The sequence below is a fragment of the Streptomyces sp. NPDC032822 genome, from assembly GCF_055578825.1.
Genome location: NZ_JBVIOL010000009.1, coordinates 228,290 through 285,960, shown reverse-complemented (window position 1 = coordinate 285,960; position 57,671 = coordinate 228,290). Strand labels below are relative to the sequence as shown.

Here is a 57,671-nt window from a genome sequence, read left to right as displayed (position 1 = left end):
AGGAGCCGCTGCGGAACGTGATCCTTACCACGGGCCCAACGGACGCGTGACGCCCGCGAGATGAGCGCCGCGCGCACGTTCCGCACGACGGGCGAAACAGGCGCGCAACCCCTTTCCGGTACCCTCCGCAACCTCCCGGACGCGGTCCGTGCTCGCATCACCGCTGGTCGTCACGGAGCGTAGAGGAACTATGTCCCTGAGTGACGAGACTGGTGTATCGTCCCGACAGGGGCTGCGCCGCGCATCATTCGGCGCCGGGGATGGACATTTCAGACTGTGAGGGGGGCGACGGACGATGCACGGCCCATGGACGAACGATCCGACGCGGCGAGGCCGTCGGCGGCGACCCTGGCACACGGCCGCGCGGAACCGCGGCCAGCACGGCCAGCTCAGCCGGCACAGCCCACGCGGTCGGCACGGCCACCACGCAGGTCCTCACGGCGGCCATCAGAGCCATCACCACCACGGTCATCACCACCGCAGGAACAGCAGTCGCAGGAGGCATGCGCACCCAGCGCACCGGGACCCCATGGACCCCGGAGCGGCGAGGACCGGGAGGGCCCGGTGAGTTCGCCACCGCCTTCCATGGCCACCCTCGACGGGGCGTTGCGGGCACAGTCCGCGCCGGGGGCGTCGCCGACCCGCCCACCGGCCTTCGGCGGCGCGTCGAGCCTGGTCCACCAACTCGTTCTGGCCCTGGTGTGCGCGGGATACGCCGTCGGTTCCGCGCTCGGTTGGGGCTCCCGGGAAGTCGCCCTGATCATGGGCGACTTCGGGCTGAGCGCCGCGGCCGGTATCGCCGCGGTGTCCTGTTTCCTCTACGCGCGCAGCCGCCGGATCCGCTTTCGGCCCGCCTGGCTGCTCTTCGCCCTCTCCTCGGCGATGGCCTCCCTCGGCAACCTGATCTGGGGGTGGTACGAAGTCGTCCTGAAGCGGCCCGTACCCAGCCCCAGCTACGCGGACCTGTTCTTCCTCTGCTTCGCGCCGCCCGCCATCGTGGGCCTGCTGGTGCTGGCCAAGCGGCCGGTGACGAAGGCCGGTTGGGTCTGCCTCGGCCTGGACGCCTGGCTGATCGGCGGCTCGCTCCTGACGCTCTCGTGGAGCCTCGCCCTCGCGCAGGCCGCGCGCTCCGAGGGGTCGAGCGTGGCGCACACCGCCCTGTCGGTCGCGTACCCGCTGCTCGACATCGCCCTGGTCAGCATGGTGCTGGCGCTGCACTTCCGGCGCTCGGCGGTGAACAGGTCGGCGGTGAACACCGCGATCGGGGCGCTCGCCCTGACGGTGATGTGCGACGCCCTGTTCACCTCGCCGCTGCTGCACCACACCTACCGCTCCGGGCAGTTGCTCGACGCGGGCTGGTTCGCCGGATCGCTGCTGCTCGCCTACGCCCCCTGGGCCGCGCCGCGCGACGGGGCGGGCGCCGTCCCGAGGCCGCACCCGGTCCGGCGTCCCCTGGCCGGGCACACGCGCGTGGTGCGCGAACACCTGCCGGGACATCGCACCGGCCGGCACCACCATCCGCCGGTGCCGGGCGGCGACCACAGCCGCTATCCGGCCGCCCGGCCCATCTCCGGCTCCCTGGCCGCCCTCACGCCCTACCTCGCGGCCGCCGTCTGCACGCTCGGGATCCTCTACAACGTCCTGAGCGGCCGCAGCGTCGACCGCGTGGTGCTCCTCACCGGCGGCACCGTGGTGCTCGCCCTCGTGGTGCGCCAGGGCATCATGCTGCTCGACAACATCACCCTCACCCAGGAACTGGCGCAGAAGGAGAACCACTTCCGCTCCCTGGTGCAGGGCTCCAGCGACGTCATCATGATCGCCGCCCCGAACGGCATCCTCCGGTACGTCTCACCGGCCGCCGCCGGGGTCTACGGCCGCCCCGCCGAGGATCTCGTGGGCACCGAGCTGGCCGGCCTCATCCACCCGGAGGACCTGGGCTGTGTGGTGCACGAGGTGCGTCGCTTCCTCACCGCCAGCCCCCTGGAGGAACCCACCACGCGCATCGAGTGCCGCTTCCGCTCCGGCGACGGAGGCTGGCTCAACGTCGAGTCCACCGTGAACCGGCACCAGGGCGGCCTCATCTTCAACAGCCGGGACGTGACCGAGAGGGTGCGCCTGCAGGCGCAGCTCCAGCACAACGCCGAGCACGACCCGCTGACCGACCTGCCCAACCGCGCCCTGTTCACCCAGCGCGTCCAGCAGGCCCTGTCCGGCCGCCGCTCCTCGGACCGCGGCACGGCCGTCCTCTTCATCGACCTGGACGGCTTCAAGGCCGTCAACGACACGATCGGGCACCAGGCCGGGGACGAACTGCTCGTCCAGGCCGCCCGCCGACTGCAGGACTCGGTCCGGCAGGGGGACACCGCCTCCCGGCTGGGCGGCGACGAGTTCGCGGCGCTGATCGTCGGCGACGGCGGCCGCGACCGCTCCGCCCGGGAGCGGCACATACGGGAACTCGCCGACCGGCTCAGGATCACCCTCTCCCAGCCCTACCTCATCGACGGCAACGATGTCCGGGTCAACGCCTCCATCGGCGTCGCCTTCGCCGAGCCCGGCCTCGGCGCGGGCGAGCTCCTGCGCAACGCCGACCTGGCCATGTACCGCGCCAAGGCGGGCGGCAAGGGCCGCGTCGAGCTGTACGCCCCGCAGATGCAGCAGGACGTCGTACGCAAGGCGGAGCTGGCCACGCGGCTGCGGGCCGCCCTGCACGACGGCGAGTTCACCCTGCTGCACCAGCCCGTGGTGTGCCTGGAGGACGGCCGGATCACCTCGGTCGCCGCCCAGGCGCGCTGGCGCTCCTCGCAGGGCGTGCTGTTCACGCCCGCCGAGTTCCTGCGGGTCGCCGAGGACAGCGACCGGACGTCGGAACTCGGCCGCTGGGTCCTGGAGGAGGCCGTCGAGCGGGCCGCCGAGCGGGCCGCGAACGGCCTGTCCGTGCCGGTGACGGTCCGGATGGGCGCGCGCCGGCTGCTGGACCGCTCGCTGCCGCTCGGCTCGATCGAGGCCCTGCTGACCCGGCACGGGCTGCCGTCCGGGTCGCTGGTGATCGAGCTGTCCGACGCCGACCCCCGGGTCCCGCTGGACGAGCTGGAGCGCCGTCTGAGCGCCCTGCGCAGGCTCGGTGTCCGGATCTCCCTCGACGGCTTCGGGAGCGGGTACGCGGCCATCACGGCCCTGCGCAGACTCCCCGTCGACGTGCTGAAGCTCGACCGCGGCCTGGTCGAGGGAGTCGTCGAGTCCGCCCGACTGCACAAGATCACCAGTGGGCTGCTCCGCATCACCGGCGATCTCGGGCTGCAGTCGGTGGCCGAGGGCGTGGACCTGCCGGAACAGGTCGTGGCGCTGCGCGCGATGGGCTGCACGCACGGCCAGGGCATGGCGTTCTCCGGTCCGCTCGACGAGTACCGGCTGCGCAGAGCGCTCGGATCCGGCCGCTACCCGGTGCCGCACGGACCGGCGGAGCCCGCGTTCGCGGGCGGCGGCCCGGGGGTGTACACCGGTGCTGTGCCCTCGCACGCCAGTGGTGTGCCCGCGGTTCTCGGTGGCGGGACGGCCCTCCGCTCACATAATGAGACTCCCGTCCCACCCACTTGACAGTGGGTGTGCGCCGGGGGGAGGGTCAGTTCCATGCGCACCCGAATTCTCGTACTTGGAAAGCGCGTCGGCTGACGCTGGTGACCTCCGGACGGACCCGGAACTCCCAGCGACCGCACCCGGCGCGCTCCCCTCGCTTGCCTCACGGCACGAGGGGTTTTTTGTTGCACGGACACTTTCGTACAAAAGCCGTACACCGCACAAACTTCGCAAAAACCCTCAGCATCGAGAAGAGAATGCCGATGACCGAGCAGGCCACCGGGGCCCATCACCCGCAGCCGCGGCCCCGATCCGGAGGACATCAGTCCGCCCCCGAGCACGTCACGGGCGCGCAGTCCCTCATCCGCTCGCTCGAGGAGGTCGGGGCCGAGACGGTGTTCGGCATTCCCGGCGGTGCGATCCTCCCCGCGTACGACCCGCTGATGGACTCCACCCGGGTGCGTCACGTCCTGGTCCGGCACGAGCAGGGCGCGGGCCACGCGGCCACCGGTTACGCCCAGGCCACCGGCAAGGTCGGTGTCTGCATGGCGACCTCCGGCCCCGGAGCCACCAACCTGGTCACGCCGATCGCGGACGCCCACATGGACTCGGTGCCGCTCGTGGCGATCACCGGGCAGGTGGCCTCCAAGGCGATCGGCACGGACGCCTTCCAGGAGGCGGACATCGTCGGCATCACCATGCCGATCACCAAGCACAACTTCCTGGTCACCAAGGCCGAGGACATCCCCCGGGTGATCGCGCAGGCGTTCCACATCGCCTCCACCGGCCGCCCGGGCCCGGTCCTGGTCGACATCGCCAAGGACGCCCTCCAGGCGCAGACGACCTTCTCCTGGCCGCCGGTCATGGACCTGCCGGGCTACCGCCCGGTGACCAAGCCGCACGCCAAGCAGATCCGCGAGGCCGCCAAGCTGATCACCGCGGCCAAGCGGCCCGTCCTGTACGTCGGCGGAGGTGTCCTCAAGGCCAGGGCCACCGCCGAGCTGAAGGTCCTCGCCGAACTCACCGGAGCGCCCGTCACCACCACCCTGATGGCGCTCGGCGCATTCCCCGACAGCCACCCGCTGCACGTGGGAATGCCGGGCATGCACGGTGCGGTCACCGCCGTCACCGCGCTGCAGAAGGCCGACCTGATCGTCGCCCTCGGAGCCCGCTTCGACGACCGCGTCACCGGCAAGCTGTCCAGCTTCGCCCCGCACGCCAAGATCGTCCACGCCGACATCGACCCGGCGGAGATCGGCAAGAACCGCGCCGCCGACGTGCCGATCGTCGGTGACGCCCGCGAGGTCATCGCCGACCTGGTGCAGGCCGTCCAGAAGGAGCACAGCGACGGCCACCAGGGCGACTACGCCGCCTGGTGGAAGGACCTCAACCGCTGGCGCGAGAACTACCCGCTCGGCTACGACCAGCCCGCGGACGGCTCCCTCTCGCCGCAGCAGGTCATCGAGCGCATCGGTCAACTGGCCCCGGAAGGCACGATCTTCGCCGCGGGGGTCGGCCAGCACCAGATGTGGGCCGCGCACTACGTCCAGTACGAGAAGCCCGCGACCTGGCTCAACTCCGGCGGCGCCGGAACGATGGGCTACGCGGTCCCGGCCGCGATGGGCGCCAAGGCCGGAGCCCCGGACCAGACGGTCTGGGCGATCGACGGCGACGGCTGCTTCCAGATGACCAACCAGGAACTCACCACCTGCGCCCTGAACAACATCCCGATCAAGGTCGCCATCATCAACAACGGCGCCCTCGGGATGGTCCGCCAGTGGCAGACCCTCTTCTACAACCAGCGCTACTCCAACACGGTGCTGCACTCCGGTCCGGGCGCCAGCGGCAAGGAGCCGAGCGCCGGCACCCGGGTCCCCGACTTCGTGAAGCTGTCGGAGGCCATGGGCTGTTACGCGATCCGCTGCGAGTCGCCGGACGACCTCGACAAGGTCATCGAAGAGGCCAACTCCATCAACGACCGCCCCGTCGTGATCGACTTCATCGTCCACGAGGACGCCATGGTGTGGCCGATGGTCGCCGCCGGCACCTCCAACGACGAGATCCTGGCCGCCCGGGACGTCCGCCCCGACTTCGGCGACAACGAAGACGACTGAGCGAGAGAGACGTAAAGAATCATGTCCAAGCACACGCTCTCCGTCCTGGTGGAGAACACGCCCGGCATCCTCGCCCGGATCGCCGCCCTGTTCTCCCGCCGCGGCTTCAACATCGACTCGCTCGCCGTCGGTGTCACCGAGCACCCGGAGATCTCCCGGATCACCATCGTGGTGAACGTGATCGAGGAACTCCCCCTCGAACAGGTCACCAAGCAGCTCAACAAGCTCGTCAACGTGCTGAAGATCGTCGAACTGGAACCCGGATCGGCGATCCAGCGCGAACTCGTTCTGGTGAAGGTGCGTGCCGACAACGAGACGCGCTCCCAGATCGTCGAGATCGTCCAGCTGTTCCGCGCCAAGACGGTCGACGTCTCCCCGGAGGCCGTCACCATCGAGGCCACCGGCGGCAGCGACAAGCTGTCGGCGATGCTCAAGATGCTGGAGCCCTTCGGCATCAAGGAACTCGTCCAGTCCGGCACCATCGCGATCGGCCGCGGCGCGCGTTCGATCACCGACCGGTCGCTGCGCTCCCTGGAACGCTCCGCCTGACCACGGACCGGGCGGTCGGCCCCCGCCGACCGCCCGTATACCGAGACCCCGAGACTTCCCTTCCGCCCGCCGTCATACGGTGGGACGCAACACCTGCACACCAAGGAGAGAACCCAAAGTGGCCGAGCTGTTCTACGACGCCGACGCCGACCTGTCCATCATCCAGGGCCGCAAGGTCGCGGTCATCGGTTACGGCAGCCAGGGCCACGCCCACGCGCTGTCGCTCCGTGACTCGGGTGTCGACGTGCGTGTCGGTCTGCACGAGGGCTCCAAGTCCAAGGCGAAGGCCGAGGAGCAGGGCCTGCGCGTGGTGACCCCGGCCGAGGCCGCCACCGAGGCCGACGTCATCATGATCCTGGTCCCGGACCCGATCCAGGCCCAGGTCTACGAGGAGTCCATCAAGGACAACCTCAAGGAGGGCGACGCCCTCTTCTTCGGCCACGGTCTGAACATCCGGTTCGACTTCATCAAGCCCCCGGCCGGCATCGACGTCTGCATGGTCGCCCCCAAGGGCCCGGGCCACCTCGTCCGTCGCCAGTACGAGGAGGGCCGCGGCGTTCCGTGTATCGCGGCCGTCGAGCAGGACGCCACCGGCAAGGCCTTCGCGCTGGCCCTCTCGTACGCCAAGGGCATCGGCGGCACCCGCGCCGGCGTCATCAAGACGACGTTCACCGAGGAGACCGAGACCGACCTCTTCGGTGAGCAGGCCGTTCTCTGCGGTGGTACGGCCGCGCTGGTCAAGGCCGGTTTCGAGACGCTGACCGAGGCGGGCTACCAGCCGGAGATCGCGTACTTCGAGTGCCTCCACGAGCTGAAGCTGATCGTCGACCTGATGTACGAGGGCGGCCTGGAGAAGATGCGCTGGTCGGTCTCCGAGACCGCCGAGTGGGGCGACTACGTCACCGGCCCCCGCATCATCACGGACGCCACCAAGGCCGAGATGAAGAAGGTCCTCGCCGAGATCCAGGACGGCACCTTCGCCCGTGAGTGGATGGCCGAGTACCACGGCGGTCTGAAGAAGTACAACGAGTACAAGACCCAGGACGAGCAGAGCCTCCTGGAGACCACCGGCAAGGAGCTGCGCAAGCTCATGTCGTGGGTCGACGACGAGGCGTAGGCCACCGGGACGGGGCCGCGGCGAACTCGCCGCGGCCCCGTCGCCGAACCTCCGGTAATCCCGCTCGTCCGTGGCGTCCGGCCACGGATGAGTGATCCTTCCGCGGAGGCGCAGGACGCCCTCCGCCGCGGCACTAGACTGCTGCACTACATACGCGTCGGGCCCACAGCGTCGTGCGTCTTCCACGCGGCAACCCTCCACCGCCTGCGGCCGTCGGGACGGCCGTCCGCATTGGACTTGTGAGGACTCACGTGAGCTCGAAACCAGTCGTACTCATCGCTGAAGAGCTGTCGCCCGCCACCGTCGACGCACTCGGGCCGGACTTCGAGATCCGGCACTGCAACGGAGCCGACCGCGCCGAACTGCTCCCCGCCATCGTGGACGTCGACGCGATCCTGGTCCGTTCGGCCACCAAGGTCGACGCCGAGGCCATCGCCGCCGCGAAGAAACTGAAGGTCGTCGCACGAGCCGGCGTCGGCCTGGACAACGTCGACGTCTCCGCCGCCACCAAGGCCGGCGTCATGGTCGTCAACGCCCCCACCTCGAACATCGTGACCGCGGCCGAGCTGGCCTGTGGCCTGCTCCTCGCCACCGCGCGCCACATCCCGCAGGCCAACACCGCCCTGAAGAACGGCGAGTGGAAGCGCAGCAAGTACACGGGTGTCGAGCTGGCGGAGAAGACCCTCGGTGTCGTCGGCCTCGGCCGCATCGGCGCGCTCGTCGCCCAGCGGATGTCGGCCTTCGGTATGAAGGTCGTCGCCTACGACCCCTATGTGCAGCCCGCGCGGGCCGCCCAGATGGGCGTCAAGGTGCTGTCGCTGGACGAGCTCCTGGAGGTCGCCGACTTCATCACCGTGCACCTGCCGAAGACCCCCGAGACCCTCGGTCTCATCGGTGACGAGGCGCTGCACAAGGTCAAGCCGTCGGTGCGCATCGTGAACGCCGCGCGCGGCGGGATCGTCGACGAGGAGGCGCTGTACTCGGCGCTCAAGGAGGGCCGCGTCGCCGGCGCCGGCCTCGACGTGTACGCGAAGGAGCCCTGCACGGACTCCCCGCTCTTCGAGCTCGACCAGGTCGTCTGCACCCCGCACCTCGGCGCGTCGACCGACGAGGCGCAGGAGAAGGCGGGCATCGCGGTCGCCAGGTCGGTGCGACTCGCCCTCGCCGGTGAACTCGTGCCCGACGCGGTGAACGTCCAGGGCGGCGTCATCGCCGAGGACGTCAAGCCGGGTCTGCCGCTCGCCGAGCGGCTGGGCCGCATCTTCACGGCGCTCGCCGGTGAGGTCGCCGTCCGCCTCGACGTCGAGGTGTACGGCGAGATCACCCAGCACGACGTGAAGGTGCTGGAACTCAGCGCTCTCAAGGGTGTGTTCGAGGACGTCGTCGACGAGACCGTCTCCTATGTCAACGCCCCGCTGTTCGCGCAGGAGCGCGGTGTCGAGGTGCGGCTGACGACCAGCTCCGAGTCGGCCGACCACCGCAACGTCGTGACCGTGCGCGGCACGCTCGGCAGCGGCGAGGAGGTGTCGGTCTCCGGCACGCTGGCCGGCCCGAAGCACCTCCAGAAGATCGTCGCCGTCGGCGAGTACGACGTGGACCTCGCGCTCGCCGACCACATGGTCGTCCTGCGGTACGAGGACCGTCCGGGTGTCGTCGGCACCGTCGGCCGCGTCTTCGGCGAGGCCGGCATCAACATCGCCGGCATGCAGGTGTCGCGTGCGGTGGCGGGCGGCGAGGCGCTGGCCGTCCTGACCGTCGACGACACGGTGCCCGTCGGGGTGCTGGCCGAGGTGGCCGAGGAGATCGGCGCGACGTCCGCGCGCGCGGTGAACCTCGTCTGACATCGCTTTCATACGCCGGACGGGCTGAGGTGACTCGGCTCGTCCGGCGTTTCGCTGTGCGGCTGCCGCACCTTCCGCAGCGTCACCGACGCCAGCACGGCGGCCCCCGCGAGCACCACGGTCCCCGCGACCGCCGCCCCCTGCATCCCGTCGGTGAACGCCTGCCGAGCGGCCGTCGCCAGCCCCGGTACGTGCCCGGCGACCGCCAGCGCACCGCCCAGCGTCTCCCGGGCCGTGTCCGGCGCCGTGTCCGGCATCTGGTGCCGGTAGATCGCCGTACCGATGGAGCCCAGGACGGCCATGCCGAGGGCGCCGCCGAACTCGGTGCCCGTCTCCAGCAGGGAGGACGCGGAGCCCGCGCGCTCCGCCGGGGCGGTGCCGAGGGCGAGGTCCGTCATCTGGGAGATGACCATGACGATTCCGGAGGCGAGGATTCCGCAGGCGGTCAGCACCAGCCACATCGAGTCCGTACCGGCGAGGGCGAGCAGGGCGTAGCCGCTCGCGCCGATGAGGAAGCCGGCCGTCACGACGTGGGCGCGGTGGACGCCCTTCTGGACCAGGGCGGTGGCCAGCGGGGCCGTCATGCCGATCGGCACCGAGGGGAGCAGTGCCCACAGGGCCGCTTCCAGCGCGCTCTTGCCGAGCACGGACTGCAGGTACTGCGTGGTGAAGAACGCCGAGCCCATCATCCCGAACGCGGAGACCAGGTTGAGGACGACGGCCGGGGCGAAGCCGGGCCCGCGGAACAGGGCGGGGGAGAGCATCGGCGCGACCGTCGTGCGCTGCCGGTGCACGAAGAGGGCGGCGAAGAGCAGGCCGACGGTGATCGAGACGACGTAGCGGACGTTCCAGCCCTCGGCGGTCAGCTCCTTCAGCCCGTAGATCACGGGGAGCACGGCGGCCATCGACAGGGGGACGCTCGGCCAGTCGAAGCGGCCGGGGGCGGGGTCCCTGGACTCGGGGAGCAGGATCGGGCCGAGGACCAGCAGCAGTGCCATCGCGGGCAGGTTGACCAGGAAGACCGAGCCCCACCAGAAGTACTCGACCAGCACCCCGCTCATGACCGAGCCGAGGGCGATACCGGCCGTCATCACGCCGGACCACAGGCCGATCGCCTTCGCGCGCTGGCCGGGGTCGGTGAACATCGTGCGGAGCAGGGCCATCGTCGAGGGCATCAGGGTCGCGCCGCCGATGCCGAGCATCGCGCGGGCCGCGATCAGGGTCTCGGCGCTGTTCGCGTACGCGGCGAGCAGGGAGGCGCCGCCGAAGGCGACCGCACCGCCGAGCAGCAGTCTGCGGCGGCCGATGCGGTCGCCGAGCGAGCCCATCGTCATCAGCAGGCCGGCCAGCACGAACGCGTAGATGTCGAAGATCCACAGTTGCTGGGTGCCGCTCGGCTCCAGGTCCGCGCTGACCGCCGGGATGGCGAAGTAGAGGACGGAGACGTCCATGGAGACCAGGAGCAGCGGAAGCATCAGTACGGCGAGGGCGGTCCATTCGCGGCGCCCGGCCCGGGGGCCCGCCGAGGTACACGTCGAGTTCGTCATGGCGAGGACTGTACGAGCGTCTTAAACGCTTGTCTAGTACGACTGTATAAATCAGTCGTCTGAATCGGATGTGTCAATCATCTGTGTAAGTCATCTGTCTAGGACGCCTGTATGGACCGGGGGTAGGCTGCTGCGCATGGGACACCGTGAGGATCTGCTCGAAGGCGCCAGGCGCTGCCTCCTGGAGAAGGGCTTCGCGCGTACGACGGCGCGTGACATCGTCAAGGAGTCGGGGACCAACCTGGCCTCCATCGGCTACCACTACGGCTCGAAGGACGCGTTGCTCGCGCAGGCGTATGTGGCGCTGGTCGAGGGGATGGGCGACACCTTCGAGGGCGACGGGGCGGGGCTGACCACCGAGCCCGGTTCCCTCGAACGGTTCCAGGAGGTGTGGGGGAACATCGTCGGCACCATGCGGCAGCCCGGTTCCATCTGGCACCTCAGCATGGAGATCGTGGTCATGGGCGACCAACTGCCCGAAGTGCGCGATCACTTGGCGCGCGCCCAGCGCGAGGCCGGACGCGGGCTCATTCCGCTGCTGATGGGCGGGCGGGAGGAGGACGTCTCCGACGAGGCCGCGGACACCGTCGGCATGTTCTACGTGACCCTGATGACGGGTCTCATCGCGCAGTGGACCTTCGACCCGAAGACCGCGCCCGACGCCGAGCAGCTCACCGAGGGGCTGCGCCGCGTGGTCGCCGGAGTCACGAAGGGCTGATCCGCCCGTCCCGCATCTCCAGCACCCGGTCCGCGAAGTGTCGTACGACCGCCCGGTCGTGGCAGATGAACAGATAGCCGAGACCCAGGTCGTCCTGGAGGTCGGCGAGCAGGTTCAGCACGCCGGCCCGGACGGACGGGTCCAGGGCCGACACCGGTTCGTCGAGGACCAGCAGCCGCGGTGCGGAGGCCAGCGCGCGGGCGATGCCGACGCGCTGGCACTGGCCGCCGGAGAGCTCGTGCGGCCGCCGGTCGCCGTACGACGGGTCCAGGCCGACCCGGTCGAGGAGTCCGGCCACCCGGGCGGGACCGTCGTCCGCCGTCCAGCGGCCCTGCACCTTCAGTGGCTCCGCGACGGCGTCGCGGACGCGGTGACGAGGGCTGAGGGAGCCGTACGGATCCTGGAAGACGGGCTGCATGCGGGGGCGCAGGGGGCGCAGTTCGCGTTCGGGGAGGGTCGTCAACTCCCGTCCCTCGAAGCGGACTTCGCCGCCGTCCGGGCGGCGCAGCTGCAGGACCGCCGACGCGGTGGAGGACTTGCCGCAGCCCGAGGGGCCGTTGAGGGCGAGGGTCTCGCCCGCGTGCAGGGAGAAGGAGACGTGGTCCACGGCGGTGACCGGGCCGTAGCGGACGAGGAGGTCGCGGACGTCGAGAAGGGGACCGCGGACGTCGGACGGCGGGCCGAGGCTGTCGGGCAGCGGGCCGCGGGTGTCAGGCTGCGGCATGCGGCTTCTCCCTCTCCTGGAACAACTCCGTTGCGGGATACGGGACGTCGGTGGATCGATGGCAGGCGACCAGCCGCCCGTCCACCCGCTGCGGCTCCGGCTCCTCGTCCTGGCAGGTGTCCGTCGCGAGCGGGCAGCGCGGGGCGAACGCGCAGCCCGGCGGGAGGGTGCCCGGGGCGGGCGGGACGCCGGGGAGGGTGGGCAGGCGGCGGCCCCGCGCGTGTTCGGGGAGCGAGGCGAGGAGGCCGGCGGTGTAGGGAGCCAGCGGCCGGGCCAACACCTTTTCCGCCGGGCCGAGTTCGGTCACGCGGCCGGCGTACATGACCAGCGCGCGGTCCGCGTGCCGGCGTACGACGTCCAGGTCGTGGGTGACCAGGACGAGCGCCGCCCCGACCGCTTCCCGCTGCTCGCCGAGGACGCGCAGGACCTGCTCGCGGTGCTCCTCGTCGAGGGCGGTGGTCGGTTCGTCGGCGACGAGGATCTCGGGATCGTTGACGGTCGCCATGGCGATGACCGCGCGCTGCCGCATACCGCCGGAGAACTCGTGCGGATAGGCGCGCGCCTTGCGTGCGGCGTCCGGGATGCCGACCCGGTCAAGCGCGGCCACCGCCCGGGCCCGCGCCTCCCTGCGTGACACCCCGGTCACCGACCGCACGGCGGCGGCGAGTTGGTCGCCGACCCGGTGCACCGGCGAGAGCGCGGAGAGGGCGTCCTGCGGGACGAGGGCGATCCGGCGGCCCCGTTGCGCGGCGAGGTCGCTCTCGCCGCGCAGCCGCACCCGTCCGCTCGTCGTCGCGTCCGGCGGCAGCATGCCCAGCAGGGCGCGGGCCGTGAGGGACTTGCCCGCGCCCGACTCGCCGACGACGGCGAGGACTTCGCCGGGGTGGACGTCGAAGGACAGACCGCGGACGGCCTCCACGCCGTGGAAGGCGATACGGAGATCGCGGACCGAGAGCAGCGCCTCGGGCTCCGGTGGCGTGGACTCCGGTGCTGACGTGGAGTCGGGTGTCGGCACGGGTTCGGGTGCCGACGTGGGTTCGGCTGCTTCAGACCGCAACGGGTGCCGCCTTCCTGGTGTCACGGGCGACGCTCCGGCCCTGTGCGTACGCCGCTCCCGACACCGCCAGTCCGGCCAGCAGGGCCAGGGCGAGGGCCGGGGCGAGTGCCGCCCACGGGGCGCGTTCCACGTAGGCGCGGGACTCGTCGAGGAGGAGGCCCCACTCGGGGGCGGGCGGCTGGGCGCCCAGTCCGAGGAAGCCGAGGGAGGCCAGGGCGAGGGCGATGCCGGGCAGCCGGAGCAGGGCGTGCCGGGCGACGGGGGCGGCCACCGAGGGCAGGACGTGCCGGGTGAGGACCCACAACGGCGGTGCGCCGATGGCCCGTTGGGCGGTGAGGAAGGAGGACGCCCGGACCTCCTGCACCAGCGCCGCCGCGTGCGCGGCCAGGGGCGGCCAGGAGATCAGCGCGACCGCGAGGGCCGCTCCGCCGGTGCCGGGCCCGGCCACCGCGGCGACCAGGATGCCGACGATGACCGGGGGCAGCGCGTTCGCGATGTCGGCCGCGCCGGCCGCGACGCCCGGCAGGAAGCCGAGCGTCAGCGCGACCAGCAGGCTCAGCAGGCAGACGGCCGCCGCCGTGCCGACCGTGGGGGCCGCGCCGTGCCCGAGCCGGGCCAGCACGTCCCGGCCGAGGCCGTCGGTGCCGAGGGGGTGCGACCAGGACGGCGCGGCGAGCCGGGCGGTCGTGTCGAGGGCGTACGGGTCGCGCAGCAGGCCCCAGCCGATGGTCACGGCGAGCACGGTGAACAGGGAGAAGGGGATCGCCGGGTGGGTAGGGACCGGCCGAACCGGCGGCAGCGACAGCCCGGCGTCCCGCAGGGCCGGGCCCAGCAGCCGACGCCGTACCAGCGCCGCCACCGCGCCCGCCACCAGGCCGAGCAGCAGCAGGGCCAGGACAGCGCCCTGGAGCAGCGGCAGATCCTGCGACTTGGCCGCGCCGAGTGCCGTACGGCCGATGCCAGGGACGGCGAACACGGTCTCCACCGCGACCGCGCCACCCGTGAGCCCCACGGCGACCATCCCGAACTGCGGTACCAGCGGCGGCAGTACGCGCTTCAGTGCGGCGGCCGAGATGCCGCCACGGCCGACTCCGGCCCCGCGCCACAGCTCCACCCACCGCTCGTCCAGTACGGAGGGCAGCGCGTCCGCGACCAGCCGGCCGAGCAGCCCGCCCGCCGGAACGCCGAGGGCGAGCGCGGGCAGCACCATGTACCGCGGGCCCTGCCAGCCGGACGTGGGCAGCCATCCCAGCCACACCCCGCACACCAGCAACGCGACGGTGGCGAGCAGGAATTCGGGCACCGCCGCGAGCATCGCCGCCCACGCCCCGGACGACCCCCGCCCCCGCACCAGCACGGGCGCGACCAGCGCACCCGCCAGCAGCACGGCGACCGCGAAGGCCGCACCCATCAGAGCCAGCGACACCTGCACCCCGGAGCCGACGGACGGCAGCACGTCGGTACCCGACACCCAGGACGTGCCGAGGTCCCCGCGCACCAGGTCGGAGGCCCAACTCCCCAGCAGCGAAAGGGGACCCGCGTCGAGCCCGAGATCCTGCCGTATGGCGTCCAGGGCCTCCTTCGTCGGCTCCTGCTCGGCGGAGCGGGCCCGCAGGACCGTCAGGGCGGGATCCCGGCCGGAGAGCCAGGGCAGCAGGCCCACGGCGGCCAGGACCGTGAGGAGACAGAGAGCGCGGGTCGCACCGGCCGCGGTCGGCAACCCTCTTTTCCGGAGCCTCACTTGACGTGCGTGTCCGCCGTGACCAGTTCCCGCTCGCGGGGGTCGTGGGCGACGTCGACGACCCCGGCGGCATCGCCCTGGATCACCCGCTCGTGCAGCATCGGCACAGCCGCGTCGGTGGCGAGGACGGCGGCCTCGGCGTCGATGACGGCCCGGCGGCGGGCCTCGCCGGTTTCGGTGCCGCCGGCCTTCGTCAGTGCCTTGTCGACCTCGGGGTCGGTGAGTTGGGCGATGTTGAAGGAGCCGTCGGAGGCGAAGTCGCTGTAGAGGTAGGCGGCCGGGTCGCCGGAGTCGAGGACGGTGGCCCGGGAGAGCACGAACGCGTCGAACTCGCCCGCCAGCGCGTCGGATTCGATGGCGGCGTACTCGCGCACCTCCAGCTTCACCGTGAATCCGGCCCGCTGGAGCTGTTGTTGGAGGGTGGCCGCGACCTCGGGGAGTTCGGCGCGGTCGGTGAACGTGCCGATGGTGACGGTCTTCCCGGCCGGATCGCCCGCCCTTGCGCGGGACACCGGCGTCCGCAGGTCGGCCGCCCACGGCAGGGCGGGCCCCAGCAGCCCTTCGGCGACGTCGGCGCGCCCCTCGTACACACCCTTCACGATCGACTCGGCGTCGATCGCCTCACGGGCGGCGGCGCGCAGCGAGGCGTCCTTGAAGGCGCCCTTCCCGGTGTTCAGGTACAGGGTGTTGGTGCGCGGCATCGGGACCTCGGTGATCAGGTCCTCGTCGAGCAGCGCGGCCTGCGAGACCGGCACCGCCTCGACGATGTCGGCCTCGCCGCTGCGCAGGGCCGCGGCGCGAGCGGTGCCGTCCGGCACGAACCTGACGTCGATCCCGGGGGCCTTCGCCCTGCCGCCCCAGTAGGCGTCGTGGCGGTCGAGGGCGGCGGCGGAGGTGCCGTCGACCCTGGTCAGTTCGAAGGGGCCGGTGCCGGCGCCGACCGGGTCGACGGTCTTGCCCCGGTACGCCTTCGCCGCGAGGACCGACAGCTGAGGGGAGCTGAGCCGCTGCGGGACGAGGGGGTCCTCGGCACCGGTCGTCACGACGACCGTCCGCTCGCCCTTCGCCTTCGCCGTCAGGTCGACGCCGTCGAGGATGCGGGGCTTGGGGGAGGCGGTGGCGGCCGTGCTGAGCGAGCGGACGACGGCCTCGGCGGTCAGCTCCGTACCGTCGTGGAAGGTGACCCCGTCCCTGACGGTGAACGTCCAACTCCGCCCAGACTGAACCCACTTGGTGGCAAGCGCCGGTTCGGCGTCCCCGGCCGCGTCCAGCTTCACCAGCGTCTCCGCCGTGGACCAGCGGGAGAGTTTGAACGCGTCGTCGGAGAGGGGGGAGAGCCCGGAGCGTGGGGGCAGCATCATGGCGACGCGTATGCGCTTGCCGTCGACACCGTTGTCCGCGGAGGTCTCCGCGCCGGTGAAGCAGCCGGTGAGCAGCGCGGAGGCGGCCGTGAGGGCGGTGGCGGGGAGCAGGCGGCGAGCGGGCAGGCGCACGGAACCCTCCGGGTAAAGGGGTGGTCAAGGACAGTGCGGCGACCGTAGCATGATGACAATCGTTTTCAATAATCCGTCCCACTTTCAACGACCGCCCCCTCCCTCCCGGCGCGAGTGCCTTCCCTTGCCGGGGCCGGAGGCCGTGCGCCCGTCTCCGCCTCCGCGGCAGACTGCGCGCCATGAACGCACTGGACGAATACCGCGCCGCGGCTCGCGGGCGAGGTGTGCCCGAGGACCTTCTCGGCAGGGCGCTGCTACTCGCCCGTCCGCGCCTGGAGTTACGGTCGGCGCAGGACGGTGACGCGCCCGTCGTCGGACAGTACGGAGGTCACCCCCGGCTCCCCCCGAACGTCGAATGGTCCGGCTTCCCGGCGTTCATCGCGTCGGTCGACTGTGCGGCCGTCCCGGTCGGTGAGCTGGACATACCGTTGCCGACGGACGGGCACCTGCTGTTCTTCGCCGACAACGGCGAGCCGAGCCATGTCCCAGGGCCGAACGACCAAGGCCGGGTGGTGTACGTCCCGGCCGGGACGGCGACGACGGAACGGGCCCCCTCCGAGGAGAACGCGCCCTACACCTGCGAGTCGTACCCCCTCCGAGGCCGGCTCGACCGGTTCATGCCGGACACCGACAACGACATCGCCGACCACGAGACGCTGCGCCTCATCCACCCCTACCTGATGGACTACCTGGACGAGACCGCGACCGGCGAACTCACCCTGGGCGGATACGCGTCCGTGATCCAGAGCGACCCGGCGCCCTGGCCCGTCGCCGACGACACCTCACTCGTCCTGCTGGCCCGCGCGGACTACGAGTTCGTGGACGTGCCCCTCATGTGCGCCGCCTCCTGGCTGATCCATCCCCGGGACCTGGCCGAAGGGGACTTCGGGAACGTGCGGCTCCATTGCCAGACGTACATGTGACGCCTACAGCCGCGCCCCCTTCAACGCCATGTGCAGCAGCAGCCGGTCCTCCCCGTCGTCCAGGTCCAGGCCCGTCAGCTGTTCCACCCTGGACAGCCGGTAGTACAGCGTCTGCCGGTGGATGCCCAGTTCCGCCGCCGTGCGGCCGGCCTGGCCCGCGCAGTCGAGGTAGACCTCGGCGGTGCGGGCCAGTTCGCGGTGGGTGGGGGTGAGGAGGGTGCGGACGGCGGGGTCGTGGGCCGTTTCCGGGGGGAGTGCGGTGAGGAGGCGGTACGGGCCGATGGACGCCCACTCGGCGACCGGGCCGAGGTGGGGTTCCGCCAGGGCCGCGCGGGCCGCGGCCGAGGCCTCTCGCCAGGCCGCGCCCAGCTCGGCCAGGCCGGAGCGGGTGGCCGCGATGCCCGCGGCGGCGCCCGCGTCGTTGCTCCCGGCCCCGCCCCGCGCCGCCTCCAGCAACCGCCCCGCCGCCGACGTCGCCGGTGTCAGGACGTCCGCCGAGCGCAGCCGTACCAGCAGGGCCAGGGAGGTGGCCGTCGTCCCCCACGGGACGGTGCACAGGGCGGTCGCGCCCGGCACCGTGCGGACCGAGGGGGCGTCGTCCGGGTCGGCGGAGGGCCAGGGGGCGACGCAGACCATCGTGTGGAGGGTGTCGGCGCGGGGACCGAGGGCGGTGCGGAGTTCGGCGACGGCCATGTCGTGCTGCCAGTCGTGCTCGGCGGTCAGCACGGCCCGCAGCTCCCGGCTCAGATCCGCCCCGTGCTGCGCCTCGTCGGCGAGCAGGGCGCCGATGCGGGAGGTGACCGCCATGGCGGCCGTGAGCCGGTGGTCGGTCGGGCCGGGGTCGTCGTCCAGGAGCCAGACGTATCCGAGGACGACACCCCGATGGCGTACGGGGAGACAGATCCGGCCCCGGTAGACGCCCGCCTCCGGGGTGGGCGGGATACGGACCGGCGCGGTCGCGCGGGTGATGCCGAAGCCCTCGAACCAGGAGCGGACCGCGGCCGTGGAGCGGCGGGTCAGGATGGAGCGGGTGCGCACCGGGTCCAGGGCGGAGGCGTCGAGCTCGCCCTCGCTGTCGTACGTACCGAAGGCGATCAGCTCGAAGTCCCGGTTCTCCAGCGTCGCCGGGGCGCCGAGGAGCTCCGAGATCTCGTCGACCAGTTCCTGGTAGTCGCCCTTGCGGTCCCTGTGGTCCTGGCGGTCCCTGTCGTCCTTGTATTCCGGTGTCACTCAGGCATTCTCCCGCATTTCCGCGTGTCCTTCATACATCTGTCTGAGATCTACGGCACGGATGCGTGACAGCTGTCGATGGCCGACGATCGGAGGGATCCCTAGGTTTCACGGTGGTTCTATCTGCTGGTCTGTGGAGGTGCCCCGTGCTGGGTCCCGTGATTCTTGCCGCGTCGCGCAGCGACCGGATGCGACGTCTGATCTCGGCGGCCCCCGTCACCAGGCAGGTGGTCGACCGCTTCATCCCCGGCGAGACCGTGGACGGGATCGTCCCGATCATCGAGGACCTCACGTCCAGGGGTCTGGAGCTGACGATGGACGTCGTCGGCGAGGACATCACCACCCCCGGGCAGGCCGCCGCCGCGCGGGACGCGTATCTGGAGCTCGTCGACCGGCTGAAGCGGCTGGAGCTGGGCACCCGCGCGGAGATGTCCGTGAAACTGTCGATGTTCGGCCAGGCGCTGGACGGCGGTCACGAGCTGGCGCTCGCCAACATCCGGCCCGTCGTCGAGGCGGCCGCCGCGATCGGTACGACCGTCACGCTCGACGCGGAGGACCACACCACCCTCGACTCGATGTTCGCCATCCACGAGGAGCTGCGGAAGGACTTCCCGCAGACCGGCTGCGTCATCCAGGCGTACCTCTTCCGCACCGAGGCCGACGCCCGCCGGCTCGCCGACGGCGGCAGCCGGGTGCGGCTGGTGAAGGGCGCGTACAAGGAGCCCGCCGAGGTCGCCTACCAGCAGAAACACGAGATCGACAAGGCGTACGTCCGAATCCTGAAGATCCTGATGGAGGGCGAGGGATACCCGATGATCGGGTCCCACGACCCGCGCCTCATCTCCATCGGCCAGGAACTCGCCCACCGGGCCGGCCGCAAGCTCGACGAGTACGAGTTCCAGATGCTGTACGGCATCCGCGGCGAAGAGCACCTGCGGCTCGCCGCCGAGGGCCACCGCATGCGCGTCTACACCGCCTACGGCACCGACTGGTACGGCTACTTCATGCGACGCCTCGCGGAGAAGCCGGCGAACCTGCGGTTCTTCGCCCGCAGCATGATCACCAAGGGCTGAGCCCCGGAAACACACCGCTCAAGAAGGAGTTACGGAACTTATGGACGCTGTGACCCAGGTCCCCGCCCCCGTCAACGAGCCGGTGCACGGCTATGCCCCCGGCTCGCCCGAGCGCGCCCGGCTGGAGGCCAGGCTGAAGGAGCTGGCCGAGAACCCCGTCGACCTGCCCTGCACCATCGGCGGTGTACGGCGGCTCGGCGGCGGCGAGCGTTTCGACGTCGTGCAGCCGCACCGCCACAAGGCCGTCCTCGGTACGTACGGCAACGCCACCCGGCAGGACGCCCAGGACGCGATCGACGCGGCCCTCGCCGCCGCGCCCGCCTGGCGGGCGATGTCCTTCGACGACCGCGCGGCGATCATCCTGCGCGCGGCCGAGCTGCTGGCCGGCCCCTGGCGCGAGACGCTCGCCGCCTCGACGATGCTGGGCCAGTCCAAGACCGCCCAGCAGGCCGAGATCGACACCCCCTGCGAACTGGTCGACTTCTGGCGCTTCAACGTCAAGTACGCCCGTGACCTGCTCGCCGAGCAGCCCCCGGCGAACTCCCCGGGTGTCTGGAACCGCCTCGACCACCGCCCCCTCGAAGGCTTCGTCTACGCGATCACGCCCTTCAACTTCACGGCCATCGCGGGCAACCTGCCGACCGCGCCCGCGCTGATGGGCAACGTCGTGGTGTGGAAGCCGTCCCCGACGCAGACGCACGCCGCCGTGCTGCTCATGCGGATCCTGGAGGAGGCCGGTCTTCCCAAGGGTGTCATCAACCTGGTCACCGGCGACGGCATCGAGGTCTCCGAGGTCGCCCTGACCCACCGCGACCTCGCCGGCATCCACTTCACCGGCTCGACCCGCACCTTCCAGCACCTGTGGAAGACGGTCGGCGCCAACATCGAGACGTACCGCACCTACCCGCGTCTGGTCGGCGAGACCGGCGGCAAGGACTTCGTCGTCGCCCACCCGAGTGCCGACCCGGCGATCCTCAAGACCGCGCTGACCCGCGGTGCCTTCGAGTACCAGGGCCAGAAGTGTTCGGCGACCTCCCGGGCGTATCTCCCCGCGTCGATCTGGAACGGCGGCTTCCGTGAGGAGTTCGCCGCCGAGATCGACGGCATCACCATGGGCGACGTCACCGACCTGTCGAACTTCGTCGGCGCGGTCATCGACGAGCGGGCCTTCGCCAAGAACAAGGCGGCCATCGACCGCGCCAAGGCGGACCCGACCTGCACGATCGTCGCGGGCGGCTCGTACGACGACTCGACCGGCTACTTCGTCCGCCCGACCGTCATCGAGTGCGCCGACCCGGAGAACGAGGTCTTCACCACCGAGTACTTCGGCCCGATCCTCGCCGTGCACGTCTACGAGGACGACCGGTACGACGAGATGCTGACGCAGATGGAGTCGGTGTCCGACTACGCGCTGACCGGCTCGGTCATCTCCTCCGACCGCGCCGCCACGGCGTACACGATGGAGAAGCTGCGCTACGCGGCCGGCAACTTCTACATCAACGACAAGTCGACCGGTGCCGTCGTCGGCCAGCAGCCCTTCGGCGGCGGCCGGGCCTCCGGCACCAACGACAAGGCCGGCGCCCCGCAGAACCTGATGCGCTGGACTCTGACCCGCGCCATCAAGGAGACGCTGGTCCCGCCGACCGACTACCCGTACCCGCACATGGGCTGACGTCCCGTCACGTAGTGGCGGAGAAGAGGGCCGGGCACCCGCCCGGCCCTCTTCCGCTCGCCCTGCCCTGCCTCGCCCTGCCTCGCGCTCTCCGTCCCGTCCCGTTCCGGCCCGGCAGACTGTCCGTCATGGACGAGACGGTGGTCACCGACGACGGAGTACGGCTGTGGGCGAGCCGTTCGGGCCGGGGCCGCACCCCGCTGGTGCTGTGCCACGGCGGTCCCGGGCTGTGGGACATGTTCGAGGACGTGGCCGGGATGCTCGACGACGAGGCCACGGTGGTCCGTTGGGACCAGCGCGGCGGCGGACGGTCCGAGCGGTGCGCGGGGCCGTGGACCAGCGAGCGGTTCGTGGCCGATCTGGACGCCGTACGACGGCACTTCGGGCTGGAGCGGATGGTGCTGCTCGGCCATTCCTGGGGCGCGCAGCTCGCGTTGGCGTACGCGCTGGCCCGTCCGGAGCATGTCGCCGCGCTGATCTACGTGAGCGGCACCGGCATCGGCCCGGACGCCGACTGGCATCCCCGGTTCAGGGAGAACTTCCTCGCCCGGCTCGGCGAGCACCCCGAACGGCTGGCCCGCTGGACCGAGTTGGGCGACCTGCCGGAGCGCACCGAGGACGAGGAGCGGGAGCGCGCGGTTCTCCAGTGGGCGATCGAGTTCGAGGACCGCGAGCGGGCGCCGGAGCATGCCGGGCGGATGGCCGACCCGTGGTTCCCGATCAACACCGCGTGCAACAAGGCGCTGAACGCCGAGCGGCAGCGCGAGTGGGGCACCCCCGAGCTGTACGCGGCCTGTCGGCGTCTGGATCTGCCCGTACTGATCGTCGACGGCACCCGGGACGTCCGGCCGCGCTCGGCGGTGGACTCCCTGGAGCGGGCGCTGCCGCGAGTCCGGCGGACGGCGCTGCCCCGGGCCGGGCACCTGCCGTGGGTGGAGGACCCGAAGGGCTTCCGGGAGACGGTGACGGCCGCCCTCGTCCACTGACGGCCCGCCGTCGCCGGTATCTCCCGGCCCTCAACTCACCGCTCGTACCAGGATCTTCCCGGTGTTCCCGCCGCGCAGCATCAGCAGGAACGCCTCCACGATCCGCTCGAACCCGTCCACCACGGTCTCGTCCGGCGTGAGCGCCCCGCTGAGCAGGTGCGGTACGGCGAACTCGTACAACTCCTCCTGTACGTCGGCGTAGTCCCGCACCAGGAAGCCCTCCAGCCGGAGGCTCTTCTCCACGACGTCGGCGTGGTCGAACAGGGCGGCTGTGGTGCCCGGCGCGTTGTACTGCCCGACCGTGCCGATCCGTACCACTCGTCCGCGGTCCCGGAGCGCGCCGATCGCCGCGCCCAGGTGGTCGCCGCCGACGTTGTCGACGAAGACGTCGATGCCGTCCGGGGCCGCTTTGGCGAGCAGGTCGGCGACGGGCGCGGTGTGGTAGTCGAAGGCCTCGTCGTAGCCGACCCGTTCCGTCAGGTGGGCGACCTTCGCCGCCGAGCCCGCGCTGCCGACGATCCGGCCCGCGCCGAGCAGTCGGGCGAAGCGGCCGGTCGCCGTGCCGACCCCGCCCGCCGCCGCGGACACGAACAGGTCCTCGCCCTCGCGCAGCCGGGCGATCCGGGTGAGGCCGACGTACGCGGTCAGGCCCGTACCGCCGAGGACGCTCAAGTGGGCGGAGAGCGGCACGCCTTCATGGCGGGGGAGACGTCTGGCCTCTTCCGGGCGGACGACGGAGTGGGTGCGCCAGCCCCGGCGGTGGAAGGCGAACTCTCCCTCCGGCAGCGCCGGTTCGCGCGAGGCGACGACCCGGCCGAGGGCGCGGCCCTCCAGCGGGGCGTTCAACGCGAAGTCGCCGTCCATCATTTCGCGGTGATAGGGATCCACCGACCAGTAGAGGTTCTCGACCAGGGCCGTGCCGGGGCCGGGGTCCGGCACGGGGGACTCGACGAAGCGGAAGTGGTCGGGGGTGGGGAAGCCGGTCGGGCGGGCGGTCTGGTGCACGGTGAGCGCGGTGTCGGTCATGGCATGGGACGGTAGGCAGGAATGCGGGCGGTGGGCAGAGGGTTGCGTTCATGGCACGGACGGATCCATGAGCCGTCCTCATAGCGGCAGGTGGGGCCCCGAGTGACCGCAATCGATCGCACACCCGATCTCGCTCCGCAGGAGTTGCGGACCCTGGCGGCGGTGGCGGACGAAGGGGGTTTCTCGGCCGCTGCCGTCCGGCTCGGGACCACCCAGTCCGCCGTCTCGCACGCCGTGCGCGGCATCGAACGCAAGCTGGGCGTCGTGCTGTTCGCGCGCGGGCGGTACGGTGCCCGGCCCACCGCGGCCGGCGAGCGGGCCGCCGCCCACGCGCGCCGGATCCTGCGCATGCTGGACGTCCTGGTCACCGAGACCCGGGGGACCGCCACCGGGTCCGGGGCGGAGGCCGGAACGGGTGGGATCCGTGGGCCGCTGCGTATCGCCGCCTTCCGCAGCGCGGCCCTGTATCTGCTGCCGCCCGTGCTGGAGCGGCTCGCCGCCCGCCACCCCGGTATCGAGGCGACCGTGACGGTCGTACGGGAGGTCGGCCCCGGGGCGGCGGGGGAGGTGGCCGCGGGCCGTGCCGACCTGGGGATCGCGACCCTCGGCACCAGCTCGCCGATCCCGCCGGAGCTGATCGGCGACGTACTCCTCGAAGAGCCCTACGCGCTCGTGCACCCGGCCGGGCATCCGCACCCGCGCTCCCTGCCCCTGGTCGACTGGCGGGAGAACTGCTCCTCCGCCACCCGGCAGTGGTGGGCCGCGCAGGACTGGATCCCCACCGTGACCGCCCGGGCCGAGGACGACGGGGCGGTGCTGTCGATGGTGGCCAGCGGGCTCGGCATGGCCATCATGCCCGCGCTCTCGCTCACCGGGGCCCCGCCCGTGGTCGAGATCACCGACCTCGGACCGGAGCGGCCCACCCGCAGGATCGGCTACGTCACCACACCGGAACTCGCGGCCGCGGCGGCCGTGCGCGCTCTGGTCCGGGAACTGAGATCGTCAGCGAAACCGCAGCTCAGCGGGGGGTCGGCCAGGGTGCCGTCTCAGATAGTAGGAAGTCCGAGTAATTGTGGAGACAGAAGCGCGTCGCTCCCTTAGCTTTGTAGGAGCCGAACGTCTCGCTCGACCCAGCGAATGGCGGTCGTGAGCCGGGCCCCGCGCAGGCAACCCCTGCGGCCCGCTCCCCGCCCCTTCCGGCGTCTCGCAACCCCTCGTTGCACTCCAGGAAACTCGAAGGAGTCGATTTCCCATGGCCGAGACGACCGCCCGCCGCCGAGTCCGTCGTGTCTCCCGTACGACCGAGTCCGACCGCAAGAACGCCGCCGCCGCCCTCCAGCGCGCCCTCGACCGCCGTGACAACGGCGGCTCGACCGGCCACTGAGGAGCCACGGGCCGGACACGCGCGCCCTGTGAGCACACGCCACCTTCAGGCCCGCACGCCCCACGAACACGCACCACCCACAAGCCGGGAGCCGCACCCGATCGAGGTGCGGCGCGGTCTCAAGCGCCGCGCCGCACCTCGAAGTGGTCGATGCGCTCCCCGCTCTGCGCCAGCGCCGACACCTTGAGGCGCGGTCGTGCCCCGCTCTCCGCCTCCACCGAGAGGAAGGAGAAGCCCCGGTAGCGCACCCGCGACCACTCCACGGTCTCCTGGGCGGACTGCTTCGACTCCGCCCAGTGGAACGTCCGCACCGACTCGCGCTCGGTGACGTGCCCCTCGTAGCTCTCCTTCACGCCCTCCGGGAAGCCGTACAGGTCCTTGCCGCCGCCGCCCGCCGTGACGTACACGATCCCGTCCCGGGTCGGGTCCGTGGCCGCGCCGATCGGGACCGGCCGGCCGACCTCGCCGTCCCTGATCGCGTCGGTGCGCTCGTAGACGTGGTTGTGCCCGTTGATCACCAGGTCCACCTGGTGCCGGGCGAACAGGGGCAGCCACTCGGCGCGCACCCCGCCGTCGGAGGCGTGCGAGGAGGTCGAGTACGCGCAGTGGTGGAAGAAGACGACGACGAAGTCGACCTCCTTCGCCGCCCGCAGCTCACCCAGCTTCCGGTCCAGCCAGGCCGTCTGCTTCCCGTCCGTGTAACCGAGGTTGGCGGGGATCTCGTACGACACGTCGTTCGCGTCCAGCGCCACCACGCCGACGTTGCCGTACGTGAACGCGTACACGCCCGGGGCGGTGCGCGGGTCGAAGCCGCTGTCCGGGAGGGACCAGCGGGCCAGCTGGCCGCCGTAGCCGTCCGGCGAGTACCAGGCCTCCATGTCGTGGTTGCCGGTCGTCACCATCCAGGGCACCGACCGGGTGACCGGCTCGTTCTGCTTCAGGAACAGGTCCCAGAACGCGGGGTCGTAGCCGTCCGACTCCTCGCCCCGGCCGTTGACGTTGGCGTAGCAGATGTCACCGGCGTGCAGGTGGAAGGCGGGGTCCTGGCGCAACACGACGTGGTCGTTGCCGGCCGCGGCCTTGCTGACGCCCTGGTCGCCGAACGCGGTGAACACGAACCGCTCGGGTCGCGCCGGGGCGGTGCGGAAGGTGCCGAGGGTCCTGCCGTGCTCGGGTGCCGCCGGGTCGAAGCCGTCGTGCCCGACGCCGTAGTAGTACGTCGTGCCGGGCAGCAGGCCGTCCAGGGCCGCGTGCAGGTAGTACTGGTCGAGCGCCGACCGTACGCCCGCGACGCCCGGCGTGTGCAGGTCGCGGACCTCGGCCTCGATCTTGCGGCTCAGCCCGCCCGGCCGGGTGCCGATCCGGGCGTACGGCTTCCGTACCGCGAGGGGCACCTGCCAGGAGATCCGCATCTGCGTCTTCGGGTCGGCGCCGAAGGCGAGATGGCGGCCGAAGGGGGCGACGGCGGAGCCGTGCACCCGCGAGGCGGTCGACCGGCTCGACGTGGCCGACGCCCCGCCTGCCGTCCCCGGCGATCCGCCGCCCGAGCAGCCGGTCAGCAGACCGCCCGCGACCGCGCCCGCCGTCACCAGGGTCCGGCGCCGGGAGAGCTTGGTCCGCAGGTACTCGTGCTGCTCCGCCATGCTCATCCGGCGCGCGAGCTGAGGGGGAATGCCGAAGTCCGGTGTCTCCATGCAGGTGAACTTCCCAGCGAAGGCCAACACCCGCACCACGTGCGGGTGAACGACAGTCGAAGGGCTGACGCCACCCGTCGGGGCTGCTGTCCGTATCGCGGACCGCTCGTGTCATCCCATGGGACAAGGAGTACGGTGCTGCGCATGTCGGCAAGCTCTCGCATCCTCAATCTCGCAGTGATCCCCGGTGACGGCATCGGCCAGGAAGTCGTGGCCGAAGGCCTGAAAATCCTCTCCGCCGTCCTCCCGGAGGATGTGAAGCTGGAGACCAAGGAGTACGACTTCGGGGCCAAGCGCTACCACGCCACCGGTGAGACCCTCACCGACGCGGACGCCGAGGCCCTCAAGCAGCACGACGCCATCCTGCTCGGCGCGATCGGCGACCCGTCGGTGCCGTCCGGCGTCCTGGAGCGCGGCTTCCTGCTGAAGCTCCGCTTCCTCTTCGACCACCACGTCAACCTGCGTCCGTCGAAGCTGCTCCCGGGTGTCGCCACCCCGCTCGCCGGCGAGCCGGAGATCGACTTCGTCGTGGTCCGCGAGGGCACCGAGGGCCCGTACACCGGCAACGGCGGCACGATCCGCAAGGGCACCCCGCACGAGGTCGCCACCGAGGTCTCCGTGAACACGGCCTTCGGTGTCGAGCGCGTGGTCCGCGACGCCTTCGCCCGCGCCCAGGCCCGCCCGCGCAAGAAGCTGACGCTGGTCCACAAGAACAACGTGCTGACCTTCGCGGGTCACCTGTGGACCAACATCTTCAACCAGGTGGCCGCGGAGTTCCCCGAGGTCACCACCGACTACATCCACGTGGACGCGGCGACGATCTACCTCGTCACCGACCCCGCCCGCTTCGACGTGATCGTCACCGACAACCTCTTCGGAGACATCGTCACCGACCTCGCCGCGGCCGTCTCCGGCGGCATCGGCGTCGCCGCGAGCGGGAACATCAACCCGTCCGGCGAGTTCCCCTCGATGTTCGAGCCCGTGCACGGCTCCGCGCCCGACATCGCGGGCCAGGGCAAGGCCGACCCCACCGCCACGGTCCTGTCCGTCGCCCTCCTGCTGCGCCACCTCGGCTACGAGACCGAGGCCGTCCGCATCGAGGACGCCGTCTCCGCCGACCTCGCGGAGCGCAACGGCAAGCCCGCCCGCAGCACCACGGAGATCGGCGACGCGCTCGTCGTACGCGTAGCCGGCTGACCCCGCCGCGCTCGAATCTCCTCGAAGCCGCCGGGTCACTCAGCACCCGGCGGCTTTCGCATGTCCCCGCCGGGTGCCACCATCATCCCCGGGTCGCATTCACGCCGTTTTCGTCCACGGCCTCCGTCGCGCGATAATCGAACGCGGAGCCGCGGAATGAGGGAATGCTCGGACGTCCTAGCACTGGCCACTGGCAGTACGACGGGCGTGAGCGCGGCCCGTCACTCATCCGACCGGTGCTGCATCTCCCGGGGGACAACCCCCGGACCCCCGGCCCGAAAGACACGGGGTAGCGCAGACGTTCGCCAGGAAGCGAAGGACAGCAACTCATGACGACGCCCACGATCGAGCTCAAGCCCTCGGCCTCGCCACTCTCCGACGCGGAGCGGGAGGCGATCCTGGCCGACCCCGGGTTCGGCCGGCACTTCACCGACCACATGGTGGTCATCAAGTGGACCGAGGGCCGCGGCTGGCACGACGGTCAGCTCGTCCCGTACGCGCCGCTCTCGCTCGACCCGGCGACCATGGTCCTGCACTACGCGCAGGAGATCTTCGAGGGCCTCAAGGCCTACCGCCAGCCCGACGGGACCGTCGCCACCTTCCGCCCGGAGAAGAACGCGGCGCGCTTCCAGTCCTCCGCCCGCCGCCTCGGCATGCCGGAGCTGCCGGTCGAGACGTTCATCGAGGCCTGTGACGCGCTGGTGCGGCAGGACCAGGCCTGGGTCCCGGCGCACGGCGGCGAGGAATCCCTCTACCTGCGCCCCTTCATGATCGCGACCGAGGTCGGCCTGGGCGTGAAGCCGGCCGGCGAGTACCTCTTCCTGGTCATCGCCTCCCCGGCCGGCGCGTACTTCCCCGGCGGCGTCAAGCCGGTCTCCATCTGGCTCTCCGAGGACCGCGTCCGCGCCGTCCCGGGCGGCATGGGCGACGCCAAGACGGGTGGCAACTACGCGGCCTCCCTGCTGGCCCAGGCCGAGGCGGCGGCCAAGGGCTGCGACCAGGTCTGCTACCTCGACGCGGTCGAGCACACGTGGGTCGAGGAACTCGGCGGCATGAACCTGTACTTCGTGTACGGGGCCGCGTCCAACGAGAAGCCGGTGATCGTCACGCCGTCGCTGACCGGCTCCATCCTGGAGGGCGTCACCCGTGACAGCCTCCTCGCCGTCGCCCGCGACCTCGGCTACGCGTCCGAGGAGGGCCGCGTCTCCATCGACCAGTGGCAGCGCGACGCCGAGAACGGCACGCTGACCGAGGTCTTCGCCTGCGGTACGGCGGCCGTGATCACCCCGGTCGGCACGGTCAAGCGCGCCACCACCGAGTGGCGGCACTCGGGCGGCGAGCCCGGCGAGGTCACCCTCCGGCTGCGGCAGGCGCTCCTGGACATCCAGCGCGGCACGGCGAAGGACCAGCACGGCTGGATGCACCCGCTGGGCTAGGCACCACTCGTTGCACGAAGGGCCGCCGTGGACTCCGTGTCCGTGGCGGCCCTTCTCGCGGACGTCCGAGGATGCGCCCTGGTTGTACGCAATACGACCGATTGACCCTGTAGTGCGCGGTGCGTTTGCCTCGAAGGGAGCCCTCGGCGCAGGGCCGGGGGAGAAGCGTCCACGGGGCTTCAGGGGGAAACATGTCCAGACCCACAAGTGTGTCCGGCGTCTGCTTAGGGGTGACGCTGCTGCTCGCCTGCACCACGACCAGCGCCTCCGCCGCACCGCACGCACCCCGCACGGAGCGGGTGAGCACCGCCGCCGACGGTGGCCAGGCCGACGGGGATTCGGCGAGCGCCGCGATCAGCGCCGACGGCCGCCACGTCACGTTCACCTCCACCGCGCCGAGCCTCGGCTGCGCTCACGTCTCGATGTGCCTGCTGGTGAAGGACCTGGACGACGGCGGGGTCACCCGGATCGACCTCGGCAGCGGTTACACCTACGGCTCGCCGATGCCGAGCGCCGACGGGAGCCGTATCGGTTACACCGCGGGCACCCGGTTCCTGGCCCCTCACCTGTACGACCGCGCCACCGGCCGCTCGGAGCGGCTGTGGCCCGAGAACCCGCCCGGCTTCAACGAGTTGGGCCGCGTCCAGTCGATCAGCCCGGACGGCACGCACGTCGCGTACACCATCGGCAACCGCAACGGCTCCGAGAACTTCCGGCTGCTGTACGTCCGCGACACGGTCACCGGCACCGACGAGCTGATCTCGCCGGCCGAGGAGGGTGACAAGCCCGGGGCCTCGGTGAGCGGCGACGGCGAGCGGGTCGCGTACTCCGTCCGCGGTGACGTCGAGGCGGAGGACCCGGCCGACGTCTTCGTCAAGGACCGGGCGACGGGCAGGCGGACGCAGGTCGACACGGGTCTCGGGGCCACCTCCCTGGTCCGTATCACCGCGGACGGCCGCCGTGTCCTGCTCGACGCCGAGGGCGGCCTGTACGTCCACGACCTCCGCACGGGCGCCTCGCGGCGGGTGGCCGAGGGCACCGCCTTCTCGGCCACGGCGGACGGCCGGTACGCCGTCGTCGCGGGCGAGGACGGCGTGCGGGTCCGTGAGCTGAGGACGGGCCTGCGCGGGGCGTCCCTCCCGCCGAACGCCCAGCCGAGCGACGACATGCTGACCGCCGACGGGCGTGCGGTGGTGTTCGGTTCGACGTCGTCCCACCTGGTGCCGGGCGACACCAACGACGAGTCCGACGTGTTCGTCTTCTCGGGCGCGCTCCGGAGGAACCCGGCGCCGATGCCGTCCGTCACCGAACGGATCAGCATGACGCCGACCGGGCAGCAGCGGACCGGGCCGTCCTACGACCCGGTGATGGGGGACAGCAGGGTCGTCGCCTTCACCTCGCGGGGGACCGACGACACCGACGTGTTCGTCAACGCGCCCGGCGGCGTCTTCCAGGTCGACTCCACCTCCCAGGGCGCCTCGGGGGAGGGCGCGCCCTGCTTCAGCGGACGCATGGTCGGCTACACGGCCCCGCTCGATTCCGACGGCGGCCCGGGGATCCACATCCGCAACCGGGCGGTCGGCAAGCTGACCAGCCTGGGCTCCTACCAGGGCGTCCGCTTCACCTGGATGGGACAGCCCACGGTCGATCCGTTCTGCCAGTGGATCAGCTACGCGGCCACCCTGCCCGCCACCGACGCCGACCCCGACCCGCAGCCCCGCGTCTACCGCTTCCGGCTCCTGAACGGCACCACCGACCTGGTCAGCGCGCTCACGGGCGGGGCGGCGGGCCACCCGTCCATCAGCGAGGGCGGGAGGTACGTCGCCTTCGAACAGGGCGGTGACATCTACGTCCGTGACCTGGACACCGGCATCCTGGAGAAGGCCGGCAGCGGCGCCTCGGCCCCCTCCCTCGGCGCGGACGGGCGCAAGGTCGCCTTCCAGCAGGGCCGGGACATCCGCGTCCGTGACCTCGACACCGGGACCACGACCCGGGTCAGGGGCACGCAGCCCTCGCTCTCCGGGAACGGCACGAGCCTCGCGTACACCTCGGGCCGTTCGGTGTACCTGCTCGAACTCGCCACCGGGAAAAGGCAGTTGATCAGCATGGACCGCCTTGGAGGTCGCAACGACCTTCCGGCGCGGAACCCGTCCGTCAACGCCGACGGCACGGTCGTCGCGTTCGAGTCGGCATCACCCGATCTGGTGGAGGGGGACACCAACGGGGTATCGGACGTCTTCCTGCGGACAGTGCAATGAGAACGACCCCTCACGCGTGAGCGCGACCGACCACGTGTGACACCGACCCACCACGCACGACAACGACCCACCACGCACGACAGCGAACAACCACGGGGGAACCAACCATGCACAGCAAGAAGCGCTTGGCGGCCACGTTCCTGGCGGCCATCGCCACGGCGGCGCTCACCGGACCCACGGCGAGCGCCGCCCCCGGCACCCCGCGCACCGAGAAGGCGAGCGTGGCCCCGGACGGCACGGACGGCAACGGCGGCTCAGGCGGACAGAGCCTGAGCGTGAACGGCCGTCACATCGCCTTTGTCTCCGACGCCGACAACCTGGTCGCGGGCGACACCGACGGTGCCGCCGACGCCTTCGTACGCGACCTGCGGACCGGTACCACCCGGCTGGCGAGCACCGGCGGCGACGGCAACGTCCTGGACGTCTCGCTGAGCGCCGACGGCCGGTATCTCGCGTACACCATCAACCCCACCTACGACACCGCCGACAACCACATCTGGATCAAGGACCTGAAGACCGGCGCCGTCCAGCGCGTCGACGACACCATCGCCCCCGGCTACGCGGCCGCTTCCAGCCCCGCCCTCAGCGCCGACGGCCGCCACCTCGCCTTCGTCGCCCTGCGCACGGGCGACGGCGGGCCGGCGGGGGACAGGTCCAGCCGTGTCTACCGGGTCGACCGCGTCACCGGCGAGCGGGTCCGGATCAGCCAGGTGCCCGGCGAGGGCGTCGGGAAGTCCGCCGCGGGCCACCCGTCGATCAGCGCGGACGGCAGTCGGGTCGGCTACCAGTTCTTCGTCCCCCACCCCGCCTCGGGCGACTGGAGCGACGCCTACGTCCGTGAGGTGCCGAGCGGCGAGCTGTTCCAGGTGGACCGGGCGCCTCAGGGCGCGGTCTCCGACGGGCAGACCGAGTTCCCGCAGGTCAGCGCCGACGGCCGGTACGCGGTGTTCGACTCGCTGGACTCGCGGCTGACGTCGGGCGACACCAACAAGGGGCACAACGTCTTCGTCCGCGACCTGAGGACGGGAGACCTGCGCCGGATCGACGCCGCCGACCCGGCGGCGTTCACCGCCCACCCCCGGCTCAGCGCGGACAGCCGGCACCTCGCGTTCGTCTCGGCCGACCCGGGTGACACCGACCTCACGACGCGTGCCTACGTCCGCGATCTGCGGACCGGGCACACGGTGCTCGCCAACCCCACCACCCAGGGCGGGAAGAGCGGCTCCCCGGTGTCCTTCCCGGTCCTCGACCGGCATGCCCGCACGGTCGCCTTCAGCAGCTACGCCACCGACCTGGTGCCCGACGACACCTACGACTCCACACACGTCTACATCCGCCACCTGAAGTGACCGACCGCATCCTGAGACAACGGTGAGCCAGGCGCGGGGGGTGTGCCAGACTTCCCCCGTGCTCTCGTTCGCCACGATTATTGGCAGCAGGCGCGCCGGTCCGCAGTGACCGCCACGTACGACCAGGTACGGGCGGACACCGTCGCCTCGACCCGCGCGCAGACCTCTCGCACCCGCGAGAGGTTTTTCGCTTTTCTGGCCCATCCACAGCCGGAAACGAGAGCGCGAGGGACCATGTGGGGCGGTGGAGCCGGTCATTCCGGTACAGACCGAGATCCAATCCTCAGGAGCCTTGAGACCATGACCGAAACCAGCGAGCTCGACGATCAGTTCCACGTCTTCGACACCACCCTGCGCGACGGCGCCCAGCGCGAGGGCATCAACCTCACCGTCGCGGACAAGCTGGCCATCGCACGGCACCTGGACGACTTCGGCGTGGGCTTCATCGAGGGCGGCTGGCCCGGCGCCAACCCGAGGGACACCGAGTTCTTCGCCCGCGCCCGGCAGGAGATCGACTTCAAGCACGCCCAGCTGGTCGCCTTCGGAGCCACCCGCCGGGCCGGCGCCAAGGCCGCCGAGGACCCCCAGGTCAGGGCGCTGCTGAACTCGGGCGCCGAGGTGATCACCCTGGTCGCCAAGTCCCACGACCGGCATGTGGAACTCGCCCTGCGCACCACGCCGGACGAGAACCTGGAGATGGTCCGCGACACGGTGTCGTTCCTGACGGGCGAGGGCCGTCGCGTCTTCGTCGACTGCGAGCACTTCTTCGACGGCTACCGCGCCAACCCCGAGTACGCGAAGGCGGTCGTCCGGACGGCCTCCGAGGCCGGCGCCGACGTCGTCATCCTCTGCGACACCAACGGCGGCATGCTCCCCGCGCAGATCCAGGCGGTCGTCGCCACCGTCCTCGCCGACACCGGCGCCCGCCTCGGCATCCACACCCAGGACGACACCGGCTGCGCGGTCGCCAACACCCTCGCCGCGGTGGACGCGGGCGCCACCCACGTCCAGTGCACGGCGAACGGCTACGGCGAGCGGGTCGGCAACGCCAACCTGTTCCCGGTCGTCGCGGCCCTGGAACTCAAGTACGGCAAGAAGGTCCTCCCCGAGGGCAAGCTGCGCGAGATGACCCGTATCTCGCACGCCATCGCCGAGGTCGTCAACCTCACCCCCTCCACCCACCAGCCCTACGTCGGCGTCTCCGCCTTCGCCCACAAGGCCGGCCTGCACGCCTCCGCGATCAAGGTCGACCCGGACCTCTACCAGCACATCGACCCCGAGCAGGTCGGCAACACCATGCGGATGCTGGTCTCCGACATGGCCGGCCGCGCGTCGATCGAGCTCAAGGGCAAGGAACTCGGCATCGACCTCGGCGGCGACCGCGAACTCGTCGGCCGGGTGGTCGGGCGGGTCAAGGAACGCGAACTCCAGGGCTACACCTACGAGGCGGCCGACGCGTCCTTCGAACTCCTGCTCCGCGCCGAGGTCGAGGGCAAGCCCCTCAAGTACTTCGGCGTCGAGTCCTGGCGCGCGATCGTCGAGGACCGCCCCGACGGCACCCACGCCAACGAGGCCACGGTCAAGCTCTTCGCCAAGGGCGAGCGCATCGTCGCCACGGCCGAGGGCAACGGGCCGGTCAACGCCCTGGACCGCTCCCTGCGCGTGGCCCTCGAAAAGATCTACCCGCAGCTCGCCAAGCTCGACCTCGTCGACTACAAGGTCCGCATCCTCGAAGGCGTCCACGGCACCCAGTCCACCACCCGCGTCCTGATCTCCACCTCCGACGGCACGGGCGAGTGGTCGACGGTCGGCGTCGCGGAGAACGTCATCGCGGCGTCCTGGCAGGCACTGGAGGACGCCTACACGTACGGGCTGTTGCGGGCGGGGGTCGAGCCGGCGGAGTGACATCGGCGGGCGGGGACGTCCGGCTTCGGCCTCGGCGGGTCCGGCCTCGTCCGGGGAACTGCGCTTCGCGGAAGCGCAGTTCCCGCTACGTCAGTTCTCCGTTACGTCAGTTCCGGCTGAGTGTCCGCGTCACGCCCGCCACCACCGCCGTCGTCAGGATCCATCCCACGCCGATCAGCCCGTACGCGAACGACTGCGGGCCCGTCTCGGCCCAGTGCCAGGCGGCCCGCTGCCCGAATCCACCGATCGGGACGAGCAGATCGAGGGTGTACACGACCGGGTTGAAGGGTGCGCCCTCGCCCGGCTTGTTCGGGACGGGCACGTACGCATCGAAGACGAGCGAGCCGAGCAGCGTGAGCAGCGTCAGCCAGATCCCGGCGAGCCACGGCCGGTAGCCGTACCCGACCGCACCGTCGAGGAGCCAGCCCCACGCCCGCCCGGCGGGGCCCAGCGTCGCCCGGCGGCACCGCTCCCGTACGAGCAGGACGCGCCGCGCCTCGTCCTCGTGCCCGGACCGGCGGTAGTGCGAGGCGAGTTGCTCGTACGGCTGCGGTGCGTAGACCGGCATCTGCCGCAGCCAGGCAAGCCGGTTCGCGACGTCCTCGCGGCGCGTGCCGACGGTGTCGCCGAGCCAGTCGTACGTCAGTCCGTCGAGCCCCAGGGACGCCGGCCAGGTCGACGGATGGTCCTGGATACGCGTCGCGTGCGCGTTGCGCAGATTCACGCCGCCCGCCGGTCTGCGCGCGAACCGCAGGTCGAGCGCCTCGGCCCGCATCCCCACGCACATCAACGACGAGCCGGGCGCCAGGAGTTCGGCTTCGTGGAAGGTCAGCAGGTCCTCTACCCGTGCCCCGCGCAGCCGCACTCTGCCGTCCGCCCTGAACCCTTCCGACAGCCGTACCGTCGACGCCTTCAGGCCGTCCCCGTGGAACGCGAACCGATCCGCTTCCCCGACCGTGATCCGCGCCCCGCGCATCCACAGCCCACCCGGCAACTCGGCCCCGGGGAAACCGACTTCGCCCTCCGCGACGAACCCGTCCTCACAGAACACCCCGCCCCGCATCACCAGCCCGCCACCCTCGACGGCCGCCCGCCCCGGCGCGATCAGACGCGCCCCGTCGAGCCGCAGCCCGCCCGCGATGTCCGTGTGCACCAGATCCACGGCACTGTCCGCCCCGTCGGGCTCACCGATCGTCGACCGACGGAGATCAAGTCGCCCGCCGATTCGAGCGGTCGAGGCACGCAACCCCGGCAGCACACACGCCACCAACTCGAAGGCGAGGGTGCTCGCACCTTCGAGCGTCACCGCCGCGTCGAACCAGCACCCCTCGAACCGCACGGCACGCCGTATCTCGGCCCCGTCGAGCGACAGCGCCCCCGTGACGTGGGTGTCGCGCAGCAGATACGGCCGCCCGCCCGCGTCCCCGTCGAGGATCTCCCGTCTGACGCCGTCGGCGTCGACGCTCGGCTCAGGAACGACCGGCGGCACAGGCGTCCACGAAGGCGGTCCAGGTGGCGGGGGAGACGGTGAGGACGGCCCCGACGGCGGGGTCGTTCTTGGAGTCACGGACGTGGATGGTGGAGGGCTGGCTGGCGACCTCGACGCAGTTGCCGCCCTCGTTGCTGCTGTAACTGGACTTGCGCCAGTTGGTGGCGACCTCGATGCAGTTGCCGCCCTCGCTGCCGCTGTAGCTGGACTTGAACCACTGCAGTGGGGTGCTCATCGGTCTCCTAGCAATCCGTGCAAGTAGCGCACGCTCTCATCGGGTGAGAGGGCCTGGGACCGCAGCATTCCATACTTGTGGTGATAGTCGCTGACCTCGTCGGGATCCTCAACGAGGAAGCTGGCGCGCTGTACTTCCAGATAGACCAGGCGCTCGAACTGGGGTGTTTCCAGCAGCACCATGGGGCCGTCGAGGCAGGCGTGCGGAGTTCGGTCCTCGGGCATGATCTGGAAACTCATGTGAATCGGCTCGGTGTACTCCAGGATCTGGCGGAACTGGTCCTGCATCATCTGCGGACCGCCGACCTGACGTCGTAGGACGCTCTCCTCGATGACGAAGTGACCGACGGGTGGTCGCTCCCGCTGCCAGACCAACTGCCGCTCCATGCGCGACTCCACCCACTGCTCGGTGGTCTCGCTACCGAGCGCGGGGTACCGATAGCCGACCACCGCGCGACAGTAGTCCCGCGTCTGAAGCAGCCCTGGCAGCACTTGAGTCTCGTACGACAGGAGACTCATCGCCTCCTGCTCATGATCCACCAATGACTGCGCGAACTGCACCACCTTCTCCCGAACCGGCATCTCGGCCACCAGTACGGCCAACACCCCACCCGTACCCAGCAGTTCGTCGAACTGCTCCGCCCGGTCCGGCTGAAGAGCCATCCGTCCCTGCTCGATCGAGCCCACCGTGTCCACGCTGAGGTTCGCCAGCTCGGCGAGTTGTTCCTGAGTGAGCCGGGCCCGCTTCCGGCAGTGCGCCAGCAGCGCCCCGACCGCACGCCACGAACTGACCTTCCTGGGCTTCCTGGCCGTGTGCATGGCTGTCCCTTTCCCCCGTCCGCACCCCAACCGCTCGTAGTGAACCCGTAGCAATCAGAACTACGACCTCACCCACTGCCCCACACTAGTGACTCCCTGTGACAGTCGCCCCATGAACGCCCCACCCCAACTCCTCCGAGCCCGCACCGCCCTCTACCCCCGCGACCGCAGGTCGGTGGGGATCGCCCGGGACCTCACCCGCGTCACCCTCGCCGACTGGGGGGTGATCGAGCGGGGTGACGACGTACTGCTCTGTGTGAGCGAACTCGCCACCAACGCCCTCCTGCACGGCGTCCCGCCGAACCGCTGCTTCCGCCTCGGTCTCATCCTCACCACCGACGGGGTGCTCCGCGTCGAGGTCCACGACAGCGGCCCCGGCGACGTCCGTACCCGGGATGCCGGCCCGGAGCCGGAACACGGCCGCGGCCTGCTGCTCGTGGCCGCGCTGGCCGACAAGTGGGGCGTGGGGGAACGGGATCCGGGCAAAGTCGTCTGGTGCGAGTTCAGAGTTGTCGAGTGCCTTGACGGGGCGGTGGGTCACCAGTTCACTCACGCCGTGAGGTAAGTCATGAGTGGCCTACGAGAGCCAAGGGGGAAGCTCCATGCGTCCCACGCGTTCCGCACGAAGAACCGCCCTGCTCGCCTCCGCCGCACTGCTGGCGGCCCTGATCCCGGCCCTGTCCGCGCAGGCGGCCGACGACCCCGCCCCGGTCCCCGTCGACCGCTTCGAGGGCGAGGTCCCCTTCGCGAGCCCGCCCGCCGAGGGCATCTTCACCTGGGGCGGCGACGCCGACGACCCGCCCGCGCTCCAGCTCACCGCAAGGGACGACGCCCCCGAGGGCGACAAGATCCTCACCGGCAGCTACGACATCAGCGGATACGGCGGCTTCACCCACGACTTCGCGTTCGCCGAACCCGCCCACGACTGGTCCGCCCACCGGGGCGTCCGCTTCTGGTGGGACGGCCGGAACAACGGCAAGAAGATCGCCTTCGAGCTCAAGGACGGCGGCGCGAACGGAGAGGCCTCCGAGCTCTGGACGACGTCTTTCACGGACGACTTCAGCGGCTGGAAACAGATCGAGATCCCCTTCACCGACTTCACCTACCGAACCGACTACCAGCCGGTCGGCGGCATCGACCAGATCCTCGGCCTGACCGAGACCTGGGGATACGCCCTCACCCTCCCCGTGGGCGTCAAGGGCGACTTCGCCATGGACGGCGTCGAGCTGTACGGCAGGGCCGACCAGTCGCTGCGCGCGTCGGTCACCACCGACGCGGCCGTGTACCCGGTGACGGAAGGGAAGACCGCCGCCGTCAGGGTCACCGTCGCCACCACCGGCGCCGCCCCCCTCGACGACCCCGTCACCGTCGCCTACGAGACGGCCCCGACCGGCACCGCCGACCCCGGCAAGGACTACACCCCGGTCGCCGGCAGCGTCACCTTCCCCGCGGGCACCCCCTCCGGCACGACCCGCACCCTCAAGGTCCCCACCCTCAGGGACAAGCGGGCCGAGTCCGCCGAGACGGTCCCGCTGAAGCTGACCGTCACCGGCGCCAAGCCCCCGTCCGAGACCCCGCAGATCGTGGTCGACGCGCACGGACTGCCGTATCTGAACGCCAAGTTGCCGGTGAAGAAGCGTGTCGCCGACCTGCTCTCCCGGATGAGCCTCGCGGAGAAGGCCGGCCAGATGACCCAGGCCGAGCGCGGAGCCGTCGGGACCGGGGCCGACATCGCCACCTACGACCTCGGCTCGCTGCTCTCCGGAGGCGGCTCGACCCCGACGCCCAACACCCCCGGTGCCTGGGCGAAGATGATCGACGCGTTCCAACTCCGGGCGCAGGCGACCCGGTTCCAGATCCCCCTCATCTACGGCGTCGACGCCGTGCACGGCCACAACAACCTGGTCGGCGCGACGGTCCTGCCGCACAACATCGGCATCGGCGCCTCCCGGAATCCCCAACTGGCGCGGAAGACAGGTGCGGTGACCGCCGCCGAGGTCCGCGCCACCGGCATCCCCTGGGACTTCGCCCCCTGCCTGTGCGTCACCCGCGACGAACGCTGGGGCCGCTCCTACGAGTCCTTCGGCGAGGACCCGGCGCTGGTCGAGCGGTTGGAGACCGTCATCCAGGGCCTCCAGGGAGCCCCGGACGGCAGCGACCTCAAGGACGACGACAAGGTCCTCGCCACCGCCAAGCACTTCGTCGGCGACGGCGGCACCGAGTACGGCTCGTCCACGACCGGCACCTACACCATCGACCAGGGCATCACCAAGGTCACCCGGCAGCAGCTGGAGGCCGTCCACCTCGCCCCGTACCGGACGGCCGTCGACCGAGGCGTCGGTACGGTCATGCCGTCCTACTCCTCCCTCGACATCGCCGGCGACGGGCAGGGCCCGGTGAAGATGCACGCCCGCGCCGACATGATCAACGGCGTCCTGAAGGGCCGGATGGACTTCGACGGCTTCGTGATCAGCGACTGGGACGGCATCGACCAGATCCCCGGCGACCGGGCCTCCGACGTCCGTACGTCCGTCAACGCGGGCCTCGACATGATCATGGTCCCGTACGCCTTCAAGGAGTTCCACTCCACCCTCGTCGCGGAGGCGGACGCCGGGCGGATCGGCGAACGCCGGATCGACGACGCCGTATCGCGCATCCTCACCCAGAAGTTCAGGCTGGGGCTCTTCGAGAAGCCGTACGCCGACACGAGCGGCGCGTCCGGCATCGGTTCCGCCGCCCACCGGGCCGTGGCCCGACAGGCGGCCGCGGAGTCGCAGGTGCTGCTGAAGAACTCCGGATCGGTCCTGCCCCTGAAGAAGAACCAGAAGGTCTACGTCGCCGGCTCCAACGCCGACGACATCGGCAACCAGACCGGCGGCTGGACGGTCACCTGGCAGGGCGCGTCCGGCGACATCACCCGGGGCACGACGATCCTGGAGGGCATGGAGAAGGCCGGAGGCGACCTCACCTACTCCCAGGACGCCTCGGCGCCGACGGACGGATACGACGTGGGGGTCGTGGTCGTCGGCGAGACCCCGTACGCCGAGGGCGTCGGCGACGTGGGGAACGGCCACGACCTGGAACTCACCGCCGCCGACCGCGCGGCTGTCGACAAGGTGTGCGCGGCGATGAAGTGCGCGGTGCTGACCGTCTCCGGGCGCCCCCAGCTCATCGGGGACCGGCTCGGCGACATCGACGCGCTGGTCGCCTCCTGGCTGCCCGGCACCGAGGGCGACGGCGTGGCCGACGTCCTCTACGGCAGGCGCCCCTTCACCGGGCAGCTCCCGGTGACCTGGCCGAAGTCGCAGGCGCAGCTCCCGATCAACGTCGGCGACGCGGCGTACGACCCGCAGTTCCCGTACGGCTGGGGTCTGACGACCCTGAGCAGGGCACCCGAGGGCGGTACGGCGACCCTGAAGGCCCTCGGTGCCGCGGCCTCGGCGGCCGAGCGGGCCGGTGCCGAGGAGGCGGGCCGCGCGCTGGTGACCAAGGCCCGGCTGATCGTCCAGCGGCAGGTGGGCCAGGGCATCACGGCCGGGGTGGCGAAGCCCTTCGCGGACGCCGACCACCTGCTCCTGACCGGCAGGTACGGGAAGGCGGTGGAGAAGCTGGCGGAGGCGTATCGGGCGGCGCTCTGAGGGGCCGGGATCCGCCCACCCCAACAGCTCCTTTCCCTCCCCTTTCGGGTAGCTTCGAAGGATGAAGGTCGTCGCTTCATCGACCCGAAGCCTCGCCGGAGTGCTGAGCGCACTGGCGCTCGCCGTCCTGACGGCCCTGACCGTCCTGACGGCGAGCGCCCCGCGCGCCGCCGCGGCCACCGACGTCTCCACGATCGCCGCGGCCCTCCGCGAGAACCCGGTCTACGTCGCCCCGGAGGCGTCGGCCCAACTCTCCTCGGCCGAGGCCGACGCACTGGCACAGCAGATCAAGGACGCGGACAAACCCCTCTTCATCGCGGTCCTGCCCGCGGACCAGCCGAAGGAGAGGCTCTTCACCGACCTGCGCACCGCCACCGGCATCACGGGTCTCTACGCGATCCGGGTGGGCGGGGCCTTCGACGCCAGCGCCGACGCCTCGGTCCTGCCGCGCACGGCCGTGGGCAACCTGGTGACCAGCGTGAAGACGGAGAAGACCACCTCGGCCCAGCTCACGGACTTCACCGACCGGGCCCTGACCAACCTGGGCGGCTCGGCACCCGCCTCCTGGGGCTCCTCGGACAGCGGCGGGGGAGCCGGGGCCGCCGCGTTGATCACGGTCGGCGCGTTGCTGGTGGCCGGCGGCGGTGGCGCGTACGCACTCGTCCGACGCAACCGTCGGCGGCGCGCGCAGGAGCAGCGGGCCGCGCTGGAGAAGCTGCGGATCGTGGTCGACGAGGACATCACCGCCTTCGGCGAGGAACTGGACCGCCTCGACTTCCACCCCGGGGAGCCCGGCGCGGACGACGCCATGCGGCAGGACTACGAACGGGCGCTGGACGCCTACGAGAAGGCGAAGACGGACATGGCCGGGGCGGCGAAGCCGGAGGACGTCCGGACCGTCACCCAGACCCTGGAGGACGGCCGCTTCTCCCTGGCCCTCCTGACGGCCCGCCGCACGGGCACCCCGCTGCCGGAGCGCCGCCTGCCCTGCTTCTTCGACCCCCGCCACGGCCCCTCGGTCGCCGACGCGACCTGGACGCCGGTGGGCGGCACCCCGCGCGAGGTCCCGGTCTGCGCCGCCGACCGCACCCGCCTCTCCGACGGCCGCGACCCGGTGATCCGCGAGGTCGACACCGAACACGGCCGCCGCCCCTACTGGGAGGCGGGCCCCGCCTACGGCCCCTGGGCCGGCGGCTACTTCGGCGGCGGCCTCCTCCCCGGCCTCCTCATCGGCACCACACTGGGAACCCTCATGGCCACCCCGTCCTACGCCTCCGACTACGGCTCCGGCGACTACGGCACCGCCGGCCACGAGGGAGGCGACACCTCCGGCGCGGACTTCCAGACCGACGACTTCAGCGGCGGCTTCGGAGGCGGCGACTACGGCGGCGGAGGCGACTTCGGAGGAGGAGGCGGAGGAGACTTCGGCGGCGGCTTCTGACCCCCGACCGACCGCTCCCCTCCTCACCGAACCGCACCGGCCCCTGTCCAGCCCGTCCGACGTTTGAGGACGAGGCCCTTTCGGCGCCGAGGTGGGGCTCTGGGGCCGACACCCGCTCCCAGCTCGTCCGGTGTTCGAGGTCGAGGTCTTTTCGGGACCGAAGCGGGACCTGGGCCGACACCCGCTCCCAGCCCGTCCGGCGCCCGAGGACGAGGCCTTTCGGGACCGAAGCGGGAGTCTGGGGCGGCACCTGCTCCCAGCCCGTCCGGCGTTTGAGGACGAGGCCCCTTCAGGGCCGAAGCAGGGGTCTGGGGGCGGCAGCCCCCAGGGACGGGACGGGAAGGGGCGGCGGGGGCGAGAACCAAACGGACGCGAGCCCGGCACACCTCGCACCGGACCCGCGAACGTTCGTACAGGAAAGAACCCCCGCGTCAGAGCGACGACGCGGCAGACGCAATCGCGGAGGCGAAGGTGGACACCTCGGAGTAGACACCGGGCGCGTTGGCCCGCGCACAACCTATGCCCCAGCTGACGATCCCGACCTGAACCCAGGCATTGGCGCTGTCCCGACGGAACATCGGCCCACCGGAGTCCCCCTGACAGGTGTCGACCCCGCCGGAGGCGTACCCGGCACAGATCTCCTCGGCGGCGACAAGCCCGCTGTACCCGCTGTAGGACCGGCAGGTGGCGTCACTGACGAACGGCACGCTCGCCTTCAGCATGTAGCGCTGCTGAGCCCCGCCCTCACTGGCCGACCCCCACCCGGCGACCGTGAACGTCCCTGAGTTGTACTGATTCGTCGTGGCGATCTTCAGCGTCGCCTGGTTGATCGGCGAGGCGAGCTTGATGAGCGCCCAGTCCTTGCCGGTGCCGTTGTAGCCGGGGGCCCGGTACACGTACGTGGAGCGGACCTGGACCCGCCCGGTGGTGGACTGCAGGTCCACGACACCGGCGGTGGCGGTGATGCTGGTGTTGGCGCCGGTCGAGCCCACACAGTGCGCGGCGGTGAGCACGATCTGCTGGGTGTACAGCGCGCCGCCACAGCCCATCGAGAGCCGGACCATGAACGGGAACTCGCCCTGCGCGGCACGGGTTCCGCCGACGACGGGCGAGGGGGCGGCGTTGGCCGCCGAGACGGGCTGAAGGCTGGCGATGGCGAGGGCGGCGGCGCCGACGGCCACGCATCTCTTGAGGGCGGTGAGGAGTTTCTTCAACGTGATGCCTTCCGTGGGGGGTTGGACCTGAGCCGGACCTGAGGACCGTGCAACACGTGCGGGCGAAACCAACACAGAATGACGTGCCCATGCCATGCAAGGCAGCAAATAGTTGCCCATGCGATGGCATGGGCAGGTCAAATCTGCTGCTGGATTATGAGAATGCCGTGAGCCCTCGCACAAGGGGTGGGTTTCAGCCATCGCGTCAACGGACGTCCGCCCCCGGACGGGCCCTACGACACCGGCGTACGGGACGCCCCCGCACCGAACCGGTACCGCCGCGCGTCCGGCTCCGCCGTGGCCTGCGCGACGCGCTTGAGCACGGGAAGGATCTGCCGTCGGTGCACCTTGACCTGGCGGCCCCAGAGGGTGAGCGACCAGAAGGCGGTGTGGTCGGCGCGGGTGAACACCGGCGTCCAGGACGCGTCGAAGTGGATGAGCCCCTGAAGGCCCTGCCACCGGATGACGGTCCCGGGGTTGTGCCGGGGCGGGTAGCCGGGAAACGCCGGTACCGACACAGGGGCCTCCCCGGCCGCGGCGAGTTCCCGCGCCCGCTCCTCGAAGACCTGCGAAGCGGCCGTACGGAACCGCTCGTACTCCAACTCGTCGGAGTAGACCAGCAGAAGCAGCCGCTCGGGCGGCAACAGCCGTACCGCCTCGGTCAGTTCCCACAGTGTGCCGGGCCCCGTACCGGTGATGAGGATGACGAGGCGGGCCCGGCCGATCAGGTCGCCGACGGGAGACCGCCACTCGTCCAGCGGCAGATAGAACCGGTCGGCGCCGGGCAGCGGAAGGGACTCGCCCGGCCGGCCGACCGCCACGACCCGGCCGAACCGGCGCTTGAAGATCCGGGTCAGCGACTCCTCGAAGGTCCGGCCGGACGTGTGGGTGACCCGCTCCCGAAGGCTGATCCTCGGTGCCATCATCACCTTGTTCAGCGGCCGGTCCATCTCGAAGGGGCGCAGGAAGAGGGTGAACGCCCGGCTGGGCAGTTCCTCGGACCGCCCGATCACCCGGGCCGTGTGCCGTCGGCCGTGGCGTGACAGACGCGCTCCCAGCAGGACCGCGGCCATCCCCGCCGCGATCATCACCAGTCCGGTCCACACCGCGTGCCACGGCTGTGCGTAGTCGTACGTCTCGGGAACCCGCAGGTGCCCGGCCCCGCCCATCGCCGCGAAGAACCCGGCGACACGTAAGAAGCAGCCGGTGCCACGGGCACCACAGCCCACGGCGCCCCGCTGTCGTTGCTCGCGGACACCGAGGCCCGACGGTTCAGGGCTCGATGGTCTGGATGTTCCGTGCTCCATGGTTCCGGGAAGGTAGCGGCACGCGCTCGCCCCCGGGCCCGATCCCGAAGATCCTCACACGCAGGGGTCGTTCACCCCTGACGTGCGAGGGCGTACCGCTCCCCGGCCGCATGCCACCACCCCGGCGGCGAGGGCCCGTCGACGACCGAGGACGCCTGCTCCGGGTGGAGGCCGAGCCGCCGCAGCGCCCCGGCCTCCACCTGGACCTCGATCCACCCCCGCCACCGCCCGTCGGCCCGCCGCCCGCAGCTGAGATCGAACCGCAGCGCGTCCACCCCGAACGGCATCCAGTCGATCCCGCGTTCTCGCAGTCAGGCGCGGACGGCGGCAGCGGGCAGCGGACGCCCCTTGACGTTCTCGTACGAGGCGACGGTGATCCACCCGGGGCGCGTTCCGGAAGCGACGGTCATACGCCCCATGATGCGGGCGTACGCCGCTGTCCCGCACCTCGTTTGGCCTCCGCCCCGCCCCCCACCACGAGGGCGGCCGGCACGAGGGCGACGGCGACCGGGCCCCCGCTGACCCACAGGGGCGAGCGGTATCCGAATCCGGCGCCGATCGCCGTACCGCCGAGCCAAGGGCCGTACGCGGCACCGACGTTGAAGGCGGCCGTCACGAAACCGCCGACCAGGGTGGGAGCGCCGGGCGCCGCGTAGAGCACCTGGGAGACCAGCGTGGACCCGACGCCGACGCCGAACGAGGACGGTTTCCGTCCTACTTCCTGCCTACGGTGTCCTCATGACCGCCCCCGAAGAGCCGCAGCCCCGAGCCTTCGAGACCGTGCCCGCTCTCGACGCCTGGCTCACCGCGCACCCCGCTCCCCACTCCGGCCTCTGGGTGAGGATCGCCAAGAAGTCCTCGGGCCTGCCCTCCGTCACCGCCGCCGACGTCAACGACGTGGCCCTGTGCCACGGTTGGATCACCGGGCAGCGCAGGAGTCTCGACGTCACCCACTACCTTCAGCGGATCACCCCGCGCCGAGCGGGCAGCCTCTGGTCGATGGTCAACGTGCGGCGGGTGGCGGAGCTGTCGGCGGAGGGCCGGATGCGGCCCTCCGGGCTCGCCGAGGTGGAGTCGGCCCGGGCCGACGGCCGTTGGGACGCCGCCTACGAGTCCCAGCGCGACGCCGCCGTCCCCGACGACCTCGCCGCCGCACTCGCCCGCGCCCCCCGGGCCAGGGCGGCCTTCGAGAGCCTCGGCAGAACGGACCGCTACCTCACCATGCTCCCGCTCCTCCGCGCCCGTACGCCGGAGAACCGCGAGGTCCGACTGGCGGCGGCCATCGGCAGACTGAGCCGGGGCTGAGCCGGGGCTGAGCCGGACCTGAGTCGGAGCCTGAGTCGGGGCCGGGGTCGAGGCTGAGCCGAGACCGACGCCAGGACCGACCCGGGGCTCACCCGGCGCGGACATGCCGAGCGCCCGCTCTCCGGCACGGGGAAGCGGAGAGAGGGCGCGCTCGGTGCGGAGGTGGGTCCGCGGTGCACGGGTGAGTCAGGGCCGGCGAGGCCGCCCTGGGCTCACGCGTTCCTGATCGCCGAGATGTCGAAGCTCAGCTTGATCTTGTCGGAGACCAGCACGCCGCCCGTCTCCAGCGCGGCGTTCCAGGTGAGGCCCCACTCGGAGCGCAGGATCTCGGCCTTGCCCTCGAAGCCGACGCGCTCGTTGCCGAAGGGGTCCTTCGCGGCGCCGTTGAACTCCAGGTCGATGGTGAGCGGCTTGGTGACGCCGAGGATGCTCAGGTCGCCGGTGATGCGGTAGTCGTCGCCGCCCAGCGCCTCCGCCGAGGTCGAGCGGAACGTCATGGTCGGGAACTCGTCCGTCTTGAAGAAGTCCGCGCTCTTGAGGTGACCGTCGCGGTCCGGGGAGCCGGTGTCGATGCTCTCCATCTTGACGTCGAGGGACGCCGTGGACGCGGACGGGTCGCCGCCGTCGAGGTGCAGCACGCCGCTGAAGTCGAGGAACTTGCCCTTGACGTTGGTGACCATGGCGTGCCGGGCGACGAAGCCCAGCGTGCTGTGGGACGGGTCGACGGTGTAGTCGCCGGTCAGCGCGGCGAGGTCGGGGTTCACGGCGGCGGGCGCCGTGGCGGTGTCGCTGTCCTTGTGGCCGAAGATGCCCATGACGTGCTCCTCACGATAGTTCGTTGAACGTTCAACGAGGTCAACAAGGACGACCGTAGACCTATTCCGGCCGCGCTTCAACGTCATCGGCGGAGTGTTGGCGTGCCGACCGCGAGGTGATAGACGACAGGGTCATGGATCCCCAGCGCCGAGCCGCCGCCCTGCTGAGACCCACCCGCCGCTCCCTCCTGCTCACGGCCGCCCTGATGGCGACGGCCGCCGCGGCGACCCCCACGCTCCCCGCCGCCGACCCCGCCGAGGACCCGGCACGGGACCCCGCCGACCCCGCCGACCCCTACGACACCCTCCGCCGACGCTGGCTCGACCTCACCCTCGGTACCGGCTACGACCCCGCCGCCGAGCCGTACGCCTCCCGCCTCGCCGAGACCGGCGCCCTCGCCCGCGGCTTCCGCGCCACCATGGCCCCCACCGCCGGCTCCCTCTGGCCCGACCGCCCCTACGACCCGCCCTCCGGCATCACCCAGAGCTACGGCCGGCTGTGGACCATGGCCCAGGCATACGTCCGGCAGGGCACCGGCTCCACCGCCGACCCCGCCCTCCTCGCGGACGTGATCCGCGGCCTCGACCACCTCTCCGCCACCGTCTACCACCCCTCCACCACCCGCTACGGCAACTGGTGGGAGTGGCAGATCGGCAGCCCCCGCCTGCTGATGGACCTCACGGCCGCCCTCCACGACCACCTCACCGCCGCTCAGCGGGAAGCCGCCTGCGCCGCCGTCGACCACTTCATCCCCGACGCGATGCTCACCGACTACTCCGGCACCTCCACCGGCGCCAACCGCGTCGACCTGTGCCGGTCCGTCGCCCTGCGCGGCATCCTGGGGCGGGCCCCCGCCCGGATCGCCCTCGCCCGGGACGCCCTCTCGCCGGTCTTCCCGTACGTCACCGCGGGGGACGGCCTCTACGCGGACGGCTCGTTCGTGCAGCACACCCGGGTCGCCTACTCGGGGACGTACGGGCAGGTCATGCTCGACGGCCTCGGCCGCCTCTTCGCGCTGCTCTCCGGCTCGGAGTGGGAGGTCACCGACCCCGGCCGGCAGATCGTCCTGGACAGCGTCGAGCGCGCCTACGCGCCCCTGATCCACGACGGGTTGGTGATGGACTGCGTGAACGGCCGTGCCATCAGCCGGGGTTACCTTAAGAGCGACGATCGCCATGTGCTGCGGAGCGACCACTTCCACGGCCAGGGCGTCATCGCCGCCATCGCACTGCTCGCCGAGGGGGCGAGCGCAACGGAGCGCGAGCGCTGGTACGGACGGGTCAAGGGCTGGATCGAACGGGACACCGTGGCACCGATCCTGACGGCCGCTCAGTTCGACGTCGCCGACCTCGCCCGTCTGCACGCCGTGGCCGCCTCCGCGCCCGAGGCCACCCCCGAACCCGTCGGCCACCGCCTCTTCCCGGCCATGGACCGCGCCCTGCACCGAGGGCCCGCCTTCGCCGCGAGCATCGCCATGGCGAGCGACCGCATCGCGTACTACGAGTGCGGCAACGGCGAGAACCCGCGCGGCTGGCACACGGGTGCGGGGACGCTCGCCTGGTGGGCGGCGGGCCGTAGCGATCAGTACACCGACTGGTACTGGCCCTGCGTCGACTGGTACCGGCTGCCCGGCACGACGGTCTCCACCCGTCGCCTCCCGGACCGCGCGGGCGGCGAGTGGGGCGAGCCCCGGCCGGACGTGCGGTGGGTCGGCGGCACGACCGACGGCACGTACGCGGCGGTCGGCCAGCACCTCAAGGGGCTCGGCTCGACCCTGGAGGCCCGCAAGTCGTGGTTCTGCCTCGCCGACGCGATCGTCTGCCTGGGCGCGGACATCACCTGCGCCGACGGCGTCCCCGTGGAGACGGTCGTCGACAACCGCAACCTGGGGGAGGGCGGCACCCAGGCGTTGGTGCGGGGCGCGGGCTGGGCGCACCTGGAGGACCACGGCGGCTGGCTCCTCCCGGCCGGCGGCGACCTGCGCACCCTCCGCGAGGACCGCACCGGCGCCTGGTCCGACATCAACACCGGCGGCACGACCGAGCGCCGCACCCGCCGCTGGCAGACCCTCTGGCTGGACCACGGCACCGACCCGGACAACGCCTCGTACGTCTACGTCCTGCTGCCCGGAGCCTCCCGCCGTACCGTCGCCGCCCGGGCCGCCGACCGCCACTGGCTGTCGGTTCTCGCCAACGACGGCGTCCGCCAGGCCGTCCGGGTCCCGTCCCTGGGCCTCACGGCCGTGAACTTCTGGCAGGCCGGCACGGTCGGCGGACTGACGGCGTCGGCCGGCGCGAGCGTGCTGGTCCGGCGCCACGGCCGCACCGCCACCCTCTGCGTGAGCGAGCCGCCCCGCACCGGCGAGCCCCTGGAGATCACCTGGGACCGGCCGGTGCGCGGCGTGATCCGCGCGGACGACTCGGTCGAGGTGCTCGCCACGGGCCGCCGACTGCGCCTCCGCGTCACTCCGGGGAGGGCATGCGCCACCCACGAATGTGAGGTGGCTCTCACGAGATGAGTTTGTTCGACCCCTACAACGGTGACGCCCCTTGAGCAGTCGGAAAGCCTGCATGCCGCCCTGGTTCTGTTCGGTGCTACCAGGAAAACGGTCCGGAGACTGTGCAGAGTCGACGGCGAGCTTTCCTTGGTGGGCTTCGTAAGGTCGCTACATGACCGTTTTGGATGAGGCGCCGGGTGAGTCGACGGGTGAGCCGACGGACGCGCGTGGGCGGGTCGCCGAGCTGCACGAGATCCGTGCGCAGGCGCTGGCCGGCCCGAGCGAGAAGGCGACCGAGGCGCAGCACGCCAAGGGCAAGCTGACCGCGCGGGAGCGCATCGAGCTGCTCCTGGACCCGGGTTCCTTCCGGGAGGTCGAGCAGCTGCGGCGGCACCGGGCGACCGGCTTCGGCCTGGAGGCGAAGAAGCCGTACACGGACGGTGTGATCACCGGCTGGGGCACGGTGGAGGGCCGCACGGTCTTCGTCTACGCCCACGACTTCCGGATCTTCGGCGGCGCGCTGGGCGAGGCCCACGCCACGAAGATCCACAAGATCATGGACATGGCCATCGCGGCCGGCGCACCGCTGGTCTCCCTGAACGACGGTGCCGGCGCCCGTATCCAGGAGGGCGTCTCCGCCCTCGCCGGGTACGGCGGCATCTTCCAGCGCAACACCAAGGCCTCCGGCGTCATCCCGCAGATCTCCGTGATGCTCGGCCCGTGCGCGGGCGGCGCGGCCTACAGCCCCGCCCTCACCGACTTCGTCTTCATGGTCCGCGAGACCTCGCAGATGTTCATCACCGGCCCGGACGTCGTCAAGGCGGTCACCGGCGAGGAGATCACCCAGAACGGCCTGGGCGGCGCGGACGTGCACGCCGAGACCTCCGGCGTCTGCCACTTCGCCTACGACGACGAGGAGACGTGCCTCGCCGAGGTGCGCTACCTGCTGTCGATGCTCCCGCAGAACAACCGCGAGAACCCGCCCCGGGTGGAGCCCACCGACGAGAACGACCGCCGCAGCGACGTCCTCCTCGACCTGGTCCCGGCCGACGGCAACCGGCCGTACGACATGACCAAGGTCATCGAGGAGATCGTCGACGACGGCGACTACCTGGAGATCCACGAGCGTTGGGCCCGCAACATCATCTGCGCGCTGGCCCGGCTCGACGGTCAGGTCGTGGGCATCGTCGCCAACCAGCCGCAGAGTCTGGCGGGCGTACTGGACATCGAGGCCAGCGAAAAAGCTGCACGATTCGTCCAGATGTGTGACGCTTTTAACATCCCGATCGTCACTTTCCTGGACGTCCCCGGGTTCCTTCCGGGTGTCGACCAGGAGCACGGCGGGATCATCCGGCACGGAGCGAAACTGCTGTACGCGTACTGCAACGCGACCGTGCCGAGGATCTCCCTGATCCTGCGCAAGGCCTACGGAGGTGCGTACATCGTCATGGACAGCCAGTCCATCGGCGCCGACCTCACCTACGCCTGGCCGACCAACGAGATCGCCGTCATGGGCGCGGAAGGCGCGGCCAACGTGATCTTCCGCCGCCAGATCGCCGACGCCGAGGACCCCGAAGCCATGCGGGCCCGCATGGTCAAGGAGTACAAGTCCGAGCTCATGCACCCCTACTACGCGGCCGAGCGCGGCCTGGTCGACGACGTCATCGACCCGGCGGAGACCCGCGAGATCCTCATCCGTTCCCTGGCGATGCTGCACACCAAGCACGCCGACCTGCCGTCCCGCAAGCACGGCAACCCCCCGCAGTAACCCGGTGGATCCTTCGCGGTCCCCCCGCGGAAACCTCTCTCACGGAGACTGACGCCCATGAGTACCCCTGACATTCGTGTCGAGAAGGGCCACGCCGAGCCCGAGGAAGTCGCCGCCATCACGGCGATCCTCCTGGCCCGCGCCGCCGCCCAGCCCTCCACACCCCCCACCCGCCGCGGCCGGCCCAAGGCGGGCTGGCGCCGCCTGGAGCGCGAGCCCGGCTTCCGGGCCCCGCACAGCTGGCACTGAGCCCGCCGACGCCGTACCGAAGGCCCCGACCGTCCCCCTGGGCGGCCGGGGCCTTCGCGCGTAGGTCGCGGACCCTGCTCAGGGCGGCCGGCCGGGACCCCGTCGGGCTCCGGTGACCCCACACCCGCGCGGACGTGCAAACGGCCCCCGTGCCTCCCGGGGGAGACGCAGGGGCCGTTCGGAGTCTTCCGCTACCGCAGGCGGGCCATCAGGGCGTGCTCCACGAGCGTGATCAGCGCCGACTTGGCGTCCGCGCGGTGGCGGGCGTCGGTCGTGATGATCGGGGTGTCGGGGCCGATCTGAAGGGCCTCACGGACCTCGTCCGGGTTGTACGGCTGGTTGCCGTCGAAGCCGTTGAGCGCGATCACGAAGGGCAGGCCGCTGTTCTCGAAGTAGTCGACGGCGGGGAAGCAGTCGGCGAGGCGGCGGGTGTCCACCAGCACGATGGCGCCGATGGCGCCGCGTACCAGGTCGTCCCACATGAACCAGAAGCGGTCCTGGCCGGGTGTACCGAAGAGGTACAGGATCAGGTCCTGGTCCAGTGTGATGCGTCCGAAGTCCATGGCGACCGTGGTGGTCGTCTTGTCCCCGGTGTGGGTGAGGTCGTCGATGCCCGCCGAAGCAGACGTCATGACGGCCTCGGTACGCAGCGGGTTGATCTCCGAGACGGCCCCCACGAACGTGGTCTTGCCCACGCCGAAGCCACCCGCCACCACGATCTTCGCCGAGGTGGTGGAGCGGGAAGGACCGCCGCTAGAGCTTGCGAAGTCCACTGAGCACCCTTTCGAGCAGTGTCACGTCTGGCTGGCCGCCGGCGCTCTCGTCGCCGCCCGGCTGATGAATGGCGACCAGGCCCGCCTCCGCCAAGTCGGCGACGAGGATCCTGGCCACGCCGAGAGGGATCGTCAGAAGGGCCGAGATCTCGGCCACCGACTTGATCTCCCGGCAGAGGTTGCAGATCCGCTGATGCTCGGGCAGTTGCCCCTGCATCTGGTGCGGCTGCGCGGTGGTGTGCACCAGTGCCTCGATGGCGAGCTGGTACCGCGGGCGTGTCCGGCCGCCGGTCATGGCGTACGGACGCACCAACGGGTTGTTCGACGCCCCGGCGGGCGACGGCTCAGGGGAGCGGCGTTGCGGCTGCACGGGCTGGATGCGAGGTGCCGGCGGCTGGTCGTACGGCGACGGCCCGGGACCCTGCGGGCCCTGAGGCGCGTACGGCTGCTGACGCCGCTGGCTCGGGGAGGAGGGGAAGTTGTAACGGTTCGGGTTCTGAGAACCGTCGTTCGGGCCCTGGGCAGGGCCGTACGACCAGTTACCCGAAGGTGAACCGCCTGGGGGTGTTGCCACTTTCTCTCCTCCTCCGACTGTGCCGGGCACCCATCACTGTGGAGCCGCGTCCCGAAACCTTATGGCCTCAGGACGCCAAAACGCACCGACTGTCTGTTAGTTGAGCAGGCTCCCTTGGAGCTCCGCACGCAGATCGGGCGTCAGGACCGTGCCGGCGCGGTCCACCAGAAGTGCCATCTCGTACCCGATGAGGCCGATGTCCGCCTCCGGATGTGCGAGAACCGCGAGCGACGAACCGTCGGAAACGGACATGAGGAAGAGGAATCCCCGCTCCATCTCCACAACCGTCTGGTTCACGCTGCCGCCCTCGAAGATACGGGAGGCGCCTGCCGTCAGAGACGTCAGACCTGAGGCGACGGCCGCGAGCTGGTCGGCGCGGTCGCGCGGAAAACCGTCGGACATCGCCAGAAGGAGGCCGTCGGCGGAGACCACCACGGTGTGGGACACCCCGGGGGTGTTGTCCACGAAGTTGGTGATCAACCAGTTCAGGTTCTGTGCCGCCTGGCTCATCGGGCTCACACTAACGCTCCTGGTTGTAGGTGCTGTCAGAGCCGAAGCCCTGACCGTTCGTTTCACTGCCTGCGTTACGTCCCCGCTGGACCCCGCGACGCAGGTTGCTCAACCTGCCCCGGATGTCCTCGGGAGCGCGGGAGACCGACGGACCCCCCTGGTGGGTGGATTCGGCGGCTCCCTCGACCAGGTTGGCCTTGGGCACCCGCCGAGGCAGGCCGGAGGAGGTGACCCCGCCCGCCTTGGGCTTGCGGAGCTGGGCGGCCTGCTGCCAGCGGTCGTCGTTCGCCGAACGCCAGTCGGGGGTGCCGTTGCTCTCCGCGGGGGCCGCCGGAGCCGCGGGCGCCGGGGGAGCCGCCGGCTCCTGGGTGACGTGCCGTGCGACGCCCGAACCGTTCGCACCGCCGGGGGTGGAGCCGCGGCGCGGGAGACCGGCGTCGGTCAGGTCGTGGCCGACGGAGGGGCTCGGTCCCGGACGGTCGAAGCCTACGCGCTCCTGCTCGCCGGCGTCAGCGGCCTGCACGGATTCCGCTTGCGGAGCGTACTGGTCCTGGTAGCCGTTGTGGTAGGCGTCCTGCTGCGGCCAGTCGTCCTGGTAGCGCTGCTCCTCGAAGGCCGAGAAGGTCTCCGGGGCGGCGGCCCGGGCCCGCGCGGGCTCCTCGTGGACCGGCTCCGGATACGCGGGCTCCGGGTAGCCGCCGTTGGACGTGAAGGAGTCGCCCGGCGCGTAGGCGTCGTTCTGCGGCAGCCCGCCGTTCGGCGCGTAGTACGGCTCGTCGTACGACGGCTGCTGCGGCTCCTCGTAGGCGGTCCGCTGCTGCTCCTCGTACGCCGTCTGGTGGTCGTACGTCGGCTGCTGCTGCTCGGGGTAGCCGCCCTGGGCGGTGAAGTCCTCGGCGTAGCCGGAGCCGGGGGAGTCCGGGGACTGCGTGCCCGGATGGCCGCTCTGGGCCTCCAGGGCGGCACGCCGCTCCTCACGCATCAGGGAGCGGCCCACCGGGTCCAGCTCGCGGATGTCGTCCGGTACCTCGGTGTAGCGGCTGTCGTCGAAGCCGAGCTCCGCGGCCGTACGCATCGGCAGGCCGTTGTTGTTGTTGCTGAAGTCCTCGCCCTGGTAGTTCTGCTCCGGGATGATCTGCGAGACGGTGAACTCGTCGCGGTTCGACTGCTGCTCGCCGCCACCGCCACCGTGCGTGATCGCGTCGGGCAGCATGACCAGCGAGGTCGTGCCGGCCTGCTCGCCCGAGGGGCGCAGCTGGACCCGGATGCCGTGCCGGTCGGACAGCCGGCCGACCACGAACAGGCCCATGCGCTGGGAGATCGCGGCGTCCACGGTCGGCGGGTTGGCCAGCTTGTGGTTGATGTCCGCGAAGTCCTCGGCGGTGAGGCCGATGCCCTTGTCGTGGATCTCGATCATGATGCGGCCGTCGGGAAGACGGGTCGCGGTGACGCGGACCTTGGTCTGCGGCGAGGAGAACGTGGTGGCGTTCTCCAGGAGCTCGGCGAGCAGGTGCACGAGGTCGGTGACCGCGCGGCCGTGGATCTCGGCCTCCGGGACACCGGACAGCTCGATGCGCTCGTACTGCTCCACCTCGGAGGAGGCGGCGCGCAGCACGTCGACCATCGGGACCGGCTGGTCCCAGCGGCGGCCCGGCTCCTCGCCGGCGAGGACCAGGAGGTTCTCGCCGTTGCGGCGCATACGGGTCGCGAGGTGGTCCAGCTTGAAGAGGTTCTCCAGCTGGTCCGGGTCGGCCTCGTTGTTCTCCAGCTCGGTGATCAGGGTCAGCTGGCCCTCGATCAGCGACTGGTTGCGGCGCGAGAGGTTGGTGAAGATCGCGTTGATGTTGCCCCGCAGCAGGGCCTGCTCGGCGGCGAGCCGGACGGCCTCGCGGTGCACCTGGTCGAAGGCGCGGGCGACCTCGCCGATCTCGTCCCTGGTGGTGATCGGGATCGGCTGCACCCGGGTGTCGACGCGACCGGGGTCGGTGCGCGAGAGCTGGTCGACCAGCATCGGCAGGCGCTGCTCGGCGATACCGAAGGCGGCGTTGCGCAGCTGGCGCATGGCACGGCTCATCTGGCGGGCCACCATGCCGGCCAGGATGAACGCGGCGAGCAGGGCCACCACGACGGCGGCACCGGTGATCAGCGCGTCCCGCTTGGCGTCGTCGGCGATGTCCGAGGCCTCGCTCACGGCCTTGTCGGTGAGGTCCGACTGGATCTGCCGGTAGGCGTCGTACTTGAGGGTGTTGACCGCCCACCAGTTGTCGGCGGTGATGCCGTTCTGGGCCAGCGCGGCACGCTCGGCCGAGTCCGTGGACGTCAGCGTGGCGATCCCGGCGATCATCTTGTTCGGGTCGGACGGCGGCGGCACGTAGTCGGGGTTCTTGGCCTTGGCCGCCTGGGCCATCGCCGCACCGTCGGTCTTGATCTTCGCCTTGGCCGTGTCCAGCTTGGCGATGTCCTGCGCGGTACCGCCGCTCTCGTACTCCTGGACGGCGATGCCCTCCAGGTAGGCGTACGAGGTGAGGGCGATGCGCTGCTGGTTGAGGCTGGTGTCGCTGGTGCCCGGCTTGATCAGCAGGTGCATGCCGATGGACCGCTGCAGCGAGGCGGCACCCTGGGCGAGCGCGACGGCGTACACCGTGCGGCCGTAGCTGGTGATGTTGCCGGTGCCCAGGCCCAGCTCGTTGGAGAACTCCAGCAGGCGGTGCTCGACCTCGACGTAGCTCTCCTCGGTCTGGACGCCTGTCCGCTTGGAGGTGTACGCGGTCGAGCGGACCTGTGCGAGCTCCGGCTCCACTTCACGGAAGCGGGACAACCGGCGCTGCAGGTTGTCCAGGGCCGGCATGTTCTGGGCGGCTTCGTCGAAGGCGTCAGCGGCCTCGTCGGTCGCCTTGCGGGTCTTGACGACGGTCGGATCGTCCTCGCCCTTGCCCTGGAGCAGGGGTGCGGCGGTGGTGTCACGCTCCACCAGCAGCGCGTTGCTGTAGTCCATGGCGGCACGCACCAGGACGGCGGTGCTCTCCGCGTCCTCGGCTTCCTGCCAGGTGTCGATCGAGCTCTTCACCTGGAAGCCGCCCATGATGAGACCGACCACCACGGGTATGAGCAGGATCGCGTTCAGTCTGGTCGGCACCCGCCAGTTGCGCGGGGAGAATCGGCCGCCGCCCGAAGCGGACGCGGCGGTCGACTCCGAGCCGGGCACAGGGGCGGGCGCCGCTCCGCGCGGCGGCGGGGTGAAGTTGCCCCGGGCCGACGGCTCGGGACCGTTCTTGCTTCGCCTCACTCGACCAAAACCTCTCGGCGGTCGGCACCTTCGTTGTGCCGCAGTGTCTCAGAGCCCAGTACGTCATCGACTGGTGAGTACGTCATTGACTATTAGGCAGTTCAGGCATTCCAGCACGACGTCCTGCGCACTTCCAAACAGTGGAGGTAGGCGAATCGCAGTGATGTAAGCCCCAGATAAAACGGTCATAAAGAGCGAGCCCCGTCAAAAGACGGGGCGTCCGTGCGCGCAGCGACACCGGTTGACCGCGACGAGTGGCCGTACCACCCGATTCCTCTGCCGAAACGTTATGAACACCGGGGCCGACCGTGTCAAAGGACACAGCCGGCTCCGGAGCGTCTACGACAACTTCCGTACACCACTTCCGATTTGAGTGTTACCTCAGCCGTGCCATCAGAGCGTGCTCCACCAGCGTGATCAGCGCACTCTTGGCGTCGGAGCGGTGGCGGGCGTCGGTCGTGATGATCGGGGTGTCAGGGCCGATCTGCAGCGCCTCACGGACCTCCTCGGGAGCGTACGGCTGGTGTCCCTCGAAGCCGTTGAGCGCGACGACGAAGGGCAGGCCGCTGTTCTCGAAGTAGTCGACGGCGGGGAAGCAGTCGGCGAGGCGGCGGGTGTCCACCAGCACGATGGCGCCGATGGCGCCGCGTACCAGGTCGTCCCACATGAACCAGAAGCGGTCCTGGCCGGGTGTACCGAAGAGGTACAGGATCAGGTCCTGGTCCAGTGTGATGCGTCCGAAGTCCATGGCGACCGTGGTGGTCGTCTTGTCCCCGGTGTGGGTGAGGTCGTCGATCCCCGCGCTCGCGGACGTCATGACGGCCTCGGTACGCAGCGGGTTGATCTCCGAGACGGCCCCCACGAACGTGGTCTTGCCCACGCCGAAGCCACCCGCCACCACGATCTTCGCGGAGGTGGTCGCCCGACCTCCTCCGTCAGAGCTTGCGAAGTCCACTGAGCACCCTTTCGAGCAGTGTCACGTCCGGAGCGCCGGTGCCCTCGTCGCCGCCCGGCTGGTGAATGGCGACGAGCCCGGCCTCCGCGAGGTCCGCGACCAGAATGCGAGCCACACCCAGCGGCATGGCCAGGAGCGCCGAGACCTCGGCGACCGACTTCACCTCTCGGCACAGATGGCAGATCCGCT

The 57,671-nt window shown here is 71.1% G+C and carries 47 protein-coding genes (2 of these 47 running past the window's edge); 25 read left to right on the top strand and 22 right to left on the bottom strand.

Features of this window, described 5'->3' with window-relative positions:
• The 6 genes from ACZ5VD_RS26315 to serA all read left to right on the top strand — a co-directional run.
• Positions 1-50, top strand: the 3' end of a protein-coding gene (locus tag ACZ5VD_RS26315) for a 2-hydroxyacid dehydrogenase (RefSeq protein WP_468548685.1). Its footprint begins 901 nt before the window's first position; only the last 50 of its 951 coding nucleotides appear in the window; its start codon lies off the left edge, out of view; its stop codon occupies positions 48-50.
• A 514-nt stretch (positions 51-564) separates the two neighbouring features.
• Positions 565-3,594, top strand: coding sequence for a putative bifunctional diguanylate cyclase/phosphodiesterase (locus ACZ5VD_RS26310; protein ID WP_468548684.1), 3,030 nt, complete (start codon positions 565-567; stop codon positions 3,592-3,594).
• A gap of 236 nt (positions 3,595-3,830) precedes the next feature.
• Positions 3,831-5,687 (top strand): acetolactate synthase large subunit, encoded by a 1,857-nt coding sequence (locus ACZ5VD_RS26305; protein WP_468548683.1) that lies wholly within the window; start codon positions 3,831-3,833, stop codon positions 5,685-5,687.
• Between the two features lie 21 nt (positions 5,688-5,708).
• The gene (ilvN, locus tag ACZ5VD_RS26300; protein ID WP_468548682.1) at positions 5,709-6,236 is read left to right on the top strand and encodes an acetolactate synthase small subunit; all 528 of its coding nucleotides are present in this window, start codon (positions 5,709-5,711) and stop codon (positions 6,234-6,236) included.
• A 118-nt stretch (positions 6,237-6,354) separates the two neighbouring features.
• Positions 6,355-7,353 (top strand): ketol-acid reductoisomerase, encoded by a 999-nt coding sequence (ilvC, locus tag ACZ5VD_RS26295; RefSeq protein ID WP_468548681.1) that lies wholly within the window; start codon positions 6,355-6,357, stop codon positions 7,351-7,353.
• 251 nt (positions 7,354-7,604) lie between these two features.
• Positions 7,605-9,194 (top strand): phosphoglycerate dehydrogenase, encoded by a 1,590-nt coding sequence (gene serA / locus ACZ5VD_RS26290; protein ID WP_468548680.1) that lies wholly within the window; start codon positions 7,605-7,607, stop codon positions 9,192-9,194.
• Between the two features lie 8 nt (positions 9,195-9,202).
• Here the strand turns inward: serA and ACZ5VD_RS26285 are convergent, their stop codons facing one another.
• Positions 9,203-10,741 (bottom strand): MFS transporter, encoded by a 1,539-nt coding sequence (locus ACZ5VD_RS26285; RefSeq protein ID WP_468548679.1) that lies wholly within the window; start codon positions 10,739-10,741, stop codon positions 9,203-9,205.
• Between the two features lie 136 nt (positions 10,742-10,877).
• Between ACZ5VD_RS26285 and ACZ5VD_RS26280 the strand changes: the two genes are divergently transcribed.
• Positions 10,878-11,459, top strand: a complete 582-nt coding sequence (locus ACZ5VD_RS26280; protein ID WP_468548678.1) for a TetR/AcrR family transcriptional regulator — start codon at positions 10,878-10,880, stop codon at positions 11,457-11,459.
• Here the strand turns inward: ACZ5VD_RS26280 and ACZ5VD_RS26275 are convergent.
• Genes ACZ5VD_RS26275 through ACZ5VD_RS26260 form a run of 4 tightly spaced genes read right to left on the bottom strand, consistent with a single transcriptional unit; the run spans position 11,446 to position 16,474 of the window.
• Positions 11,446-12,183 carry an ATP-binding cassette domain-containing protein gene (locus ACZ5VD_RS26275; RefSeq protein ID WP_468548677.1) on the bottom strand — a complete coding sequence of 246 codons (738 nt, stop codon included), beginning with the start codon at positions 12,181-12,183 and terminating at the stop codon, positions 11,446-11,448. The two genes, ACZ5VD_RS26280 and ACZ5VD_RS26275, sit on opposite strands and share 14 nt — an antisense overlap.
• Entirely contained in the window at positions 12,170-13,198 is a 1,029-nt protein-coding gene (locus tag ACZ5VD_RS26270; RefSeq protein ID WP_468683556.1) for an ABC transporter ATP-binding protein, read from the bottom strand. Before ACZ5VD_RS26270 ends, ACZ5VD_RS26275 begins: the two co-directional genes overlap by 14 nt.
• 31 nt (positions 13,199-13,229) lie before the next feature.
• Positions 13,230-14,960 (bottom strand): ABC transporter permease subunit, encoded by a 1,731-nt coding sequence (locus ACZ5VD_RS26265; RefSeq protein ID WP_468548676.1) that lies wholly within the window; start codon positions 14,958-14,960, stop codon positions 13,230-13,232.
• A gap of 17 nt (positions 14,961-14,977) precedes the next feature.
• The gene (locus ACZ5VD_RS26260; protein WP_468548675.1) at positions 14,978-16,474 is read right to left on the bottom strand and encodes an ABC transporter substrate-binding protein; all 1,497 of its coding nucleotides are present in this window, start codon (positions 16,472-16,474) and stop codon (positions 14,978-14,980) included.
• Between the two features lie 179 nt (positions 16,475-16,653).
• Between ACZ5VD_RS26260 and ACZ5VD_RS26255 the strand changes: the two genes are divergently transcribed.
• Complete coding sequence (locus ACZ5VD_RS26255) at positions 16,654-17,397, top strand: DUF1963 domain-containing protein (protein ID WP_468683509.1); 744 nt, start codon at positions 16,654-16,656, stop codon at positions 17,395-17,397.
• Positions 17,398-17,400: 3 nt separating this feature from the next.
• Here ACZ5VD_RS26255 and ACZ5VD_RS26250 read toward each other — a convergent pair whose 3' ends face one another.
• Positions 17,401-18,627, bottom strand: coding sequence for a PucR family transcriptional regulator (locus tag ACZ5VD_RS26250; protein ID WP_468683508.1), 1,227 nt, complete (start codon positions 18,625-18,627; stop codon positions 17,401-17,403).
• 146 nt (positions 18,628-18,773) lie between these two features.
• On the opposite strand from ACZ5VD_RS26250, the gene ACZ5VD_RS26245 reads away from it, so the two are divergent.
• The 3 genes from ACZ5VD_RS26245 (at position 18,774) to ACZ5VD_RS26235 (ending at position 22,358) form a co-directional block, all read left to right on the top strand.
• Positions 18,774-19,700 carry a proline dehydrogenase family protein gene (locus ACZ5VD_RS26245; RefSeq protein WP_468548672.1) on the top strand — a complete coding sequence of 309 codons (927 nt, stop codon included), beginning with the start codon at positions 18,774-18,776 and terminating at the stop codon, positions 19,698-19,700.
• Between the two features lie 40 nt (positions 19,701-19,740).
• Positions 19,741-21,372: an L-glutamate gamma-semialdehyde dehydrogenase gene (gene pruA / locus ACZ5VD_RS26240; RefSeq protein ID WP_468548671.1), complete on the top strand. Its 1,632-nt coding sequence runs from the start codon at positions 19,741-19,743 to the stop codon at positions 21,370-21,372.
• A gap of 128 nt (positions 21,373-21,500) precedes the next feature.
• Positions 21,501-22,358, top strand: coding sequence for an alpha/beta fold hydrolase (locus tag ACZ5VD_RS26235; protein ID WP_468548670.1), 858 nt, complete (start codon positions 21,501-21,503; stop codon positions 22,356-22,358).
• A 30-nt stretch (positions 22,359-22,388) separates the two neighbouring features.
• Here the strand turns inward: ACZ5VD_RS26235 and ACZ5VD_RS26230 are convergent, their stop codons facing one another.
• On the bottom strand, positions 22,389-23,384 hold the full coding sequence (locus ACZ5VD_RS26230; protein WP_468548669.1) for an NADP-dependent oxidoreductase: 996 nt from the start codon (positions 23,382-23,384) through the stop codon (positions 22,389-22,391).
• 102 nt (positions 23,385-23,486) lie between these two features.
• Between ACZ5VD_RS26230 and ACZ5VD_RS26225 the strand changes: the two genes are divergently transcribed.
• Together ACZ5VD_RS26225 and ACZ5VD_RS26220 are read left to right on the top strand one after the other, a co-directional pair.
• On the top strand, positions 23,487-24,485 hold the full coding sequence (locus tag ACZ5VD_RS26225; protein WP_468548668.1) for a LysR family transcriptional regulator: 999 nt from the start codon (positions 23,487-23,489) through the stop codon (positions 24,483-24,485).
• Positions 24,486-24,636: 151 nt separating this feature from the next.
• A complete protein-coding gene (locus ACZ5VD_RS26220; protein WP_468548667.1) occupies positions 24,637-24,768 on the top strand; it encodes a hypothetical protein in 132 nt (43 codons plus the stop codon).
• A 119-nt stretch (positions 24,769-24,887) separates the two neighbouring features.
• Here the strand turns inward: ACZ5VD_RS26220 and ACZ5VD_RS26215 are convergent, their stop codons facing one another.
• Positions 24,888-26,462, bottom strand: a complete 1,575-nt coding sequence (locus tag ACZ5VD_RS26215; protein ID WP_468683507.1) for a purple acid phosphatase family protein — start codon at positions 26,460-26,462, stop codon at positions 24,888-24,890.
• A 144-nt stretch (positions 26,463-26,606) separates the two neighbouring features.
• Between ACZ5VD_RS26215 and ACZ5VD_RS26210 the strand changes: the two genes are divergently transcribed.
• From ACZ5VD_RS26210 to cimA, 5 genes are all read left to right on the top strand, one after another.
• On the top strand, positions 26,607-27,659 hold the full coding sequence (locus ACZ5VD_RS26210; protein WP_468548665.1) for a 3-isopropylmalate dehydrogenase: 1,053 nt from the start codon (positions 26,607-26,609) through the stop codon (positions 27,657-27,659).
• A gap of 329 nt (positions 27,660-27,988) precedes the next feature.
• Complete coding sequence (locus ACZ5VD_RS26205) at positions 27,989-29,095, top strand: branched-chain amino acid aminotransferase (RefSeq protein ID WP_468548664.1); 1,107 nt, start codon at positions 27,989-27,991, stop codon at positions 29,093-29,095.
• Positions 29,096-29,286: 191 nt separating this feature from the next.
• Positions 29,287-31,353 carry a TolB family protein gene (locus ACZ5VD_RS26200; protein WP_468683506.1) on the top strand — a complete coding sequence of 689 codons (2,067 nt, stop codon included), beginning with the start codon at positions 29,287-29,289 and terminating at the stop codon, positions 31,351-31,353.
• A gap of 107 nt (positions 31,354-31,460) precedes the next feature.
• Complete coding sequence (locus ACZ5VD_RS26195) at positions 31,461-32,702, top strand: TolB family protein (protein ID WP_468683504.1); 1,242 nt, start codon at positions 31,461-31,463, stop codon at positions 32,700-32,702.
• 300 nt (positions 32,703-33,002) lie between these two features.
• Positions 33,003-34,607, top strand: coding sequence for a citramalate synthase (gene cimA, locus ACZ5VD_RS26190; protein WP_468548661.1), 1,605 nt, complete (start codon positions 33,003-33,005; stop codon positions 34,605-34,607).
• A gap of 106 nt (positions 34,608-34,713) precedes the next feature.
• Here the strand turns inward: cimA and ACZ5VD_RS26185 are convergent, their stop codons facing one another.
• From ACZ5VD_RS26185 to ACZ5VD_RS26175, 3 genes are read right to left on the bottom strand one after another with little or no spacing between them, the layout of a single operon-like run.
• The gene (locus tag ACZ5VD_RS26185; protein WP_468683503.1) at positions 34,714-36,096 is read right to left on the bottom strand and encodes an oxidoreductase; all 1,383 of its coding nucleotides are present in this window, start codon (positions 36,094-36,096) and stop codon (positions 34,714-34,716) included.
• Entirely contained in the window at positions 36,077-36,331 is a 255-nt protein-coding gene (locus ACZ5VD_RS26180; protein WP_468683501.1) for a DUF397 domain-containing protein, read from the bottom strand. The genes ACZ5VD_RS26185 and ACZ5VD_RS26180 overlap by 20 nt, the downstream gene beginning before the upstream one ends.
• Positions 36,328-37,149, bottom strand: a complete 822-nt coding sequence (locus ACZ5VD_RS26175; protein ID WP_468683500.1) for a helix-turn-helix domain-containing protein — start codon at positions 37,147-37,149, stop codon at positions 36,328-36,330. Before ACZ5VD_RS26175 ends, ACZ5VD_RS26180 begins: the two co-directional genes overlap by 4 nt.
• Before the next feature lie 112 nt (positions 37,150-37,261).
• On the opposite strand from ACZ5VD_RS26175, the gene ACZ5VD_RS26170 reads away from it, so the two are divergent.
• The 3 genes from ACZ5VD_RS26170 (at position 37,262) to ACZ5VD_RS26160 (ending at position 42,228) form a co-directional block, all read left to right on the top strand.
• Positions 37,262-37,714: an ATP-binding protein gene (locus tag ACZ5VD_RS26170; RefSeq protein WP_468683499.1), complete on the top strand. Its 453-nt coding sequence runs from the start codon at positions 37,262-37,264 to the stop codon at positions 37,712-37,714.
• A gap of 37 nt (positions 37,715-37,751) precedes the next feature.
• Positions 37,752-40,787: a glycoside hydrolase family 3 protein gene (locus ACZ5VD_RS26165; RefSeq protein WP_468683498.1), complete on the top strand. Its 3,036-nt coding sequence runs from the start codon at positions 37,752-37,754 to the stop codon at positions 40,785-40,787.
• 61 nt (positions 40,788-40,848) lie between these two features.
• Positions 40,849-42,228, top strand: coding sequence for a hypothetical protein (locus tag ACZ5VD_RS26160; protein WP_468683496.1), 1,380 nt, complete (start codon positions 40,849-40,851; stop codon positions 42,226-42,228).
• 431 nt (positions 42,229-42,659) lie between these two features.
• On the opposite strand, the gene ACZ5VD_RS26155 is transcribed toward ACZ5VD_RS26160, so the two are convergent.
• The 4 genes from ACZ5VD_RS26155 to ACZ5VD_RS26140 all read right to left on the bottom strand — a co-directional run bounded on the left by ACZ5VD_RS26155 (position 42,660) and on the right by ACZ5VD_RS26140 (position 45,410).
• The gene (locus ACZ5VD_RS26155; RefSeq protein WP_468548654.1) at positions 42,660-43,442 is read right to left on the bottom strand and encodes a serine protease; all 783 of its coding nucleotides are present in this window, start codon (positions 43,440-43,442) and stop codon (positions 42,660-42,662) included.
• Positions 43,443-43,675: 233 nt separating this feature from the next.
• Positions 43,676-44,749, bottom strand: a complete 1,074-nt coding sequence (locus ACZ5VD_RS26150; protein ID WP_468548653.1) for a hypothetical protein — start codon at positions 44,747-44,749, stop codon at positions 43,676-43,678.
• Positions 44,750-44,820: 71 nt separating this feature from the next.
• A complete protein-coding gene (locus tag ACZ5VD_RS26145; protein ID WP_468548652.1) occupies positions 44,821-45,036 on the bottom strand; it encodes a hypothetical protein in 216 nt (71 codons plus the stop codon).
• A gap of 119 nt (positions 45,037-45,155) precedes the next feature.
• Positions 45,156-45,410: a hypothetical protein gene (locus ACZ5VD_RS26140; protein ID WP_468683495.1), complete on the bottom strand. Its 255-nt coding sequence runs from the start codon at positions 45,408-45,410 to the stop codon at positions 45,156-45,158.
• 77 nt (positions 45,411-45,487) lie between these two features.
• On the opposite strand from ACZ5VD_RS26140, the gene ACZ5VD_RS26135 reads away from it, so the two are divergent.
• Entirely contained in the window at positions 45,488-46,054 is a 567-nt protein-coding gene (locus ACZ5VD_RS26135) for a YdeI/OmpD-associated family protein (RefSeq protein WP_468683494.1), read from the top strand.
• Positions 46,055-46,266: 212 nt separating this feature from the next.
• Here ACZ5VD_RS26135 and ACZ5VD_RS26130 read toward each other — a convergent pair whose 3' ends face one another.
• Positions 46,267-46,869: a YceI family protein gene (locus ACZ5VD_RS26130; RefSeq protein ID WP_468683492.1), complete on the bottom strand. Its 603-nt coding sequence runs from the start codon at positions 46,867-46,869 to the stop codon at positions 46,267-46,269.
• 134 nt (positions 46,870-47,003) lie between these two features.
• Here ACZ5VD_RS26130 and ACZ5VD_RS26125 point away from each other — a divergent pair, with 134 nt between their 5' ends.
• The 3 genes from ACZ5VD_RS26125 to ACZ5VD_RS26115 all read left to right on the top strand — a co-directional run bounded on the left by ACZ5VD_RS26125 (position 47,004) and on the right by ACZ5VD_RS26115 (position 51,384).
• On the top strand, positions 47,004-49,388 hold the full coding sequence (locus ACZ5VD_RS26125) for a polysaccharide lyase 8 family protein (protein ID WP_468683491.1): 2,385 nt from the start codon (positions 47,004-47,006) through the stop codon (positions 49,386-49,388).
• Between the two features lie 151 nt (positions 49,389-49,539).
• Positions 49,540-51,135: an acyl-CoA carboxylase subunit beta gene (locus ACZ5VD_RS26120; protein WP_468548648.1), complete on the top strand. Its 1,596-nt coding sequence runs from the start codon at positions 49,540-49,542 to the stop codon at positions 51,133-51,135.
• Positions 51,136-51,192: 57 nt separating this feature from the next.
• Entirely contained in the window at positions 51,193-51,384 is a 192-nt protein-coding gene (locus ACZ5VD_RS26115; protein ID WP_468548647.1) for an acyl-CoA carboxylase subunit epsilon, read from the top strand.
• A 191-nt stretch (positions 51,385-51,575) separates the two neighbouring features.
• Here the strand turns inward: ACZ5VD_RS26115 and ACZ5VD_RS26110 are convergent, their stop codons facing one another.
• From ACZ5VD_RS26110 to ACZ5VD_RS26085, 6 genes are all read right to left on the bottom strand, one after another.
• Positions 51,576-52,157, bottom strand: a complete 582-nt coding sequence (locus ACZ5VD_RS26110) for a GTP-binding protein (RefSeq protein ID WP_026248371.1) — start codon at positions 52,155-52,157, stop codon at positions 51,576-51,578.
• Positions 52,138-52,731: a DUF742 domain-containing protein gene (locus ACZ5VD_RS26105; protein WP_468548646.1), complete on the bottom strand. Its 594-nt coding sequence runs from the start codon at positions 52,729-52,731 to the stop codon at positions 52,138-52,140. The genes ACZ5VD_RS26110 and ACZ5VD_RS26105 overlap by 20 nt, the downstream gene beginning before the upstream one ends.
• Positions 52,732-52,827: 96 nt before the next feature.
• Positions 52,828-53,241: a roadblock/LC7 domain-containing protein gene (locus tag ACZ5VD_RS26100; protein ID WP_330287552.1), complete on the bottom strand. Its 414-nt coding sequence runs from the start codon at positions 53,239-53,241 to the stop codon at positions 52,828-52,830.
• 10 nt (positions 53,242-53,251) lie between these two features.
• Complete coding sequence (locus ACZ5VD_RS26095; protein ID WP_468683490.1) at positions 53,252-56,527, bottom strand: nitrate- and nitrite sensing domain-containing protein; 3,276 nt, start codon at positions 56,525-56,527, stop codon at positions 53,252-53,254.
• Positions 56,528-56,903: 376 nt separating this feature from the next.
• The gene (locus ACZ5VD_RS26090; RefSeq protein ID WP_371668965.1) at positions 56,904-57,482 is read right to left on the bottom strand and encodes a GTP-binding protein; all 579 of its coding nucleotides are present in this window, start codon (positions 57,480-57,482) and stop codon (positions 56,904-56,906) included.
• A protein-coding gene (locus tag ACZ5VD_RS26085) for a DUF742 domain-containing protein (RefSeq protein ID WP_468548644.1) crosses the window boundary here: on the bottom strand, positions 57,463-57,671 show its 3' portion. 187 nt of this gene lie beyond the right edge of the window; only the last 209 of its 396 coding nucleotides appear in the window; its start codon lies beyond the right edge, outside the window; the stop codon is at positions 57,463-57,465. Before ACZ5VD_RS26085 ends, ACZ5VD_RS26090 begins: the two co-directional genes overlap by 20 nt.

Excerpts from the sequence above, each read along its gene's own strand:
- ACZ5VD_RS26115 (WP_468548647.1), top strand. The coding sequence starts at position 51,193 with ATGAGTACCCCTGACATTCGTGTCGAGAAGGGCCACGCCGAGCCCGAG.
- ACZ5VD_RS26150 (WP_468548653.1), bottom strand. The coding sequence starts at position 44,749 with ATGGAGCACGGAACATCCAGACCATCGAGCCCTGAACCGTCGGGCCTC.
- ACZ5VD_RS26120 (WP_468548648.1), top strand. The coding sequence starts at position 49,540 with ATGACCGTTTTGGATGAGGCGCCGGGTGAGTCGACGGGTGAGCCGACG.
- ACZ5VD_RS26200 (WP_468683506.1), top strand. The coding sequence starts at position 29,287 with ATGTCCAGACCCACAAGTGTGTCCGGCGTCTGCTTAGGGGTGACGCTG.
- ACZ5VD_RS26135 (WP_468683494.1), top strand. The coding sequence starts at position 45,488 with ATGACCGCCCCCGAAGAGCCGCAGCCCCGAGCCTTCGAGACCGTGCCC.
- ACZ5VD_RS26285 (WP_468548679.1), bottom strand. The coding sequence starts at position 10,741 with ATGACGAACTCGACGTGTACCTCGGCGGGCCCCCGGGCCGGGCGCCGC.
- ACZ5VD_RS26160 (WP_468683496.1), top strand. The coding sequence starts at position 40,849 with ATGAAGGTCGTCGCTTCATCGACCCGAAGCCTCGCCGGAGTGCTGAGC.
- ACZ5VD_RS26195 (WP_468683504.1), top strand. The coding sequence starts at position 31,461 with ATGCACAGCAAGAAGCGCTTGGCGGCCACGTTCCTGGCGGCCATCGCC.
- ACZ5VD_RS26220 (WP_468548667.1), top strand. The coding sequence starts at position 24,637 with ATGGCCGAGACGACCGCCCGCCGCCGAGTCCGTCGTGTCTCCCGTACG.
- ACZ5VD_RS26170 (WP_468683499.1), top strand. The coding sequence starts at position 37,262 with ATGAACGCCCCACCCCAACTCCTCCGAGCCCGCACCGCCCTCTACCCC.
- ACZ5VD_RS26235 (WP_468548670.1), top strand. The coding sequence starts at position 21,501 with ATGGACGAGACGGTGGTCACCGACGACGGAGTACGGCTGTGGGCGAGC.
- ACZ5VD_RS26145 (WP_468548652.1), bottom strand. The coding sequence starts at position 45,036 with ATGCCGTTCGGGGTGGACGCGCTGCGGTTCGATCTCAGCTGCGGGCGG.
- ACZ5VD_RS26215 (WP_468683507.1), bottom strand. The coding sequence starts at position 26,462 with ATGGAGACACCGGACTTCGGCATTCCCCCTCAGCTCGCGCGCCGGATG.
- ACZ5VD_RS26305 (WP_468548683.1), top strand. The coding sequence starts at position 3,831 with ATGCCGATGACCGAGCAGGCCACCGGGGCCCATCACCCGCAGCCGCGG.
- pruA (WP_468548671.1), top strand. The coding sequence starts at position 19,741 with ATGGACGCTGTGACCCAGGTCCCCGCCCCCGTCAACGAGCCGGTGCAC.
- ACZ5VD_RS26125 (WP_468683491.1), top strand. The coding sequence starts at position 47,004 with ATGGATCCCCAGCGCCGAGCCGCCGCCCTGCTGAGACCCACCCGCCGC.
- ACZ5VD_RS26230 (WP_468548669.1), bottom strand. The coding sequence starts at position 23,384 with ATGACCGACACCGCGCTCACCGTGCACCAGACCGCCCGCCCGACCGGC.
- ACZ5VD_RS26280 (WP_468548678.1), top strand. The coding sequence starts at position 10,878 with ATGGGACACCGTGAGGATCTGCTCGAAGGCGCCAGGCGCTGCCTCCTG.
- ACZ5VD_RS26275 (WP_468548677.1), bottom strand. The coding sequence starts at position 12,183 with ATGCCGCAGCCTGACACCCGCGGCCCGCTGCCCGACAGCCTCGGCCCG.
- ACZ5VD_RS26165 (WP_468683498.1), top strand. The coding sequence starts at position 37,752 with ATGCGTCCCACGCGTTCCGCACGAAGAACCGCCCTGCTCGCCTCCGCC.
- ACZ5VD_RS26130 (WP_468683492.1), bottom strand. The coding sequence starts at position 46,869 with ATGGGCATCTTCGGCCACAAGGACAGCGACACCGCCACGGCGCCCGCC.
- ACZ5VD_RS26100 (WP_330287552.1), bottom strand. The coding sequence starts at position 53,241 with ATGAGCCAGGCGGCACAGAACCTGAACTGGTTGATCACCAACTTCGTG.
- ACZ5VD_RS26180 (WP_468683501.1), bottom strand. The coding sequence starts at position 36,331 with ATGAGCACCCCACTGCAGTGGTTCAAGTCCAGCTACAGCGGCAGCGAG.
- cimA (WP_468548661.1), top strand. The coding sequence starts at position 33,003 with ATGACCGAAACCAGCGAGCTCGACGATCAGTTCCACGTCTTCGACACC.
- ACZ5VD_RS26205 (WP_468548664.1), top strand. The coding sequence starts at position 27,989 with ATGACGACGCCCACGATCGAGCTCAAGCCCTCGGCCTCGCCACTCTCC.
- ACZ5VD_RS26210 (WP_468548665.1), top strand. The coding sequence starts at position 26,607 with ATGTCGGCAAGCTCTCGCATCCTCAATCTCGCAGTGATCCCCGGTGAC.
- ilvN (WP_468548682.1), top strand. The coding sequence starts at position 5,709 with ATGTCCAAGCACACGCTCTCCGTCCTGGTGGAGAACACGCCCGGCATC.
- ACZ5VD_RS26255 (WP_468683509.1), top strand. The coding sequence starts at position 16,654 with ATGAACGCACTGGACGAATACCGCGCCGCGGCTCGCGGGCGAGGTGTG.
- ACZ5VD_RS26175 (WP_468683500.1), bottom strand. The coding sequence starts at position 37,149 with ATGCACACGGCCAGGAAGCCCAGGAAGGTCAGTTCGTGGCGTGCGGTC.